This is a genomic window from Flavobacterium rivuli WB 3.3-2 = DSM 21788 (assembly GCF_000378485.1).
GTDB classification, from domain to species: Bacteria; Bacteroidota; Bacteroidia; order Flavobacteriales; family Flavobacteriaceae; genus Flavobacterium; species Flavobacterium rivuli.
Genome location: NZ_KB899972.1, coordinates 115,344 through 173,014, shown reverse-complemented (window position 1 = coordinate 173,014; position 57,671 = coordinate 115,344). Strand labels below are relative to the sequence as shown.

Annotated in this window: 54 protein-coding genes (2 of these 54 cut by a window edge); 27 read left to right on the top strand and 27 right to left on the bottom strand. The window is 38.3% G+C overall.

Going from position 1 to position 57,671, the window contains the following annotated elements; all coding sequences use genetic code 11:
• The 3 genes from F565_RS0115700 to F565_RS0115690 all read right to left on the bottom strand — a co-directional run.
• Positions 1–598 carry the 5' end (the start) of an ATP-binding protein gene (locus F565_RS0115700; RefSeq protein ID WP_020214194.1) on the bottom strand. 797 nt of this gene lie to the left of the window's left edge, so only the first 598 of its 1,395 coding nucleotides appear in the window; the start codon lies at positions 596–598; its stop codon lies beyond the left edge, outside the window.
• 142 nt (positions 599–740) lie between these two features.
• The gene (locus F565_RS0115695; RefSeq protein WP_020214193.1) at positions 741–2,288 is read right to left on the bottom strand and encodes an SDR family NAD(P)-dependent oxidoreductase; all 1,548 of its coding nucleotides are present in this window, start codon (positions 2,286–2,288) and stop codon (positions 741–743) included.
• A gap of 324 nt (positions 2,289–2,612) precedes the next feature.
• Positions 2,613–3,023: a DUF4293 domain-containing protein gene (locus F565_RS0115690; RefSeq protein WP_020214192.1), complete on the bottom strand. Its 411-nt coding sequence runs from the start codon at positions 3,021–3,023 to the stop codon at positions 2,613–2,615.
• A 184-nt stretch (positions 3,024–3,207) separates the two neighbouring features.
• Between F565_RS0115690 and rho the strand changes: the two genes are divergently transcribed.
• Positions 3,208–5,166 (top strand): transcription termination factor Rho, encoded by a 1,959-nt coding sequence (rho, locus tag F565_RS0115685; RefSeq protein WP_020214191.1) that lies wholly within the window; start codon positions 3,208–3,210, stop codon positions 5,164–5,166.
• A 115-nt stretch (positions 5,167–5,281) separates the two neighbouring features.
• On the opposite strand, the gene F565_RS21805 is transcribed toward rho, so the two are convergent.
• The 7 genes from F565_RS21805 to rsfS form a co-directional block, all read right to left on the bottom strand.
• Positions 5,282–6,064: a superoxide dismutase gene (locus F565_RS21805; RefSeq protein ID WP_020214190.1), complete on the bottom strand. Its 783-nt coding sequence runs from the start codon at positions 6,062–6,064 to the stop codon at positions 5,282–5,284.
• A 12-nt stretch (positions 6,065–6,076) separates the two neighbouring features.
• Entirely contained in the window at positions 6,077–6,343 is a 267-nt protein-coding gene (locus F565_RS0115675; RefSeq protein WP_020214189.1) for an acyl-CoA-binding protein, read from the bottom strand.
• A gap of 3 nt (positions 6,344–6,346) precedes the next feature.
• Complete coding sequence (locus F565_RS0115670) at positions 6,347–7,000, bottom strand: phosphatidylserine decarboxylase family protein (protein WP_020214188.1); 654 nt, start codon at positions 6,998–7,000, stop codon at positions 6,347–6,349.
• A complete protein-coding gene (locus F565_RS0115665) occupies positions 6,990–7,805 on the bottom strand; it encodes a phosphatidate cytidylyltransferase (protein WP_020214187.1) in 816 nt (271 codons plus the stop codon). Before F565_RS0115665 ends, F565_RS0115670 begins: the two co-directional genes overlap by 11 nt.
• 1 nt (position 7,806) lies before the next feature.
• Positions 7,807–8,406 (bottom strand): hypothetical protein, encoded by a 600-nt coding sequence (locus F565_RS0115660; RefSeq protein WP_020214186.1) that lies wholly within the window; start codon positions 8,404–8,406, stop codon positions 7,807–7,809.
• 104 nt (positions 8,407–8,510) lie between these two features.
• Positions 8,511–10,439, bottom strand: coding sequence for an ATP-dependent zinc metalloprotease FtsH (gene ftsH / locus F565_RS0115650; protein WP_020214185.1), 1,929 nt, complete (start codon positions 10,437–10,439; stop codon positions 8,511–8,513).
• Between the two features lie 15 nt (positions 10,440–10,454).
• On the bottom strand, positions 10,455–10,826 hold the full coding sequence (gene rsfS, locus F565_RS0115645) for a ribosome silencing factor (protein ID WP_020214184.1): 372 nt from the start codon (positions 10,824–10,826) through the stop codon (positions 10,455–10,457).
• A 92-nt stretch (positions 10,827–10,918) separates the two neighbouring features.
• Between rsfS and F565_RS0115640 the strand changes: the two genes are divergently transcribed.
• The 4 genes from F565_RS0115640 to F565_RS22910 all read left to right on the top strand — a co-directional run bounded on the left by F565_RS0115640 (position 10,919) and on the right by F565_RS22910 (position 13,935).
• Positions 10,919–11,647: a biotin--[acetyl-CoA-carboxylase] ligase gene (locus tag F565_RS0115640; protein ID WP_020214183.1), complete on the top strand. Its 729-nt coding sequence runs from the start codon at positions 10,919–10,921 to the stop codon at positions 11,645–11,647.
• 144 nt (positions 11,648–11,791) lie between these two features.
• Entirely contained in the window at positions 11,792–12,769 is a 978-nt protein-coding gene (locus F565_RS0115635) for an endo alpha-1,4 polygalactosaminidase (protein ID WP_020214182.1), read from the top strand.
• A 3-nt stretch (positions 12,770–12,772) separates the two neighbouring features.
• A complete protein-coding gene (locus tag F565_RS0115630; RefSeq protein WP_020214181.1) occupies positions 12,773–13,240 on the top strand; it encodes a hypothetical protein in 468 nt (155 codons plus the stop codon).
• A gap of 86 nt (positions 13,241–13,326) precedes the next feature.
• Complete coding sequence (locus F565_RS22910) at positions 13,327–13,935, top strand: XAC2610-related protein (RefSeq protein WP_154652627.1); 609 nt, start codon at positions 13,327–13,329, stop codon at positions 13,933–13,935.
• A gap of 263 nt (positions 13,936–14,198) precedes the next feature.
• Here F565_RS22910 and F565_RS0115620 read toward each other — a convergent pair whose 3' ends face one another.
• Positions 14,199–15,095, bottom strand: a complete 897-nt coding sequence (locus F565_RS0115620) for a bestrophin family protein (RefSeq protein WP_020214179.1) — start codon at positions 15,093–15,095, stop codon at positions 14,199–14,201.
• A gap of 265 nt (positions 15,096–15,360) precedes the next feature.
• Here F565_RS0115620 and F565_RS0115615 point away from each other — a divergent pair, with 265 nt between their 5' ends.
• From F565_RS0115615 to F565_RS0115605, 3 genes are all read left to right on the top strand, one after another.
• Entirely contained in the window at positions 15,361–15,555 is a 195-nt protein-coding gene (locus F565_RS0115615; protein ID WP_020214178.1) for a hypothetical protein, read from the top strand.
• A gap of 119 nt (positions 15,556–15,674) precedes the next feature.
• Entirely contained in the window at positions 15,675–16,067 is a 393-nt protein-coding gene (locus F565_RS0115610; RefSeq protein ID WP_154652626.1) for a hypothetical protein, read from the top strand.
• Positions 16,068–16,139: 72 nt separating this feature from the next.
• The gene (locus tag F565_RS0115605; RefSeq protein WP_020214176.1) at positions 16,140–17,087 is read left to right on the top strand and encodes a cation diffusion facilitator family transporter; all 948 of its coding nucleotides are present in this window, start codon (positions 16,140–16,142) and stop codon (positions 17,085–17,087) included.
• Between the two features lie 80 nt (positions 17,088–17,167).
• Here the strand turns inward: F565_RS0115605 and F565_RS0115600 are convergent, their stop codons facing one another.
• Positions 17,168–18,472 carry a GAF domain-containing sensor histidine kinase gene (locus F565_RS0115600; protein ID WP_020214175.1) on the bottom strand — a complete coding sequence of 435 codons (1,305 nt, stop codon included), beginning with the start codon at positions 18,470–18,472 and terminating at the stop codon, positions 17,168–17,170.
• Positions 18,473–18,920: 448 nt separating this feature from the next.
• On the opposite strand from F565_RS0115600, the gene F565_RS0115595 reads away from it, so the two are divergent.
• The 8 genes from F565_RS0115595 (at position 18,921) to F565_RS0115560 (ending at position 24,910) form a co-directional block, all read left to right on the top strand.
• Positions 18,921–19,349: a response regulator gene (locus F565_RS0115595; protein ID WP_020214174.1), complete on the top strand. Its 429-nt coding sequence runs from the start codon at positions 18,921–18,923 to the stop codon at positions 19,347–19,349.
• Positions 19,350–19,556: 207 nt separating this feature from the next.
• Positions 19,557–19,835 (top strand): hypothetical protein, encoded by a 279-nt coding sequence (locus F565_RS0115590; protein ID WP_020214173.1) that lies wholly within the window; start codon positions 19,557–19,559, stop codon positions 19,833–19,835.
• Entirely contained in the window at positions 19,835–20,137 is a 303-nt protein-coding gene (locus F565_RS0115585) for a hypothetical protein (protein ID WP_020214172.1), read from the top strand. Before F565_RS0115590 ends, F565_RS0115585 begins: the two co-directional genes overlap by 1 nt.
• A 144-nt stretch (positions 20,138–20,281) precedes the next feature.
• Positions 20,282–20,593, top strand: coding sequence for a hypothetical protein (locus F565_RS0115580; RefSeq protein WP_026300093.1), 312 nt, complete (start codon positions 20,282–20,284; stop codon positions 20,591–20,593).
• Positions 20,594–20,706: 113 nt separating this feature from the next.
• Positions 20,707–21,882, top strand: coding sequence for a hypothetical protein (locus F565_RS0115575; protein ID WP_020214170.1), 1,176 nt, complete (start codon positions 20,707–20,709; stop codon positions 21,880–21,882).
• A complete protein-coding gene (locus F565_RS21800; RefSeq protein WP_020214169.1) occupies positions 21,879–22,787 on the top strand; it encodes a DNA adenine methylase in 909 nt (302 codons plus the stop codon). Before F565_RS0115575 ends, F565_RS21800 begins: the two co-directional genes overlap by 4 nt.
• A gap of 152 nt (positions 22,788–22,939) precedes the next feature.
• A complete protein-coding gene (locus F565_RS0115565) occupies positions 22,940–23,488 on the top strand; it encodes an REP-associated tyrosine transposase (RefSeq protein ID WP_020214168.1) in 549 nt (182 codons plus the stop codon).
• A 1,008-nt stretch (positions 23,489–24,496) separates the two neighbouring features.
• Positions 24,497–24,910 carry a response regulator gene (locus tag F565_RS0115560; RefSeq protein WP_020214167.1) on the top strand — a complete coding sequence of 138 codons (414 nt, stop codon included), beginning with the start codon at positions 24,497–24,499 and terminating at the stop codon, positions 24,908–24,910.
• A gap of 481 nt (positions 24,911–25,391) precedes the next feature.
• Here F565_RS0115560 and F565_RS0115555 read toward each other — a convergent pair whose 3' ends face one another.
• Positions 25,392–27,698 (bottom strand): acyl-CoA dehydrogenase family protein, encoded by a 2,307-nt coding sequence (locus tag F565_RS0115555; RefSeq protein ID WP_020214166.1) that lies wholly within the window; start codon positions 27,696–27,698, stop codon positions 25,392–25,394.
• 129 nt (positions 27,699–27,827) lie between these two features.
• Positions 27,828–28,406 carry a GDP-mannose pyrophosphatase NudK gene (nudK, locus tag F565_RS0115550; RefSeq protein ID WP_020214165.1) on the bottom strand — a complete coding sequence of 193 codons (579 nt, stop codon included), beginning with the start codon at positions 28,404–28,406 and terminating at the stop codon, positions 27,828–27,830.
• A 715-nt stretch (positions 28,407–29,121) separates the two neighbouring features.
• On the opposite strand from nudK, the gene F565_RS0115540 reads away from it, so the two are divergent.
• Positions 29,122–30,723 (top strand): Na+/H+ antiporter, encoded by a 1,602-nt coding sequence (locus F565_RS0115540; RefSeq protein WP_020214163.1) that lies wholly within the window; start codon positions 29,122–29,124, stop codon positions 30,721–30,723.
• Between the two features lie 145 nt (positions 30,724–30,868).
• Here F565_RS0115540 and F565_RS0115535 read toward each other — a convergent pair whose 3' ends face one another.
• Complete coding sequence (locus F565_RS0115535) at positions 30,869–32,095, bottom strand: multidrug effflux MFS transporter (RefSeq protein ID WP_020214162.1); 1,227 nt, start codon at positions 32,093–32,095, stop codon at positions 30,869–30,871.
• A gap of 190 nt (positions 32,096–32,285) precedes the next feature.
• Between F565_RS0115535 and F565_RS0115530 the strand changes: the two genes are divergently transcribed.
• On the top strand, positions 32,286–34,190 hold the full coding sequence (locus F565_RS0115530) for a transglutaminase-like domain-containing protein (RefSeq protein ID WP_020214161.1): 1,905 nt from the start codon (positions 32,286–32,288) through the stop codon (positions 34,188–34,190).
• Positions 34,191–36,338, top strand: coding sequence for a DUF3857 domain-containing protein (locus tag F565_RS0115525; RefSeq protein ID WP_020214160.1), 2,148 nt, complete (start codon positions 34,191–34,193; stop codon positions 36,336–36,338).
• A 75-nt stretch (positions 36,339–36,413) separates the two neighbouring features.
• Here the strand turns inward: F565_RS0115525 and F565_RS0115520 are convergent, their stop codons facing one another.
• The 6 genes from F565_RS0115520 to F565_RS0115495 form a co-directional block, all read right to left on the bottom strand.
• Positions 36,414–37,211, bottom strand: coding sequence for a TerC family protein (locus F565_RS0115520; RefSeq protein ID WP_020214159.1), 798 nt, complete (start codon positions 37,209–37,211; stop codon positions 36,414–36,416).
• 61 nt (positions 37,212–37,272) lie between these two features.
• A complete protein-coding gene (locus F565_RS0115515; RefSeq protein WP_020214158.1) occupies positions 37,273–38,232 on the bottom strand; it encodes a lipid A deacylase LpxR family protein in 960 nt (319 codons plus the stop codon).
• On the bottom strand, positions 38,213–38,611 hold the full coding sequence (gene gloA2 / locus F565_RS0115510) for an SMU1112c/YaeR family gloxylase I-like metalloprotein (protein ID WP_020214157.1): 399 nt from the start codon (positions 38,609–38,611) through the stop codon (positions 38,213–38,215). Before gloA2 ends, F565_RS0115515 begins: the two co-directional genes overlap by 20 nt.
• 16 nt (positions 38,612–38,627) lie before the next feature.
• Complete coding sequence (locus F565_RS0115505; protein WP_020214156.1) at positions 38,628–38,999, bottom strand: VOC family protein; 372 nt, start codon at positions 38,997–38,999, stop codon at positions 38,628–38,630.
• A 57-nt stretch (positions 39,000–39,056) separates the two neighbouring features.
• Positions 39,057–39,662: an HPP family protein gene (locus tag F565_RS0115500; protein ID WP_020214155.1), complete on the bottom strand. Its 606-nt coding sequence runs from the start codon at positions 39,660–39,662 to the stop codon at positions 39,057–39,059.
• A 3-nt stretch (positions 39,663–39,665) separates the two neighbouring features.
• Positions 39,666–40,928 carry a chloride channel protein gene (locus tag F565_RS0115495; protein ID WP_020214154.1) on the bottom strand — a complete coding sequence of 421 codons (1,263 nt, stop codon included), beginning with the start codon at positions 40,926–40,928 and terminating at the stop codon, positions 39,666–39,668.
• Between the two features lie 853 nt (positions 40,929–41,781).
• On the opposite strand from F565_RS0115495, the gene F565_RS0115490 reads away from it, so the two are divergent.
• A complete protein-coding gene (locus F565_RS0115490; RefSeq protein ID WP_020214153.1) occupies positions 41,782–44,634 on the top strand; it encodes a TonB-dependent receptor in 2,853 nt (950 codons plus the stop codon).
• A gap of 97 nt (positions 44,635–44,731) precedes the next feature.
• Here F565_RS0115490 and F565_RS0115485 read toward each other — a convergent pair whose 3' ends face one another.
• The gene (locus tag F565_RS0115485; RefSeq protein ID WP_020214152.1) at positions 44,732–45,403 is read right to left on the bottom strand and encodes a MarC family protein; all 672 of its coding nucleotides are present in this window, start codon (positions 45,401–45,403) and stop codon (positions 44,732–44,734) included.
• A 68-nt stretch (positions 45,404–45,471) separates the two neighbouring features.
• Positions 45,472–46,548 carry a zinc-binding dehydrogenase gene (locus F565_RS0115480; protein ID WP_020214151.1) on the bottom strand — a complete coding sequence of 359 codons (1,077 nt, stop codon included), beginning with the start codon at positions 46,546–46,548 and terminating at the stop codon, positions 45,472–45,474.
• A gap of 313 nt (positions 46,549–46,861) precedes the next feature.
• On the opposite strand from F565_RS0115480, the gene F565_RS0115475 reads away from it, so the two are divergent.
• The 3 genes from F565_RS0115475 to F565_RS0115465 are packed head-to-tail and all read left to right on the top strand — an operon-like array spanning position 46,862 to position 50,031.
• Positions 46,862–48,157, top strand: coding sequence for a DUF5690 family protein (locus F565_RS0115475; protein WP_020214150.1), 1,296 nt, complete (start codon positions 46,862–46,864; stop codon positions 48,155–48,157).
• Between the two features lie 25 nt (positions 48,158–48,182).
• On the top strand, positions 48,183–49,346 hold the full coding sequence (locus tag F565_RS0115470) for a TIGR03364 family FAD-dependent oxidoreductase (RefSeq protein WP_020214149.1): 1,164 nt from the start codon (positions 48,183–48,185) through the stop codon (positions 49,344–49,346).
• A 1-nt stretch (position 49,347) separates the two neighbouring features.
• Entirely contained in the window at positions 49,348–50,031 is a 684-nt protein-coding gene (locus F565_RS0115465) for a phosphonatase-like hydrolase (protein ID WP_020214148.1), read from the top strand.
• Between the two features lie 30 nt (positions 50,032–50,061).
• On the opposite strand, the gene F565_RS0115460 is transcribed toward F565_RS0115465, so the two are convergent.
• Positions 50,062–50,640, bottom strand: coding sequence for a helix-turn-helix domain-containing protein (locus F565_RS0115460; RefSeq protein ID WP_020214147.1), 579 nt, complete (start codon positions 50,638–50,640; stop codon positions 50,062–50,064).
• 486 nt (positions 50,641–51,126) lie between these two features.
• Between F565_RS0115460 and F565_RS0115455 the strand changes: the two genes are divergently transcribed.
• The 3 genes from F565_RS0115455 to F565_RS21795 all read left to right on the top strand — a co-directional run bounded on the left by F565_RS0115455 (position 51,127) and on the right by F565_RS21795 (position 52,768).
• On the top strand, positions 51,127–51,831 hold the full coding sequence (locus tag F565_RS0115455) for a hypothetical protein (protein ID WP_154652625.1): 705 nt from the start codon (positions 51,127–51,129) through the stop codon (positions 51,829–51,831).
• Between the two features lie 178 nt (positions 51,832–52,009).
• Positions 52,010–52,282, top strand: a complete 273-nt coding sequence (locus tag F565_RS23365) for a hypothetical protein (RefSeq protein ID WP_081965194.1) — start codon at positions 52,010–52,012, stop codon at positions 52,280–52,282.
• Positions 52,283–52,294: 12 nt separating this feature from the next.
• On the top strand, positions 52,295–52,768 hold the full coding sequence (locus F565_RS21795; protein ID WP_020214144.1) for a carbonic anhydrase: 474 nt from the start codon (positions 52,295–52,297) through the stop codon (positions 52,766–52,768).
• A gap of 504 nt (positions 52,769–53,272) precedes the next feature.
• Here F565_RS21795 and F565_RS0115445 read toward each other — a convergent pair.
• The 3 genes from F565_RS0115445 to F565_RS0115435 all read right to left on the bottom strand — a co-directional run bounded on the left by F565_RS0115445 (position 53,273) and on the right by F565_RS0115435 (position 57,113).
• Complete coding sequence (locus F565_RS0115445) at positions 53,273–55,057, bottom strand: chloride channel protein (protein ID WP_020214143.1); 1,785 nt, start codon at positions 55,055–55,057, stop codon at positions 53,273–53,275.
• 206 nt (positions 55,058–55,263) lie between these two features.
• The gene (locus F565_RS0115440) at positions 55,264–55,722 is read right to left on the bottom strand and encodes a DUF305 domain-containing protein (RefSeq protein WP_020214142.1); all 459 of its coding nucleotides are present in this window, start codon (positions 55,720–55,722) and stop codon (positions 55,264–55,266) included.
• An 80-nt stretch (positions 55,723–55,802) separates the two neighbouring features.
• On the bottom strand, positions 55,803–57,113 hold the full coding sequence (locus tag F565_RS0115435) for a DUF389 domain-containing protein (RefSeq protein WP_020214141.1): 1,311 nt from the start codon (positions 57,111–57,113) through the stop codon (positions 55,803–55,805).
• A gap of 208 nt (positions 57,114–57,321) precedes the next feature.
• Between F565_RS0115435 and F565_RS0115430 the strand changes: the two genes are divergently transcribed.
• A protein-coding gene (locus F565_RS0115430; RefSeq protein ID WP_026300091.1) for an SDR family NAD(P)-dependent oxidoreductase crosses the window boundary here: on the top strand, positions 57,322–57,671 show its beginning. It continues 427 nt past the right edge of the window; 350 of the gene's 777 nt are visible here — the first part of the coding sequence; it begins with the start codon at positions 57,322–57,324; its stop codon lies beyond the right edge, outside the window.

Below are 57,671 nucleotides of genomic sequence, written 5' to 3'. Positions count from 1 at the left end.
TATCAAGCTGGGATGCGGAAAGAGATAGTGCAGCAAGGTTTTTAAAAGTTTCAGGCTCCAGCAGCAAATGCTGCCTTAGTGATAAAGAATCGCTTACTAATGCTGCTGCAGGATTATTTAACTCATGGGCAAGCCCGGCAGCTAATTTACCTAACGCGGCCATTTTATCGTTTTGCTGCTGCATTGTAGTAAAATCGCGCACCCTGTTGTTCATAATGTGCACGAGTGCCTGGGTAAGCTCAAAGTGGTCGTGCATCATGGTGCGAATTTCATCGGTGTTAAAAGAGAGCAATTTTACAGGGCTTGTTGCCTGTACATGCACGCTCGAATTAACACCCCTTGAATAAGGCAGGTAGCCAAAAATATTACCTTCCTGAAATACCGTAATCTCCCTGTTAACATTTCCCTGTTTAATATATATATAAACACGGCCTTCCAGAATAAAGTGTGGCCCGGATATTTGAGTACCCTCAACCGCAATAAATTCTCCTTCGGCATAGGTAACAATTTTACTGTGTTGCTCCAGCCATTCCAACTGATTTTCAGGGACAGAAACCAGCGCTTCAAATTGCTGTAATTGCTTTGTATACAGTGCCATATTGTTAAAAAATTATATGGTATAAGATTACGCGAAAATTATTAACTATCCCAAAATTTAAGATTATTTTTAGTATGTTTTTAACTTTTATTTAAGGTTAAAAGAAAGCTGTAAACCAATAATGATGTATATGCAGGGTTTATTACCAGGAAATAGGAACGTAGTCTTTTAAAAATTTGCCGCACCAGTGCTTTCCTGTATTAATGCCATCAAACAGCGGATCCATAACCCTTGCGGCTCCGTCTACAATATCTAACGGGGGCTGAAAATCTTCTTCCTCTTGTTTTCTTTTTGCTAATTCGGCAGGGTCTTCATCTGTTACCCAGCCAGTATCTACGGCGTTCATAAAAATACCTTCTTTTGCCAGGGAGCCGGCAGCAGTATGCGTTAGCATATTTAATGCCGCTTTAGCCATATTAGTATGTGGGTGGCGGTCATCTTTATAACCATAATAAAACTTACCCTCCATGGCAGAGACATTAATAATGTGTTTTTGCCCGGTATTGTCCTTTTTCATTACCTCGGCAAGCCGGTTACACAGTACAAAAGGAGCTACCGAATTAACTAATTGTACCTCTATCATTTCGGTAGTCTCAATCTGGCCTAATTTTAACCGCCAGCTGTTGGTTTTTCTTAAGTCTACCTGCTGTAAATCGGCATCCAGTTCTCCCTCCGGAAAAGCCTCTTTTGCAACCAGTGCATTATCAAAAGAATAAGGAATTTGCGACAGCTTTGCAGATGCCCTTAACCCAATTCCGGGCTCCGGCCCATGCCAGGTTACCGGCATGTTATCGTTAGATGATGCTCCTGTGGTAAGTACCTTAAGCTCCTGCAGGCAATTTATATGGTCTGTTAATACATCTTGTACCCGTTGCGGTAAAGCAGTAATTGGCAACTCTTCATTTTCCATCAAATGAGTGTAAAACCCGGCCGGGCGCCTTACAGTTTGTGCAGCATTATTAATAAGAACATCTAAACGGTTGTACTTTTGTTCTATAAAATTGCAAAAAATCTCTACGCTTGGTATGTGGCGTAAATCTAAACCGTGAATTTTTAAGCGGTGTCCCCATTCCATAAAATCATCTTCTTTAGCAAAACGTATTGCCGAGTCTACCGGAAAACGCGTAGTAGCAATAACTGTTGCGCCGCCACGCAATAACATTAATGTAATGTGGTAGCCTATTTTTAAGCGGGAGCCTGTTACAACTGCTATCTGGCCTTTTACATTAGCTGTCTGAAAACGTTTTGCATAGTTAAAATCGCCGCAATCGGTACACATCGTGTCATAAAAGTGGTGCATTTTAGTAAACGGAGTTTTACACACGTAACAGTTTCTGGGTGTTTTTAATTCTAATTGCTCTTTATCTCTTAAATCGTTTAGGCTTAATAGTTTTGGGGCTATAAAAATATTTGCTTCGCGGGCATCCCTTATTCCCGTAACCTTGCGGGCAATTCTGTCCTGCTTTTCTAATTTTCGTTTTGCGGCAAGCTTCCCGTCTTTTTTCCGGCGGGAAAGCTCATCGCGGTCTGGCCTGGAAAATTGTCCTGCAGCTTTAATCAGGGCAGTTCTTTGCTCTTTAGGTATATCAAATATTTGATTGGTATCATTATTTAATTGTGTTAGCAAAGCAATACATTTCTCTATATCGTGAAGGTTTACAGCGGGTGTAATATCATCGTTCGTCGTCATAAAATATCATTTTGAAAGACGGTAAACCGCCGGGCTGCAAATATACTTTTAAATATTTTTACGATTAATTTTTTTTGTGCAGGTTAAAGGGTTACAACAAAACTTGTTTTATAAGTATAAAGGTTTTTTTGCACCTGCTTTGAAATAACAAAAATACACGCGAAGACTGTATGAGTAGTAACAACCAATTAAATAGCCATGACAGATAAATAATGTAAATATAGTTAGACGATTCATGCATTAACTAAGGGGGAAATAAGGTACAAAAAAATCCGGGCTTTACAGGCCCGGATTTTTACGCACTAATAAACTAAGATAAAAGGCTTACCTCAATCGGTCTGCTGATTTTACAAGATCCTCATCCCTTTTGATAGCCCTGTTTGCAAGGCTTATAAAAACGATAGAAACAATAGGGAGGAACATCCCAATACCCTTCTCAGACACATTAGCATCTCCGGATAAATTTAGCGACTTATATATAAATAATCCTAATAAAATTAAATTCAGAATCAAATTCAGCCTGCCTAAAACAAACTGTTTTTTTCGGTTTTTATAAGTAAAGATGCCTATTATAGATAACGTGGCACTAAACACAAATAGCAACACATAGGCAATGTTGTCATACAAGGTTACAACCTCACCGTTCTCTAATGTGTAGAGCGGTAAAAAAAACGGTAATATACCGCTGGCTATAACCGCTATGAGTAAATAAATACTTTGTATTCTTTGTAACATTTGCTTATAATTGCTGCACAAAAATATGCTTTCTTTTTAAAAAATACTATTGTATACTGAAAATAAATTTGTAATATTGCAATACAAAACCATAAATACTTCATTCTGCGAAGTATTATGTCTTCAAAAATCCCATTATATTTTTGTCCTCACCAGAATTTGCCTAAATTAACCCAAATCATACATGTTTGATATTTCTGAATTAAAAGAAATGAAGCTTCCTGAGCTTCAGGAAATTGCTAAAAAAGCAAAGATTAACAAATACCGGGGCCTGAAAAAAGACGAACTTGTTTACCAGATTCTCGATCATCAGGCAGCAAACCCTGCCCAGATATTGCCACTTTTTGAAGAAACGGCGGCCGCTGCAACTCCTGCAGATGAACCAAAAACTAAAAGGGCAAGGATAACCAAAGGAGATGAAGCCGAAACTAAGAAAGCTAAACCACTACCTGAGGTAACAGAGATAACTGAAGGTATAGTTGCAGATACCCCAAAGCCTGAGGATACTGTTGCTGAAGCTCTGCCAGCAAAACCTGAAAGGGTTTTTAAAAAGAAAACAGAATTTACAAAGCAGGAACCTGCTACTACAGAAAATACACCTGAAGCAATACCGGTTAAGGAAACTGCTACAGAAACTGAAACCCCTGCAGCAGAAGTTGCAAAAACTGATACTGCCGAAGCAAAACCTGCTATTACAGCGGCAAATAAAATACAGCCAAGAGACAGGAAAATTATTGCTAAAGATGGTGCGCAGCCAAAAGCCGGCGATGCTCCTGCAAGGCAGCGGCCACAACTTACGGAAGAAGAAAGGCAGGCGCAGATTGAAAGGGCTAATGCTAACAACCCTAACCACCCAAGCTACAAAAAGCGTTTGCAGGAACAACAGGCTACCCCGGATGCACCGGCTGCACCTGTTGCCGCACAAAATACCCCACAGCCCATTATTACACCAACACCGCAAATAAGCACGTTGGGTAACCAGCCTGTACAAAATAAGAAACAAAATTACCGCGAGCCAGATTATGAGTTTGACGGTATTATAGAAAGTGAAGGTGTGCTGGAAATGATGCCCGATGGCTATGGTTTCCTTCGCTCATCTGATTACAACTACCTTGCATCGCCGGATGATATTTACCTGTCTAACTCTCAAATACGTTTATTTGGACTTAAAACAGGAGATACCGTAAAAGGAGTGGTGCGCCCACCTAAAGAAGGCGAAAAATACTTTCCGCTTGTAAAAGTTAATAAAATTAACGGGCATGACCCGCAGGTAGTGCGCGACAGGATATCTTTTGAGCACCTTACCCCGGTATTTCCTTCGGAAAAATTTAATATTGCCGAAAAACAGAGTACTATATCTACAAGGATTATAGACCTGTTTTCACCTATAGGCAAAGGGCAGCGCGGTATGATCGTGGCACAGCCTAAAACGGGTAAAACCATGTTGCTTAAAGATATAGCAAATGCTATTGCAGCTAACCACCCGGAAGTGTACCTTTTAGTTTTATTGATAGATGAACGCCCGGAAGAGGTTACAGATATGCAGCGTAGCGTAAGGGGAGAGGTTATTGCCTCTACTTTTGATAAAGAACCGCAGGAACACGTTAAGATTGCAAATATAGTGCTCGAAAAAGCAAAACGCCTTGTAGAGTGCGGGCATGACGTAGTAATATTGTTAGACTCTATTACCCGTCTTGCAAGGGCTTATAACACCGTACAGCCGGCATCTGGTAAAGTATTAAGTGGTGGTGTAGATGCTAATGCACTGCAAAAACCCAAACGCTTTTTTGGTGCAGCCCGTAACATAGAAGGCGGTGGATCTTTAAGTATAATTGCTACAGCACTTACAGATACAGGTTCTAAAATGGATGAGGTTATCTTTGAAGAGTTTAAAGGTACCGGTAATATGGAGCTTCAGCTGGACAGGAAGATTGCTAACAGGCGTATTTTCCCTGCCATCGACCTTACATCGTCGAGCACCAGGAGAGACGATTTGCTGCTTGATGAAAAAACAATACAGCGTATGTGGATCATGAGGAAATACCTTGCCGATATGAACCCTATTGAGGCTATGGACTTTATAAACGACCGTTTTAAAAAGACCCGCAATAATAATGAGTTCCTTATCTCTATGAATGATTAATTGTAGGTTCTAAAACCATAAGGCGGACTTAGTGCCTGAGGTTCTTATAAAACACATAAACATAAAAAAGCCGCATGAAAATTAATTCATGCGGCTTTTATATATGTATTTATTCTTATTTTTTGGCTAAAGCGGCTTCATACTTTTTAGTAACGGCAGCCCAGTTAATTACGTTGTAAAACGCAGTAATATAGTCTGGCCTTTTGTTTTGATAGTTAAGGTAGTAAGCATGTTCCCAAACGTCAAGTGCAAGAATAGGAATACCGGTAACAGCCTGGCCCTTCATAAGTGGGTTATCCTGGTTAGGAGTGCTTGTTACAGCAAGCTTACCCTCTTTAGTTACAATAAGCCAGGCCCAGCCAGATCCAAATTGTTTTGTAGCAGCTTCCGTAAATAATTTCTGGAAGGCATCATACGAACCAAAATCTTTATTAATAGCTTCGGCTAACGCTCCTGTAGGCGCACCACCTGCTTTAGGACCCATTATTTCCCAGAAAAGGCCATGGTTGTAATAACCACCACCATTGTTTCTTACGGCTTTGTTTTCAGGATCAAGCGTAGCAAATATTTCTTCTATGGTTTTGTTCTCAAGATCAGTACCTTTTGTAGCTTTATTAAGCTCATCGGTATATTTTTTGTAATGCTTAGAGTAGTGTATTTCCATAGTTCTTGCATCAATATTTGGGGCAAGTGCATCATAAGCATACGGTAATTTTGTCATCTGAAATTTACCTGCGGCATCTTCTGCCTTAACATCATCAGGGTTTCCTACGGGTGCAGCGGCTTCTTTTTGAGGTTCAGGAACCGTTACTACTTCTTCAAGGTTATTTTTGTCTTTGCATGATTGCAATGCAGCCACAACAGCCAGTGCAGAAAAGAAAATTTTTATTTTTTTCATAAGAATACAGGTTTATTTAGTTAGCGAATCAATCGTCTCTATATACAATTTTTTGGCCTCATCTGGTGTAAGGTGCCTTATCTGCATCCATGCGTTCATCTTAAAGGCATCCCTTAAATTAACCGACTGGTGGTGTGTAGTTACATGGCCCTGCCCGGATGTTGCCTGCTTGTAGTAAGCATAAATACGCAGCATAAGGTCCTGAGGCAATGCTTCAGTCATTTTAGAGGCTCTTTCAAAAGCTTCGTCAAAAAGGGTATCCAGGTCTTTATCCGGCATGTATTATTCTTTTACAGCAATTATTGTTTTACCTCCTATAGCTTTCTGGTTAAGTACAACATTAACTTGTGTACCTAAAGGTAAGAAAATATCTACTCTCGACCCAAATTTTATGAAACCCGCATCAGTTCCCTGCACTACCTGCATACCTTCCTGTGCATAGTTTACAATCCTTCTGGCAAGAGCACCGGCAATTTGCCTGTATAAAATTTCTCCAAAATAGGTGTTTTCAATAACCACAGTTGTACGCTCATTTTCGGTACTCGCTTTTGGATGCCATGCTACAAGGTATTTACCAGGATGGTATTTGCTGTATTTTACCAAACCATTTACGGCATAGCGTGTTACGTGTACATTTATAGGCGACATAAAGATAGATACCTGCAGGCGGTTTTCTTTAAAATATTCTGCCTCATATACCTCTTCTATAACAACTACCTTACCATCTACAGGTGCAATAATGTTATGATCTGCCGCAGTAACAGGGCGTTTCGGGTTCCTGAAAAACTGTAAGATTATTATAAGGAAAAGCAGAGCAAAAACCTGCACCAATTTTAACAGCCAAAAGCTGTGTATAAACTCTTCTGATAATAATACAACTCCAACGGTTACTGCTAAAGCAATAAAAATAATTTTAGCTCCTTCTTTATGAAACATAGTTTAAGATTTGGTAATACAAAAATATGAAAGGTATTGCAAATAACACACTATCCAGCCTGTCAAGTATTCCGCCGTGGCCGGGCATTATGTTACCGCTGTCTTTAACACCGGCATTGCGTTTAAGTTGCGACTCTACAAGATCGCCTAATGTGCCAAAAATTACAAGTATGGCTGTAAAAGTCATCCATTGCCATGTGGTAAAAAACATAAAATAATCGCTCTGGCCTAAAATGTAAGCAAAAGCTATTGTAAAAATCATGCCGCCAATAAAACCTTCAATTGTTTTTTTGGGCGATATACGTTCAAACAATTTACGTTTACCAATGCTTTTACCCACTATATAAGCAAAGGTATCGTTTGCCCATATTAATATAAATGTGCCAATTATAATAAATGGATTATAATCATTTTGTAAAAACGGAAGTTTTATGATAAGTAAAAACGGTATAACAACGTACCCTATTAACCTTGCAAGTTTTGCAGTGTTGTCTCTGGTAGTGGCAGAACCTTTTTTAAAGAGGTCAAACAACAGGCTTACCGCAATAAAAAGTGCACCTAAGTTAAGCAACAGGTTAGATGTAAAGTTATTATTTAACCGTATACCAAATAATACAAAGCCTGCTATAGCTATAATAATCGCTGATGTTTTATTAAGGTTTGTTAGCCGGCAAAATTCTATTACGGCTATAACAAGAAAAACACCAAACAAGGCTAAAAAACTTGTAGGGGAGTAAAGTGTAGCGGCTAAAAGCAGAACAATATAAACTATGCCCGAGAGCGCCCTGGTTATACTTTCGTTCATACTAAAGGTCTTCTAAAAGCAACAGGTATAAATTTTTTGCTACACTGCCATAGTGTAAAAAATCTTCTTCCTTCGCTTTTTCAAAATATTTAATCGCCGTTATATTAGTAGGGTAATCCTTATCGTATTTCTTTTTTATTTGCCTGAGGCAATCGGTCTTGTTGGCAAGCATCTGGCTTGTGGTTGCATAAATAATCATATTATCAGGCAACTCATTGGGCTTGTTTTGCTTAATTTGCTTAGACGAAAAAAGTATAGAACCTTCATCGGCCACAAGGCTTTCGCAGGTAGCTAATAAAAACTTAGGATTTTTAGGATTGTTGTAAGTAAGCCTGTTTTCGTCGAGCAGGGTATGCAGTTTAGGTTCAAAGCAAAGTACTTCGCACTCAAACCAGTCATTTTCCTCAAGTACATTTAAAAACTGTTCATGTACATCGCTAAGGCTGTCGCAATAAATAAATTTACCGCCGTTTTTCCTGAAATTTATGGTAAATAACTCATCAATAGGCAATTGATTTTCCGGAAGAAAATCGCTGTTATCCGTCGCTCTTTCTTCTCCCGAAACATCTCCACTACCAAAAATCTTTTTAAAAAGGCTCATATTTGTAAATCCCAAATGGTTTGCTTAATGACCAAAGATAAAAAAATCTTAACTCAATCATACGATTGGGTTAAGATTTTTAATTTTAATTTAATATTTTTTGCTTAAGCCTCAGTAATTACCTCATGCCCTGATTTTTCGAACGGGCGGCTGCCAAAAATCGTTTCAAGGTCGTCTTTAAAAATCACCTCTTTTTCAATTAATATGTCGGCAAGTTTAAGCAGCTTGTCTTTATTTTCTATCAATAAAGTAATTGCACGTTGATACTGCGATTCAATAAGCGTAGAAATTTCTTTGTCAATTATCTGCGCTGTATCTTCAGAGTATGGTTTGCCAAAGTTATATTCACTCTGTCCACTCGAATCGTAATAGGTTACATTACCCACTTTTTCGTTTAGGCCATATATTGTAACCATGGCACGTGCCTGTTTAGTTACTTTTTCGAGGTCGCTTAATGCACCGGTAGATATTTTATCAAAAATAACCCTCTCTGCTGCACGGCCACCCATAGTAGCACACATTTCGTCAAGCATTTGTTCCGGCCTTACAATAAGCCTTTCTTCCGGCAGGTACCATGCGGCGCCAAGGCTTTGGCCTCTTGGCACAATAGTAACCTTAACAAGAGGGGCAGCATGCTCCAGCATCCAGCTTACGGTAGCGTGGCCTGCTTCGTGAACGGCAATGGCACGTTTCTCTTCGGTAGATATTATTTTGTTTTTCTTTTCAAGACCACCTACAATACGGTCTACCGCATCAAGGAAATCCTGTTTATCTACTGCAGTTTTGTTGTTACGGGCAGCAATAAGGGCAGCTTCGTTACATACATTTGCAATATCTGCGCCAGAGAAGCCCGGTGTTTGCTTGGCAAGAAACTCAGTATCCAGGTGTTCTGATTTTTTGATGGGCTTTAAATGCACCTCAAAGATTTCACGACGTTCCCTAATATCCGGAAGGTCTACATATATCTGCCTGTCAAAACGTCCTGCACGCATAAGTGCTTTATCAAGTACATCGGCACGGTTAGTGGCTGCAAGTACAATAACATTAGTATTAGTACCAAAACCATCCATCTCTGTAAGCAGCTGGTTAAGGGTATTTTCGCGCTCATCATTAGATCCTGAGAAATTGTTTTTACCACGGGCACGGCCAACGGCATCAATTTCATCTATAAATATAATGGCTGGCGATTTTTCTTTAGCCTGCTTAAACAGGTCACGAACACGGCTTGCGCCCACACCTACAAACATCTCTACAAAATCAGATCCAGAAAGTGAGAAGAAAGGTACTTTAGCCTCGCCTGCAACGGCTTTAGCCAATAAAGTTTTACCCGTTCCAGGAGGGCCTACAAGTAATGCCCCTTTAGGAATTTTACCACCTATGCTTGTGTACTTTTCGGGCGTTCTAAGAAATTCTACAATTTCCTGTATCTCTTCTTTAGCACCTTCAAGGCCGGCAACGTCTTTAAATGTAACTTTAATATCGTTCTTTTCGTCAAAAAGCTTTGCTTTAGATTTTCCTATGTTAAATATCTGTCCGCCGCCGCCTGCAGCACCACCGCCAGACATCCTGCGCATCATGAATATCCATAATGCCACAATAATAAGTAATGGTACTAAAGTAATAAGCCATTCGCCTAATGCGCTATCCTGCTCTGCCGAGTATTCACTTAGTCTTCCGGCTTTAGTGGCTTCGTCCAGTTTTTTCTTAAAAAGCTCGTTATTATCGCCAATAACTACTGTATATTGTGGTCCTTTGTTAGGGTTGCCAAACATATCTTTTTGTACTTTTTCGTGCTCCTTTAGCTTAAGGGCTTCAGGTTTTAAGTACACATCTGCAGTTGTTTTATTATAAGTTACCTTTTTTACCTGGCTTTCATCAAGAAATTTGTAAAAGGTAGAAAGCGAAGTAGGTTTGGTTTCATTCCATGACGTACTGGCTGCAAAGTAATTATAGGCAAGAAAAGCTAATAAAAGTCCCCCATAAATGAACCATGGGCTTATTTTTAACTTATTAGGTTTATTATCGTTTGACATGAAAATGCTTCTTTATTAATAATTGTTTCCAATAGACGTAATCCTGGCGTCACCCCACAGGCTTTCTATGTTGTAGTACTCACGAATGTGTTTTTGAAATACGTGCACCACTATGTTTACATAGTCCATAAGCACCCATTCGCCATTCTCTGTACCTTCAACATGCCACGGCTTGTCGTGTAATTCTTTAGAAACTATTTTTTGGATTGAGTGAACAATCGCGTTCACCTGCGTATTAGAGTTACCGTTGCATATTACAAAATAGTCGCAAACGGTATTGTCAATTGCCCTTAAATCGAGAATATCAATATCATTTCCTTTTACTTCTTCTATCCCCTTGATGATATTTGCTAACAGATCATCATTGTTTACATTTTTGTTCGCCATCTAAAATTTTATATATTACGCAAAGTTATCATTTTTGTATTTACTTTTGAATCTTATTTACGATTAAAAAGATAAAGACCCGTTTATTTGTAATGAATATCATCAAACTCAGTGCCACAAACTCTACTAACGATTACCTTAAACAGCTTACTGCTACACAGCATGTAGACAATTTTACTATTGTAGTTACAGAAAACCAGATGGAAGGGAAGGGCCAAATGGGGGCTAAGTGGAATGCCGAACCCGGTAAGAACCTTACTTTTAGCATCTTGGTAAGGGATTTATTGCCAGATGTTACCGGTATTTTTAACCTTAATGTAGCCGTTGCTGTAAGTATTGCCCAGGCACTGGAGCAATTAAGTATACCTGCATTAAAAATTAAATGGCCTAACGACATTTTGGCAGGTAATAAAAAAATTGGCGGTATACTTATAGAAAACAGTTTTAAGACAGGCGGGGAGATATTTTCTGTCATAGGGATAGGGCTTAATGTAAACCAGAAAAACTTTGATGGGCTGCCCAAAGCGTCATCGCTATGCGTAGCGGCAGGGCGTGATTTTAATAAAGACGAAGTTATGGTCGCTGTGGTAACTAAATTGCAGCATAATATTGCCCGGTTAATGAATAATGATACAGCGTATTTATGGCAGGGATATATTGACAGGCTGTATAAAATAGGTGTACCCATGCCTTTTGAAAGTGGGGCTAACAAGTTTATGGGCATAATTAGGGGTGTTACACCTACCGGGCAGTTAGAAGTGCTTTTAGAAAATGATACCACAGCACATTATGCTATTAAAGAAGTGCAGTTGTTGTACTAACATAATCTGCCTGTAGGTAGTGTACAAGAAGGTATCTGATAAAATGTAAAACCGGCAGGTTATTTTAGGGCTAACAAAAAAAAGTAAACAATAACTTCATAATAATTATTGTGTTTTTACGGTTACTATATTAAATACTAAACTATGAAATTTGCAATAATAACAATGTTTGTATTGCTTGCTGCTGCCTGCAGCAACAGTGATGATACAAACGGCAACGGCAACGAAAATGGCCGTAATTTTAAGCAGGACATGCGCGATTATGTAATAGGTATAAGCCAGGCAGCAAAAGCATTAAACCCTAATTTTGCTGTAATTCCGCAAAATGGTATTGAGCTGGTAACCACTAATGGCGAAGATGATGGCACTCCTGATACTGCTTATCTTAGCGCTATAGACGGTAACGGGCAGGAAGACCTGTTTTATGGTTATGATAATGACGACCAGGCTACAAATAATGATGATACAGCTTACCTGCGCACCTTACTTAACATATCTAAAAATGCAGGCAATACCATTTTAGTTACCGATTATACATCGACACCATCTAAAATTACAGATTCTTATTCTAAAAATGCTGCTGCCGGCTATGTATCTTTTGCGGCTACACACCGTAGCCTTGATAATATTCCGGCGGGTACGCCCCGTAATGTAAATGCTGGCAACATTACATCGTTAAGCCAGGCAAAGAACTTTTTATACCTTATAAACCCTGAAGGTTATGCTACCAAAGCAGCTTTTATAAATGCGGTTACGGCTACAAATTATGATGCTGTTATAATGGATTTGTTTTTAGAAAACGAACAGTTTACTGCGGCTGAAATTGCACAGTTGCGCAATAAGGCTAATGGTGGTAAACGGTTGGTTATTTGTTACATGAGTATAGGCGAAGCCGAAGACTACCGTTACTACTGGCAGGATGGCTGGGCAAATAACAGGCCCGACTGGATAGCTGCCGAAAACCCCGACTGGCCGGGTAACTACAAAGTGAAATACTGGAATGATGAATGGCAGGGCATTATTTATAAAAATACAGATTCGTACCTTAGTAAAATAACCACTGCCGGGTTTGATGGTGTGTACCTTGATATTATTGATGCTTTTGAGTATTTTGAAAACTAATTAATGGAAAAATTCAGGACTAACGGTTTTTACCTTTTAACGCTTTTTGGCTTTATGGCCTTTACCACGCCGTTTATAAAATATCCGTCATCGGTAAAAATTACAGATGCAAATCCGCTTTATATACACTATGAAAAACTTAGCGGGATAGATATGGTGTGGGAATCTGTAGCTGTACTTTTTAATCCTGCCGATAAGCTATATGAGGAAAGTGGTATAGTATCGGGCATTGTAGCTTTGCTTATTGCAATCGTACTGTTAGTGCAGTTTGCAGGAGTAGTATTTAAAAAAAGAAACCTCATTTTTTATTCGGCAATAGTGCTGTTCGCAGCATTTTTAGTCAACCTTATGCTATTGGCAAAAGAGGGATTTGTAACCGTACGGTGGGGGTATTTTATTTACCTAATAATAGAGGCTGCAATTATATTGCTGATTCCTTTTGCATCAAAGAAACAACCTAAGAATAATTAACTAAGGTATTTTTACAAAAGTACAGGTATCTTGCAAGTTTCCTTTCATTAAGTAGTAGTTGGTAACTATATTAATATTCTAATGTGATGAAAAAATATCTCATGGTGTTGTCTGTATTGATATCGGCTGTATGTCAGGCTCAAAATTGTGCACATACTAGTTTGTCTAAAAACCTCGATTTTACTATTTCTGTAAAAAGGTTTAAAGTTAACAATCGAAATATAGACTCATGTAAAATTACCGTTGAAGTTAAGCATAAACTAAGCCCAAAGAAGCAAATTATCAATTTTAGTTCCGGGTATATGTTTAGTAATGATTTTACAGATTGTAAAGACGTTAGATCTTACATTACAGGTATCGGCAAAAATGCGGAGGTTTTAGATAATGCTTATGGCGATTTTATTGTAGCAGATTTTAATTTTGACGGAAAGGAAGATTTTGCTGTAAAAAATGATTCGGGAGGTAACGGTGGACCATTTTATAATTATTATTTACAAGATACAAAAGGCATTTTTGTATTAGATTCTTTTTTAACCAATACCATGATATATTTTCCAAGTATAATAGATAAAAAACATAAAACACTCGTTACCTTAGTTCACGCCAATGCTGTAAGTGTCAGTGAAAGTACTTACCAATTTACTTTCGAAACAGGAAAATGGAAAGAAATTAAAAATAGGATAATTAAAAATTAAAACTGATTTTACAGAAGAATATTCATTGGCATCTGAGCCCCGGCGGGGCGATATGTTTATAGAAATAAAACAACCACACTAATAAGGGTTCCGATTGAGCAGCATAAATTGTACAAATTTGCGGTTGTTTGTTTGCATGTCGCTCCGCCGGAGCTCAAGAGTATAAGGTATTGCATGATGTTATGTACATGCCATTCCTCCGGAACTCATGCTTCTGCCTTTTGCTTAGATATATTATGCATCAGAAAATCAAATGATCCACTTTACATTACATAATACGATTCCGGTTTAAGAGGTTCGGGTACATCATTTTCATTTAGCAATTGCTTAATATTTATTTCGATGGTACGGGCTATCTGAGTCATTGATGTATCTGTAGGGCGGTTGCGGAAAGGGTCCTGCATGTGGTAGGCCGTTTTTTCGAGAAGGAAAAACACTAATGAAACAATCATAAGCAACGGAATTTCGTATGCCAGCATCACATTTTTTAACCCTACCGAAAGAATAATGACAAACAGGTAAATGGTAAAATGCAGGTAAAGGCGGTACGTAGTAGGGAATACAGTATTATTAATACGCTCTGCCATACCCATACTGTCAGAAAATTTTACGCAGGTAGTGTTTATCTGCGCGTGCAGGTAATCGCTTATCACACCTTTTTTATGTATCTCTTTTACTTGTAAAACATTAAGTTGTAATATCCCTAAGTGTTTGTTAGAATGGTGTTTTAAAGCTGCCATGTCAGTATCAGATAGAAACTCATCACAATTTTCTAAGGGCGGTAATCCGCGCAGTGCCTGCCCTAATGAGTAGCACCATGCTATTTGCCGGTAAGCCATAATTTTTATTTCGGCAGGAGCGTTGTCGCCGGTAATAAATGCCTGTAGCTGCAAAACAAAACTGCGGGAATCGTTTACAATGGCTCCCCATACTTTGCGGGCTTCCCACCAGCGGTCGTAACTCTGGCTCATTTTAAACGATAGCAGTACAGATATTGCTGTGCCCAGAAATGTGGCTATTGTAAGCGGCATGTCGGGAAGGTAGGTAAAAAATTCTTCGGTTAAAAAATGAATGATAATACCCAGTGCAAACACAATGAGCATTTCGTATTTTACCTTAAAAAAAATGTACGAAAAAGGCAGCCTTTTATCTATAAGCATAAATGGTATTTTACTAAATTATTAAGTATGCATTAAAAGTAATAATTGTGTGTAGTTGTGGCAAGGCATTGGGAAAAGTATATGTATTTTTTATAAAATTTTTCACACAAATGTAGTGAACTATCTATAAATTTATAAAAATATTTATTGATGCTGTATTAAATATTTGGCATATAATTAATACGCCCTTATATGGTAATTTCAGGATAAGTAAGTAACTTAGGAGAACGGAAAAACGCCTATAATCTTTACAAAATATATTGCCATGGAATATTCATTTAGTAACCAGAAAAGAGACGATGCCTTAAACGCATTGTCTTATGAAAAGGCTGCCGCCGAAATTGAAAACGACACAAAACAAACGGAAGAGCTTTCCTGCAGCCTGCAGCTTAAAAATCTTTTGATTACAAACTTAAAACTGCTGAAGTTTAATGATATAAGTGCTATACTTTTATTTTAACCGAATTAGCATAGTCGCAAGTGACAAAGTAACTAAGTTGAAGCTATAACTTTGGATCTTTGCGACTTAGCTGCTTTGTTAACTCCACAAAAAAACACGAACCAAAAATAAAATATGTTATGAATAACGACCCTAAAAAAAATAGTGACGAAGCATCAGATCATGCAGAACATCTTAAAGCAAAGCACCACGCTAAACACCCGCTTAACGAAAAGCATGAACAGGATGCCGAACCGGAAGATACCGATAAATACCTTGCTTTAGAGCAGCCCGGCGTAGAATATACCGAAGAGGTAGACAACACAAGAAACTCTGACCAATTGGATTATAATAACCCGGGACAGAGTGAGGAGTGGAGTGAAGAAGGTGGCAACAGCAAAAACTCTGATGCCTTTAATCAGGATGATTACATTCTTGATGATAACATAGACCTTGATGAAGATGAAAACCAGTCGATATCCAGCGACGATGAAGATTTTGAGGAAAGTAATGAACGTTATACTACGGAATAAACTCTTTATTAAACACATACAGCATCCCCAATACGATAAAAAGTACTGGGGATTTTTCTTAAAATCATACCTATGACAGGGAATTCTAAAATTGCTATTTATGGCGCAATGGCGGCTAATGTTGCCATTGCCATTGTAAAGTTTGTGGCAGCATCTATAACAGGAAGCTCGGCCATGATGAGCGAGGGCATACACAGCGCGGTAGATACCGGTAACTCACTACTCCTGCTGCTGGGCATGAAACGCAGCCAGCGCCCGCCCGACAGGGGGCACCCCTTTGGTCACGGAAAAGAAATTTACTTTTGGTCTCTCATTGTAGCTATACTGGTGTTTTCGCTTGGTGGTGGTATGTCTGTTTACGAAGGTATAAGCCATATACAGCATCCGGAGCCTATAAAAGACCCTTTTTGGAATTATGTAGTTTTGTTATCAAGCATGGTTTTTGAAGGTGCATCGCTCGTTTATGCCATACGCGAATTTAATAAGACAAAAGGTAAAAAGGGTTTTTGGGCAGAGGTTAGCATGAGCAAAGACCCAAGCCTTTTTGCTGTAATTTATGAAGAAAGTGCTGCCATAACCGGGCTCGTTATCGCGCTTACCGGTGTGTTTTTAGGGCATTATTTTAATAACCCCATATATGATGCCGTTGCATCTATGCTTATAGGAGTTGTGCTTATTTTTGTTGCCATAAACATGGTTAAGGAAAGCCGCGGACTGTTAGTGGGCGAGAGTGCCGACTGGGGTATTGTAAAAGGTATCTACGACCTTGTTAATGCCAACCCAAAGGTTAAAACGCTGTTCTATCCGCTTACAATGCACCTGGCGCCAAACGAGGTACTGCTCGCGCTTGATGTAGAGTTTGATAAGCTCATGACGGTTGATGAACTCTTTAGCACCATTACCAAACTGGAAGACCAGATTAAAAAAGCCTACCCCGATGTTAAGAAAATATACATTGAAGCAAAAAATTTTGAGGGCAGGGATAAGCCGTGGCTTAACCAGGAAGATGCTGTAGATTAAAGTAAATTATAAGATATTAGATTACCGGTTTGTAGACAGTAAACTTTCAGCTTTGTAATTTGAGATTTGTTTTTTGGAATTTAAATCATCGGAACATAAATATCAAACTGTGCACCGTTGCCTAACTGACCTGTGGCAGTAATAATACCGTTGTGGTTGTCTACTATTTTTTTTACTATGGCAAGGCCTATGCCCGTACCTTCAAAACGGGTACGGTCATGCAGGCGCTGAAAAACCTCAAATATCTTATCGCTGTATTGCTGGTCAAAGCCAATACCGTTATCGGCAATGCTAATGTGGCAATAGTCAATATCCTGGTTAAGCTTAGGTACATTTAAAGTAGCACCTGTGGCTATCCTGCTGTTTATTTTTATAATTAGCGGCCGCTCTTTACTTTTAAATTTTAGTGCGTTGCCTATAAGGTTGTACAGCAATTGCCTAAACTGAAAGGGTATAATATCTGCCCGGCACATTTCGGCAGCCTCAATAGTGGCATGCGTCTTTTCTATATCTTCATTCAGGTCCAGCAAAACCTCGTCCAGAATACTGTTCAGGTCGGTATTTTCCAGTTTACCATCTGCAACATTAGTGCGGGAGTATGCAAGAAGATCGTTTATAAGGGTTTGCATGCGCTTTGCAGCATCCTGCATACGCTTAAAATAGTCCTGGCCTTTAACAGATAAATTAGCTTTTTCTGTATCAATAAGAATAGAGCTTATCGTCTGAATTTTTCGCAGCGGTTCCTGCAGGTCATGGCTGGATATATAAGCAAACGACTCCAGCTCTTTATTTAGCTTTACTAACGATTTATTGTTTTCTATCAGTTCTATAGTACGGTCTTTAACCTGTTTTTCCAGTTTATCTTTAAAGGCCATTTCCTGCTCCAGTTTAATCTCGTTTTCCTGGGCGGAATATAGAGCATTAAGGTGAAACGAAATAAGGTCGGCAAAGAGGCTAAACATTCCGGTTATTGCAGGCGAGCTCACAATATGCGGGTCAGGGTCTATGGCGCATAGTGTACCAAAGAAAGTGCCATCGCGGCGCATTATGGGCACAGATATATAACTCTGAAAACCGTATTGCTTAGGTGTATGGTGGTCGTAAAACTGAGGGTCCTCGTCTACATGGTCTATAGTAACCGCCATCTCATTTTGCCGTATCTCGTTACAAATAGTGGTCTTAATTTCGAGCTCATCGCCTGGTTTAAGGCCAAAGCCTATATCATCGCGCACGCTGCAGGTAACCCAATGCTCATCTGTAACGCGGGCAACGGCTGTAAAACCCATACCCGTAGTTTGGCATATAACATTAAGGATAGTTTGTATAATGGGAATTTGCCCTATATCACTGATGTCTTTCGAAAAATCCTTCTTTATAGTTTCCATTATTTATCCCTAATATTTAATTTATAAAATTAAATATTTTTCCCGATAATTTATTACATTAAGTACAGTTTATAATTTTTTTATCCCACTATTAAGTCTTAGCCATATTTACTTGTTATTAAATGCATTTTGCCCAATACCCATCGCCTATTGCTCATTGCCCATTGCTCATTGCCTATTGCTCATTGCCTATTGCCCATAGCCTATTGCCCATTGCCTATTGCCTATTGCCTATTGCCTATTGCTCATCGCCTATTGCTCATTGCCCATTGCCAATCTTTTTTATCTAATAATTGCTCTTTAACGATAACATTACGCTCTTTATCGACACATTAGGTGTTTAACATAATCTTGTAAGTTTTGTGTATTATTTTGTAGTTAAATTAGTTATGTATTAGGTAAATTTACTTTTTACCGCATTATAACCTGTTCATAAAACCCTTACACTATGAAAAGGAATGGAGATATAATTATTATTGAAGACGATCCGGATGACTGGGAAATACTTCTTGAAGCATTTGGAGAAGTTATTGATGAAAATAAATTTAAAAATCGCGTACTTATTTTTGAAGACAGCACCATGGTTGTAGATTACCTTCAGGAAAGCAAGTCTGAGATTTTTATGATCCTTAGCGATGTAAATATGCCGCGCCTTAACGGGTTTGAGCTTAGGGAAAGCATATATAAAATTCCGTCGTTGTGCAAACGCTGCATGCCCTACATTTTTTTAACCACCGGCATTACTAAAGAGCATGTTACTAAAGCTTTTGAATTGCCTTTACATGGTTTTTTTGAAAAACCCACCAGTTTTTCAGATTATAAAAAACTAATTTCCGACATTATTTTGTACTGGAAAGTGTGCCTCGCACCACAATAGACCTTTTAGATTGTTAGATTATTTGATTATTAGATGGTTTGATCTTTAGATTTTACTAAACGATTTTTTTACAACCCTGCCTCTTACAATCCCAAAATCTAAAAATTAGCTACGTATAATTACGCACTATAAAAATTCAGGTAATTGTACGCTATGCCGGGCAGTGGTATTGTAGCATCTTTGTAAAGAACCAACCAACATTTATTTATGGCAAACTTTACTACAGCAACTTTAAGACATACCAGCATTTGGAACATTCCGGAGGCTATTGCGGTTACTGTAGTTGGTTTTCCTGATAACGTGCCCTTTAGATGGAATCAGGGCTACGAGCTGCTGCACTTTATAAACCGTTACATGGCATATAAAGGCTGGCAGGCTCCGCAAACATTTCAGGCAATAGAGTCGGCAATAAAAACCCGTTTGCCTTTTACCGCAACTACCCACAATGATGTTAAGAACTGGCTCGACGCAAACTTTAAACGATAATGGATACACTTACTTACATGCCCCGCTTTACTAAAACTAATTTATTATACCAATACCAGTGGCCCGGCCGCAACACAATTATTACGCCTACTTTTAAAGATGAAGACCTTATAGATGTTGCCAATGGCGACGATGTGCTTAATTTTATTAACCGTTTTTTTGCAGTACATAACCTCATTAGCCAGTCGAGTTTTGAAAGGCTGGAGTATTTAATAAAACACCACCTGCCTATTAATGTTAATACCCGTAAGGAAATTACTGCCTGGATTAAAAAAAACTGGGACCGCCAGTTTTATAACTAAATATTTCTGTGTACTTTTTTGAGTGGAATGCCCTTCGAGAAATCGAAGGGTTTTTTGTGAAAATACCTATTAGTGGGTATAGGATTGATCGTTAAAATGCTGTTAATTTGGTTATTAATTCGCTAAAAGAAAGCGCTTGTTAAATTGAAAAATATAAATTATGATATGGTAAATTATTCGTCTTGGCCTAAGAAAAAGATAAACACGACATCTTTAAGATTAGATTTAAATAATCCGAGGCTATCGGACTTTACAAAGAAATTAAGTCAAGCTGAAATAATTGACTATTTAATTGAGAAAGAGAAAATTTATCAATTGGCAATGGATATTGTAACCAAAGGATATTTTTTAAATGAATTGCCTATCGTAATAAAAGAAAAAGAAAAATATCACGTGTTAGAGGAGAGGGTAATAGAAGAGTTTCAGCATCTAAAATCTTACTTAATCCTGATTTAATAAAAAGCGCTACCAAAAGGAAAATTATTAAAGAACGGCTCAAATTATTTGATATATCAATTATTCAGCGGTTAGAGGTTATAGTTGCTCCATCAAGGGAGGAAGCTGATACTATGATTGTTAACCGACATACGGGTGGTTCAGCTGTTGAAAAATGGGATAAAACTAAGCAAGATAGATTTTTACATAATAGATTTATTGCCGGTGAATCAGTTGATTACATGGCATCAAAATTCCCTATTCCGAAGGGTGAAATTAAAAGTTCTCTGAAAAGATATAACGTATATAGTGAACTTTGTAAATTGGAGTTAGATGATGACATAAAAAAAGCAATCTTAGATGAAACGACATTTAGTATGACTAATATTGAGAGGGCATATCAGTATAAGGATGGAATTAATTTTATGGGATTTGAGTTTGACGAAAATGATTTTACATTGATAAAAAAATTGCCAAAGGATGAATTTGAAAAAAGATTAGAAAAAATAGCAACTGATGCCGTTAAAGGTGTAATTAATTCAAGGAAACTAAATGACGAAGATGATAAGAAAAGATATTTCGACAAATTAAAAAGTTCGAAGGAATTCAATTCAGATATCATTCCTGACAAAAAATATAACGATGAATATCCTGTAGAAGATATAGTGGAAGAGAAAGAAAATGAGCCGAACAAGCCAATTAAAACTCCGAGGACTAGAAAATCTGTAACAAAATTGATGCAGCAAAATACGTATCTTGATACGGGTGTCGCAAGAATAGACGAAATTTTTTATGAATTGAAATCTCTTAATTTGAAGTCAAATCCTAATTCTGCCGCTGTGCTTTTTCGAAGTTATTTGGATATGCTGACGTACCAATTCTTAAAAAAATCAAAAGGGTTAGAAGCGATTAAACTCGAAAATATCGAAAGATTAAGAGTGGAAAACGATAAAAAGTTTAATAAAATTAAATTAGAGTTAGATAAATTAAAGATTATTTTTGCCGAAATTGAGGATAGTAATTTGAGAAAAGCATTTGGTATAAACGATAGCCTTGATCGAAATAAAGAAATACCATCTTTAAAATTTATGCTTTCCCATATTGTAGCATCGACTACATTAATAACAGATGATAAATTGCATCAGGCATTAAAGGGTTATGTTAGAAATGACATTAAAGTTTTAGGTCACAATGATTTCAATTTATTAGTCCATAATGAATATTACACAGCAGATGCAGAAGAACTGCAAAAAGTTTGGAATCAGGTTTTTCCATTGTTAGAATATTTTGTAATACAAATAAAGTCATGACATACAGTCCCTTAAGATATCCGGGTGGAAAATCATCTTTATATGATTTTTTAAAAAAAACTATACAAGAAAATAATATTATTGACGGTATTTATATTGAACCATTTGCGGGTGGTGCCGGTGCGGCTTTAAAGTTGCTTATGTTAGAAGATGTGTTTCAAATTCACCTAAATGACAAAGACGAAATGGTATATAAATTTTGGTTTTCTATACTAAATCACACAGAAGATTTTGTTAAGCTCATTCAGAATTGTGAGATAAGCATTAATGAATGGAATTATAGGCGTGATATTCTTCAACAATCTTCACTTAGAGAAAGTTTGTCCGACTTAGAAATAGGATTTACAACATTTTATTTAAATAGATGTAATCGATCGGGCATTATGAAGGCAGGTGTGATAGGGGGTATTCAACAAGAAGGTGATTGGAAATTAGATGCAAGATTTAACAAATCGGACCTTATATCAAAAATCAGGAAAATTGCATTATATAAGGATAGGATAAAAATTTATAATAAGGACGCTGTTACTTTCCTTAAAGAAATTGAGAATAGTAATATTGATAAAGATGATTTACTCATATATTTAGACCCTCCGTATGTGGTGCAGGGTGAAGGGTTATATAATATTTTCTTTAAAGAAATTGATCATATTAATCTTTCTAAGTATTTACAAAAAAAGACTTCGAGCCATTGGTTAGTTTCATATGACGATAACCCACTAATTCATAAAATATATAAAGAAGTTAATAAAAATATATTTGAGTTCAACTATTTTGCAAATAAAACGAAGGTTGGAAGAGAGTTAGTTATTTGCAGTAAAAATTGTAAAGTTCCCCAAAGCTTTGTGCATTATTCAAGAGCTAAGATTTTACCGCAGTTGATTGCTCAAACTATAGCTGTATAATAATAGCTCCCGCTAGCGCGAGCCTCAGGCTCGTGCCGGCAAAGCATTTAATTAAAACTTATAGTGAACCAGCGTGACACTTGCGCTAACAGAACCTGTAAACCGTAAAGTTTGTTAATGATCTATTCTACTATAATTTTTATATTTACCACATGAGCCGTAAATATAAGTTTGGAGAAAAAGAAGGAGCTTACTTTATAAGTTTTGCAACTGTAAACTGGATTGACGTTTTTACAAGAGACGATTACTTTTCCTGTATTACCGACTCGCTTGACTATTGCAGGAAAAATAAAGGAATGGAAATTTATGGTTACTGCATTATGCCAAGTCACATACATCTTATATTCCGCTCGGCATTGGGCGATCCATCTGGTTTGATAAGGGACTTTAAAGGTTTTACTTCCAGAAAATTAATTAAGTCAATAATTGAAAATGAACAGGAAAGCCGTAAAGAATGGCTGCTTTGGATGTTTGAAAGGGCAGGCAAGAAAAACAGCAATGTAAAAAAGTACCAATTTTGGCAGCAGCACAATATGCCTATAGAAATTTGGTCGTATAAAGTATTCGAACAGAAATTAAATTACATTCATAATAACCCTATCGAAACTGGTTTTGTTACCGATGCAATTGACTGGAAATATAGCAGTGCAAGAAATTATGGCAATAACGATCATACAATTCTTGAAATTGATTTGTCATAATAATAGTGTGTGCACGAGCGTGACGCTCGCGCCAGCGCACTCCATGGTACCAATCAATTTGCTATCGCGAGCCTCAGGCTCGTGCCGGTACGGAAATATAGCAGCGGAAGAAACTATGGCAATAATGATCATACAATATTAAAATTGATTTGTCATAACATTAGTATGCGCACGAGCGTGACGCTTGCGCAAGCGTACTCCATGGTACCAATCAATTTGCTGTCGCGAGCCTCAGGCTCCTGCCGATAAGTAATATAGCAGCGCAAGAAATTATGGCAATAATGATCATACAATTATTAAAATTGATTTGTCATAACATTAGTATGCGCACGAGCGTGACGCTCGCGCAAGCGTACTCCATGGTACCAATCAATTTGCTGTCGCGAGCCTCGGGCTCGTGCCGATAAGTAATATAGCAGCGCAAGAAACTACGCAATAACGATCATACAATTCTTGAAATTGATTTGTCATAATTAGTATGCGCACGAGCGTGACGCTCGCGCCAGCTTACTCCATGGTACCAATCAATTTGCTAGCGCGAGCCTCAAGCTCGTGCCGGTACGGAAATATAGCAGCGGAAGAAACTACGCAATAACGATCATACAATTCTTGAAATTGATTTGTCATAATAATAGTATGCGCACGAGCGTGACGCTCGCGCCAGCGTACTCCACGGTACCAATCAATTTGCTAGCGCGAGCCTCAGGGCTCGTGCCGATACGGAAATATTGCAGCGGAAGAAACTACGGCAATAATGATCATACAATTATTAAAATTGATTTGTAATAACATTAGTATGCGCACGAGCGTGACGCTCGCGCCAGCACATCATATTATCAGTCAATTTGCTAACGCGAGCCTCAGGCTCGTGCCGGTAAGATATTTAATAAGCATATCAATCGTAGCAGGCTTTTTTGGAAACTTTAAGATATATCTCCCAACAAATCTGCATAATGTTGTAATTTAACAAGTGTTTGTATCTCTTAGCTTTAATTAAAAATTGAAGCCATGAATTTACAGGGAGAGATTATATTGATAGACGACGACAGCGACGACAGGGAGTTTTTTGAGATAGCGTACAACGATCTTAACTGTGTCAACAAGCTAAAGAAGTTTGCCACCTCGCAGGATGCCATAGACTATCTTAGAGACCCCAAAGTGCGGCCTTTCATGATCGTGTCAGACATTAATATGAATACTACCAACGGCCTGGAGCTTAGGGAAGTTATTTTTCATGACGAGGAGCTGCACGAAAAGTGCATACCCTACATATTTATGACCGGCGGCGAAAACCCCATGCAGGCCAAAGAAGCTTATAAAAAATCTGTTCAGGGTTTCTTTGCAAAAAGAAACAGTATGGACGAATATAAAAAGTTGCTTTCTTATATTATAAATTACTGGCAGCACGCTATACCCGATTAGACAATAAGTAAGAGGCAATATGTGCGTCGTGAATTTTTGTGCCTTCTTTGTGTGCCTTTGTGTAATAGCTAAACTGTTAAAGCAAATACATTTTCCATAAAACTACTGCAACCCTTTTTGCAGCAAACGCATTCCTATAAAACACAATAAAAATCCCACCGCAAACTTGAAAAATTCAGGGTGGGAGGGAAGGCATTTTTTTCTGATATTTTATAAGAAAATACACTGTAAACTGGTATACATGCCCATTTGGCCAAAAACCGGGTTTTCGCCCGTTTTTGTGCACAAACGTGTAAATTCCGGTTCGGGACTGTCCGCGGCATGTTCGTATTTACCATTACAAGGGGTAAAATGAAGTGCTTTTTTTTTGCTAAATTATTATACACACTTTTTCTTACAGATTTTACGCTGTCTTTTGAACCCGTTTTTGAGCGTTACTTTTGTTATTTGAAAATTTGCTATTTGAAATTTTTTAAACCGTTTATGCCTGAGCAATTTTGGTCGTCGCAATTACCCCAAGACAACTCTCCGGAATGTTGAATGCATCTGCCAGTGGCACTGCATCCTGACGTATTTCCCAGCATAACTGGCTTACGAGTTTGCGTATAGCTTTTGTTTTAACACCTTCCATATAGCCCTGCTCTAAGTACCATGCCTTATGCTGCTCTATTTTGTTAAGCGCAAACAGATTATAAAGGCGGGTTAATACTTCTTTAAGTGGTTCATCTTCAGTCTCCTGTATCTTAATCTGGAACTGTTCCAGCACCGCGCGGTCCAGGTATGAATCAGCTATCTGCAGCATGTGTGGGTGCATAATATTGGCAGCATCAAAGGCATCAAGGCCATCATCAACCAGTTTTTTAAAGCGCCTTGCACCACTGCTTACTATCTCACGCTCACGGTATTGAAATGCATTTAAATGAAATGCGGCATCTTTTAAATGGGTTTCGTCAACATTGCGTGTAGCAAACGGATTCTTCTCAGCCACAACTGTTTTGGCCTGTCCTACAACGTAATTAAAAATAGTGCTAACACTCATCCCGCTAAACTGCTTACGGTATTCGCTTAACCTGTTTTTAGCTGTAAGTTGCATTAATACAGTATTATCGCCCTCAAAAGTGGTGTAAATCTCGGTATCATTTTTAAGGTTATCTATACGGTTTTCACTTAGGTAACCCTTGCCGCCACAAGCTTCGCGACACTCTTGCAGGGTGTTGCGTGCATTCCAGGTAGAGTAAGCTTTAAGGCCGGCTGCAAGAGCTTCTATTTCCTGCATTTCTTCTTCTTTACGATTTACAAAACGTTTTGTAAGATGTTGTAAAGCAAAGGTTAACGCATAACTGTTAGCCAGGTAAGGCATAAGCCTTAACTGGTGCATACGGTAGTTTAAAATAGGTACTTCCTGTCCGCCCTCAGGGCCAAACTGCCTGCGCTTATCGCTGTATTTTATAGTAGTGGCAAGCCCGGTTTTGGCTGCCGCGAGTGCCGACCTTGGGATGCCTATCCTGCCACCCACAAGCGTACCTAACATCGTGAAAAACCTACGGTTATCGCTTGGTATTGGGCTTTGAAATTCGCCACTTTCGCTTACGCTGGCAAACCTGTCGAGCATATTTTCATAAGGAATAATTACATTTTTAAAAGTTATAATGCCATTATCAACACCATTTAATCCCATTTTATGACCACAATCTTCAATAACAACTCCATGATATGCTGATTTGTCTTTATTGCGTATGGGGGTTATAAATGCATTAACGCCATAGTCTTTGCCATCTATAATAAGCTTGGCAAAAACGGTTGCCATCTCGCCGTGGTTTGCCGCATTGCCTATGTATTCTTTGCGGTCGTATTTTTCTGGGGTATTTATGGTAAAAGTCCTGTCTTTATGGTTATACGTAGCCGTAGTGTGTATGCCTTTTACGTTGCTGCCGTGGTGGGTCTCGGTCATGGCAAAACACCCGGGCAGGGCAAGCGTGCCCACATCTTTAAGGTATTTTTTATAGTGTTTTTCTGTACCCAAGGACAGTATGCTCATGCCCCAAAGCCCAAACTGTACACCAAATTTAATTACTAAGCTAAGATCATGATAACTAAGTGTTTCCATGATGGCAAAGTAACCTTCAATATCGTTTTTACCGCCCTGTGCTACCGGGTAGGCATAGCTACTAAGGTCGTTATCTGCAAGGATCTGGCACCAGTGCAGTACCTTTTCGCGGTATTCTGTAACATCTGTAGGGATGTCCAGTTTAAATGCTTCACTGCCTATTAAAGCCTTAACTTTATTAATAATTTCGGCCTGGCTGCCGTCAAGCAAGGCAGTCATTTTTTGCACATTAAAACTCTCAACGGTATTTTGGCTGTGGGTAAGTGTGGTGGTTGTCTTTCTAAATCCGGCTATAACTTCGCTGCCCATTAGCCCAAGGCCAGCCTCAAGCTGTGCGAAAACGGGGCCTGTTTTATTAATTTCATCCTCGGTAAAGGTGGGCCTTTCGGCATTAGCAATAAGAAAACCTAATTCGGTGAGGTTATTAATATTGGTAGTGCTTTTCAGGGTGCTGTCAATTTTTTCTTTCCAGTGAAAAAGCTCCAATCTTGAAGGTGGTACGTCAAAATTGATTTTCGATTTCAGGAAAGTCTTTTCGGCTTTGGTAAGCCATTCCTGAGTATTTATAAAATTTGACAGTGCATCAAATTCAGTTTTTGTAAGTACATCATCCTGCCAGGCAAAATATATAAAAGGTAGTAAGAGAGAGAGCTTTGGGTCGGTAGAAAAAGTAATATCCATGTTGCGTTATTTATCAACATAAAAATAAGCAATTACTTTGATTTTCTAAGTTACAAAGTCACAAAGTAGCAAAGTTTTCTATGTGTCTTATACTCTGCGACTTTGAAATTTCGAACCTTTGCAATACAATTAAAGAATTCCCTCTAACCTTGCATGCTGTAATAGCATAATTGTTTTAGCATCTTTAATTTCACCTGTACTAATCATGTTAAAGGCTTTATTAAAAGGCATTTCCAGCACTTCTATATTTTCGTGTTCTTTCTCAAGTCCACCACCTTCGCCTGTTTTCATGGCATTGCTGTAAGCGGCTATAAAAAAATATAATATTTCTGTAACGCCACCGGGCGACATGTATACTTCCATTACTTTTTTAACATCAGTAAGCGTATAGCCGGTTTCCTCCTGTGTTTCACGTCGAATGCATTCTTCGGGGTCGTTTTCATCCAGCATACCAGCACAAGCCTCAATCATCATGCCTGTAGCGTTCCCATTTACATAAGTGGGTATCCTTAGCTGGCGTGTAAGTATAACCGTGCCTTTTGCTATATTGTACAATAAAATAACAGCACCGTTGCCACGGTCGTATGCTTCGCGAACATCGGTATAGCTTTGTCCGTTAGGCAATGTATGTTTATATTCTATTTTATGTAGTTTACCCCAATTGTCAGATAATATCTTATCTGATAGTATTGTTACAAAATCTGGCATTATATCATTGTTTTCAGCAAATATAGTAAATGATATTTTATTAAAGATAATAAGTTAAATTGTTGTATTTGATGAGTATAACACTACACATACGCCTCTAAGTATATGTTTTACTATAAAAAAGTTACGAAAGCCATAATCGTTTTACTATTTGTATTTATATTATCGATACTATTATGTAAAGCGGTAACGGGTAATATTGGTGCGGCCTTTAGGCGCGTGAACTTCTACAATGCTGATTATAACGGTGCGGGACTATAGTATCTTGGCTTCAGGATTCCGCTCCAGATTTTTTTACTTATACAGGTATTTTTATTTTATGTTAATAATTTGTAAAAATTCGAGTATTAATTATAACAAAATATAATTAATATGTTGCATATTTGCCTTAATGATAATAGTGGTACTAATTTTTAGGCATGTTTAATTTGTTTCGAACCCTTATTAAATAAGCAGGCCATTATTGCACAGCAATCTATCATATTTGTTTCTTTTTAGATACAGACTAAAAAATAACTCAAATATGGTTTTACGATTGCACACAGTAATTAGCCCGGGCAGGAGTTTTTTGCCCGGGTTTTAATTTGTAATCTATTATAACTTATAGTGTAAGTGCCTTTTAAGTTTATGCCTGTTCTATATTTCTTAACACGGCTATTGGGCTGCTTGCCATTCGCTATATAAAAAAGTATATTTACGGCTGTTTATTTAGCTTATGGAAAATGTTACTATAATTATAATGCTTTTATTTGGTGTTGCTTTTTTAAGCATACTAAGTAATAAATATAAATTTCCGTTCCCTATTGCGCTTGTGCTCTGCGGTGTTATTATTAGTGTAATACCGGGATTGCCCATTGTTAGTCTTAGTCCGGATGTTGTATTTATAATATTTTTACCGCCACTATTATATCGCGCCTCCTGGAATACAAGTTGGCATGATTTTAAGGCATCGATAAGGCCAATAAGTTTTGCTGCCATTGGGCTTGTATTCTTTACAACCATTGCAGTGGCCATAGCTGCACACTGGCTAATTACAGATATTAGCTGGCCTTTGGCATTCCTTATAGGGGCCATTGTATCTCCGCCAGATGCTGTTGCTGCAACATCTATTACAAAGGGGCTTGGGCTTAACCCGCGCCTGCTTACCATTCTGGATGGTGAAAGTCTTGTTAACGATGCCAGCGGGCTTGTAGCTTATAAATATGCCCTTACCGCCATTACGCTTGGTAATTTTGTACTGTGGGAAGCAAGCCTTAACTTTTTTGTAGTTGTTGCTGCCGGCGTTTCTATAGGTTTAGGTATGGGGTATATTATGTACCTGGTACACAAAAAATTTGTTTGCGATCCTATTGTAGAGGTATCGTTAACGTTCCTTACACCTTTTGCGGCTTATTTACTTGCAGAGCATTTTCATTTTTCGGGCGTGCTTGCAGTAGTAACTACGGGTTTATATCTTTCATTCAGGTCGGCGCAAATATTTACACACCAAAGCCGTATTATGACAACAACCGTATGGGAAGTGGTAGAATACATACTTAATGGTTTGATATTTATATTGATAGGATTACAGCTACGCCAAATTATGGAGGGGCTTGATGATTACTCTAATACATCTCTTGCAATATGGGGGCTATCTATAAGTTTTGTAGTAATTATTGTACGCTTTTTATGGGTGTTGCCTGCTACTATGCTGCCAAGGATTTTAAGCAAACGCATTCGCGAAAAGGAAGCTTTTGATGCCCGTAATATGATTGTTTTTGGCTGGGCGGGCATGCGCGGTGTAGTATCTATGGCAGCTGCGCTGGCGTTACCGCTTACTTTACCAGACGGCTCTGCATTTCCGCATCGTAATCTTGTTATCTATCTCGTTTTTTGCGTAATACTTTCTACGCTAATAGGCTTAGGGCTAACATTGCCATGGCTTATAAAGATATTAAAAATAGAGCCTTACTCTATTTATGCAGAAGAGTATGAAGTGCGTAACGTAGTAGTGTCTCAAACCATAGCGCATATAGAAGATAACTTATCGCTGCTGCAGGACGATTTGCTAAACAATATAAAAAATAAATATGAGGTAAAGTTTAACCGACTGCAACGTACAGATTTACCAGCTAATTTTTTTGGCAATGGCGAAACACTCTCTGCCAATATATTTAATGAATTTACACGACTGCAAATAGACCTTATAAATGTAGAGCGCAAAAAGATCGAAGAGATGCACCGTAGTGGCGAAGCTAATGAAGAAATTTTACGTAAAATAGAACGCGAGCTTGATCTTGAAGAAACGAGGCTTAATATGGATATGTACGAGGGGTAAAATTTTGTCGCAGTTGCAGTGCCTGGTCGTTGGTTTCCCTCTCCGTCAGACAGATGCTGGGTGAAAGAACTAAAATGTTGAGTGAGAATCTTAAAAATGTGTCCATAAAGTATTCTAATGATTAGATTATCAAACGGTACTTTCTCTAATGCATTACCACACTATCGCCATCACTGCTTTCTGCTAAAACTTTAATATTTCTGCGGCCTGTAAGTAAAATCAGTAACGCTATAATGGTACTGCCTGCCATTATAACTACCATGGGTACCATAGATTCTTTAACAAATATGCCCACGATCATAGATGCAATGGCACCAAGGCCCAGCTGCATAGCACCAAGCAGGGCAGAGGCGCTACCGGCATTTTTAGAGAATGGAGCTAATGATAAACCTGCAGTATTAGGATTTGTAAGCCCCAGGCAGCCTAAATATAAAAACAACATACCTATAGTTTCATACAGGCCAAGCCAGTTATTAATTGCTGCTACAAGAAATGCAAGGCTTATTACGCATTGCAATGTTAATCCTATATAAACCAACTGTTCACTTTTATACCTTTTTAGCAGTACCGAATTTAGCTGGCTGGTGCCAATAAAACTAACCGACATAAAGGCGAATATCCAGCCGTAACCGGTTTCAGATACTTTAAATATATCCATAAACACAAGGGGAGAACCAGCCACGTAAGTAAATAATCCGGAAAATGCCACCGCGCCCGATAGTGCATAGGTGTAAAATTGGGGGTGTGAGAGTACCGTAATAAAATTAGCAATAATAGGTTTAGGCTTTAAAGATATTGATGGATCTGCCTTATAGGTATTGGGCAGCCCAAAACGTGAAGCCATTAAAACAGCAAACCCCATTAATGCCAGTATTATAAATATGGTATGCCACCCAAAACCGGCAATTACATAGCCGCCTATAGTAGGTGCCAGCATTGGCGAAAGCCCCACAACAAGCATAAGCAGCGAGAATACTTTAGGGCTGTCCTGCACCGGGAAGAGGTCGCGCACCATAGCCATAGAGGCTACTGCTGCGGCACAGCTGCCCACGGCCTGTATAAAGCGCAGTGCTATAAAAGCATCAATATTTGTAGTTACGGCACAGCCTGCAGATGCTAAGATATATACGGCAAGACCTATATATAAAGGTTTTTTCCTGCCAAAGCGGTCAAGCAGCGGGCCATACAGCAATTGCCCTGCAGATATGCCTATAAAGTAGCTTGACAGTGATAGCGACACTTTGTTTACCGTAGTATGCAAGTCTAACGCTATGGCTTTAAAGCCCGGCAGATACATATCTATAGAGAAGGGACCCAGTGCAGTTAGAGAGCCAAGTATAAGTATAAGTGTAATGTATTTTTGTTTATCCACAGTATTTTTTATTTAGCTGCAAAGGTACTATTGTTATGTAATAGTAGATATACAGGCTTGCATTATTTAAATTTTAAATAATTGCTCAGTTTTTTAATTGTCAACGCACTAATTTTTAAATTATTTATCATAATTAAGTGTTAATATGTGGATATAATGTATATTTTAGCTGCCAAATGATATACCAACCATGAAACGTTTTATTACCTTGTTGCTCCTGCTCGCATCGGCAACTAATTATGCGCAAAAAAGTATCGACCCCACCACCGACGATATAGCACTTGCAAAAGAATTACGGCTTAAATATGCTAAAAGCGATGTTGCCCTGCTATTTAGTAAGGAGGTTGTAACCTTTGATATTAACGCGGGCAATGTTACTGTAAACAATAATGTAAAGGAGCGGTTAATGAATATTAACCATCGTGCCGACATTCATAAATACGAGTTTTACGACAGCCAGTCGTCTATAGAAAATTTTAGCCTGAAATACCGTAACGATAAAACGGCAAATTTTTATGTGCGCGATGAGTTTCATAAAAGCAATGACCTGTTCTTTGCCGATAGCCGTGTAAAATATATGACTGTAGACTTCCCTGTGCAGGGCTACACGTACAACTATGAACTCGACAAAAAATATAAAGATGTAAAGTATTTTACAAGCATTTATTTTCAGGACGAATATCCTATCATAAAAAAGCAAATAACCCTTACCGTGCCCGATTGGCTAAACCTTGATATTAAAGAATTTAATTTTGAAGGGTACACCATAAAAAAAGATGTAGTAAAAGAGGGTAAAAATACTATTTACACCTATACCCTCGAAAACGCAGAGCCTATGAGCGAAGATAAACAGGCTCCCGGCCCGTCGCTTGTTTACCCGCACGTACTGCTTATTGCAAAATCGTTTACTAAAAACAGCAAACAAATAACACTCTTTAGCGAAACAGCCGATTTGTATAAATGGTACAAATCGTTAGTAGATGGTATACAGGAAAATCCGGCCGCACTAAAAGATAAGGTTAAGGAACTTACTGCCAATGCTAAAACCGACGATGAAAAAATAAAAAATATTTACTATTGGGTTCAGGACAACATTCGTTACATAGCTTTTGAGGATGGCCTTGCAGGTTACAGGCCGGAGGCATCTCAAAATGTTTTTGCCAAGAGGTATGGCGACTGTAAGGGTATGGCAAACTTAACAAGGCAAATGCTTAAGGAAGCCGGGTTTGATGCGCGCCTTACCTGGATAGGTACAAAGCACATAGGCTATAATTACAGCATACCATCGCTTAGTGTAGATAACCACATGATATGCACATTGTTTAAGGACGGTAAAAAATATTTTCTTGACGGTACAGAAAAGTATAACTCGCTGGGCGAATATGCCGAAAGGATACAGGGCAAAGAGGTAATGATAGAGGACGGCGATAAATATATTATTGAGAAGGTTCCGGTGGCTGCATCAGCGCAAAATAAAGAGACTTATACCGGTGTCTTTCATATAGATAATGAGTCTTTAGTAGGTACCATATCGGGTAATATGCTTGGCGAAAGCCGTGCTTCTTTTTTGTATGGTTATAATAGCATAAAGAACGACAGGAAAGAAAACTCCCTGCAATATTACCTTTCTCATGGCGATAATAATTTTGCAGTGTCTAACGTAGTAACGTCAGATCTTGCCAATCGCGACAGCAACCTTACGCTGCAATATAATGCTACGCTAAAAAACAAGGTTTCCTCCTTTGATAACGAAATTTATGTAGACCTGGATTATGAACAGGAGTTTAGCGAGTATGATTTTAAAGAACGCAAAACCGATTTTGAGTTTGATTATAAGAGAGAATATGAGTCTGTTACTACACTACAAATACCTGCGGGTTATAAAGTAACAAGGCTGCCGGAAGCATTTAAAATTGCTAATGATACGTATGCTATAAACGTGTCTTATGAACAAAAAGGTAACGATATTCTTTACAAAAAACATTTTTTAGTAAAATCTGCCACTATAAAAAAAGCCGATTTTGTAAACTGGAATGCCTCTGTAACAAGCCTTAAAAATTTATACAACGACCAAATTACCTTAACCAAACAATAAATGAGAATTGTAACATTAACGTTGCTGCTTTGCGGCACGATAACTTTTGCCCAGGATAAAGCAGAAGTAAAAGAACTATTTTGGGGTAAAGATGACCCCGCTAAAAAAAATATAACCGTACCCGAAAAGTGGAAGAAAGAATCGGCTGTAGTAATTTACAAAAACGAAAATTACGATTACCATAAATATGGTACGAGCGTAACGTATATTTCATCAACAAGAAAAAGGATAAAACTACAGGATCAGGCTTCTGTAAAAGAGTTTTCAGAATTTTCGTTCCGTGAGCGTTTTTTTTCAAATAAGGCTTATGGCTGGAAGAGAGGTACCAATACTATTGGAATTAAGGTAATTAAACCCGATGGTACAGAAAAAGAAATTGATGTAGATGCTGAAGCTATAACTACAGACCAGACAAAAAAAATTGCCATACCTAACCTTGAAGTAGGCGATATTATAGACTTTTACTTTTATACTAAGGAGCCTTTTAAAAGCTTTGATGCCTTTGGGTTTGATCCCGTTGAGACTACTGTTGCAGATAGTTATCCTATTATGGATATGAAGCTTACGCTTAAAACAGAGAATGACTTTTTTATAAACTTTAATACCTATAATGGCGCCCCCGAACTTATGGAGGTATCGCCGGAAGGCAGCAGCGAGCGCCGTTATGAGCTCGTGGCTAACGATGTAGAGAAGAACGATTTTCCAAGATGGTTTTACCCATTGGTAGAGCTGCCTTGCTATAAATTCCAGGTATACTTTGCACGTTCCGGCAAGTTTGAGGAGAGTGCCGGAGGTTTTTTGCCAAAGAAGGAAAACATTATTAAAAAAAATGTTTCTACAGATGATGTACTTGCCTATTATGATGGCAGGTTTAAACCTTACGGAAACCTTGGCGATATAAAAACCTACCTTAAGGAGCATACCTTTACCAGCGACGAAGAAAAGGTTAAGCAGGTATACTATTACACAAGGCACCAGTATTATACACGCTTTGTAGAGGCTTTTGTTGTTAAAGAGGCTAAAATTATGTATCCATGGGAATATTATGGCATGCCGGTATTTTTTAATAGCGAGGAAGAGTTTATTAACCACTTTATGGCTTTTCTTAAAGACCAAAAATTAGATTATGATATTATTGTGGCCACACCACGAAACAACGGCCCTATAAAAGATTTGCTGCTTAAAACCAATATAGAAGTATTGCTTAGGGTTAATACCCAAAACCCCGTTTACCTGCAGTTTTTTACACCATACACCAATGCCGACCAGGTAAAATTTTTAATAGAAAACAGCGACGCTTATGCCTTAAAAGTATCTAAAGGAAAAAAGGTAAGCGATATAGAAACGATAAAACTGCCGGTGTCTACTCATAAAGATAATCGTAGTGAAAGGAAACTTGATGTAACTTTTTCGGCAGATTTCAATACGGTTAATTTAATCAGGGAATCGTCTTTATACGGGCACCTTAAAGATGCCGACCAGGATGACAAGATGTACTTTTTTGATTACGTAGCCGAGGATTATGCTAAATACGGTACCAAGTCACTACTTGATTATGTAAAGAACAAAAAGAAAAAAGAACAATATACTAACGAATTTGATGCCCTAAAAAATAAATTAAAGGAAAAGCAAAAGAAAGAATTTAAGGAATCTATAGAATCTGAATTTGATTTTACGGTTGAAGACCACACACTTGAGGTTACTGCAACAGGGCGTTTTGGGGCGGGTACACCTTTTTCTTATAACGAGAAATTTACGGTAAAAGACAAGCTTGTAAAAAAGGCAGGTGCTAATTATGTTTTAGAAGTAGGTAAGCTAATAGGGGAGCAGGTAAACATTGAAGAGAAAGATAAAAAAAGGGCTAATAACATTTATCAGTCATACCCGAGAGCTTACAACGAAGAAGTTATAATTACTATACCAGACGGTTATACAGTAAGCGGTTTAGAAAAGCTTAATAAAAAAGTTGAGAACGCTACCGGCGGGTTTGTAAGCACAGCTACGCTAACCGGTAATAAACTTACTGTAAAAGCTACTAAATATTATGCAACATATTATGAGCCTGCAGCAAACTGGAAAGATATAACTGCCTTTATAGATGCAGCCTACCAGTTTACCCAGGAAAAAATACTTTTAAAGAAGAATTAATCTTGTGGGTTAACTAATAAAAAACGCTCCTGAAACATTTGTTTCAGGAGCGTTTTTTATTATGTTTAAGATGTATTATTCTTCTGTTCCGGTATGTTTTTTAGGAACGTTAAACAGCAGGCAGGTAATAATAGGGATAAAGAAAATGGCTACCGTTAGTACAGATATGCCAATATCTGCCGCATGGCTGCCTAAAAATTCGCTAACCTCACTCTCGGGATAAAAATGTTCTATTAAAGATAAAGTAAGTTTTAAACCTAAAATGCCTATAACTATAAATGCCGCAGTTTCCAGGAAAGGGTATTTTTCCATAAGGTTAACAAACCACTGTGCAATAAACCGCATAGCAAGTATACCTATAAATACGCCTATACAAACCAGTATTATATTTGGTGTAAAGGCTACGGCTGCAAATACATTATCTATAGAAAATGCCATATCCATAAGTTCTACAAGGCAAACTGTGGCCCAAAAGTTACCAAGCGAACCCACAGTTAATTTATAAAGCCAGTTGCTTTCCTTATCTATAGTATCATCTTCTTCTGTTTTTGTTTGTTTAGATTTATACCAGTCAAAAACCAAATACAGCAGGTAAAGCCCGCCTATGGGTTTTAACCACCATATTGTAATTAGCGCCGATGCAAATATCATGGCTATACCCCTAAAAATATAAGCGCCCCATATACCAAATTTTAAGGCACGATTGCGTTGCTCTTTAGGTAAATCCATTACCATAGTGGCCAGTACTGCGGCATTATCTACAGAAAGCAGGCTTTCTATAATAATAAGATTGCCTATAATGGCCAGCGATGTGCCGGGATGGCTAATAATGTCCTGCCAGAGTGTACTAATGGTTTGTAAAATCTCGTTCATTTCTTAAAGGTTGTTTTGCTAATTGATGGCAATAATACAAAATAATAGCGAACTACAACGGCTAAATAGTAAAGCCTATTTTAAAACCTCCCCATTTGTGCGATGCACCTGTTTTAAACTCTTCGGTAATGTCGTTACGGAAGTACTCAAAGTAAAGCGTGCGGAATTGTATAATGATACCATAGTTGTTCTCTAAAACAAAACGCTCTATACCCCGGGCAGCAATAGTGTAGGGGCTGCGTGTAAAGATACCGCCCTGCATAGAGGCATCATAACCTATAGCTTTATAGCGTGGCTGTGTAAAAATGTAAGCACTAAATTTTTTCTTGTTTTTAACAGGGTTATACGGAGTACTAATAAGCCCAAAAGTTGCGTTTAATCCCAGCGAGGCAAATGTATTAAATGTACCCAGGTGTGCTTTGGTATCAAGGTTTATGGCGGCAAGCCTTTTGTAGCTAAATAGCTGTTTTTCATAAGCCAGCTCATAGTCAAGTACAATGTCGTTTTTAATCTGGTTGTGCCAGCCCTGCGGTATATCGTCGCCTATCCAGCGGTGTATGCCGGTTTGTATCTCGTTACCCAGTGCGGCCGGCCCAATCATTCCAACAACTAACGATGATGATAAGCGCGATTTGCTCAGAGTATCTGTGCTTACCATAAAACTTTTTAAGGCAATGGTTGCTGCATACGGCCTGTCGCCATACTGAATACCCGCTTCTTTAATGCTCGTGGGAATGTACCCTAAATTTTCGAACAACAGCCCATATTTCTGTTCGCTGTCTTTAAGTTGCATGAACAAATGGTTAACAGGATTTTTACGCAGCCAGGGCATAACCAGTTCGAGCTGGTAGCCCTGTGTGTAATAAATGTCGGATGCGGTAAAAAAGTCATTTTCGTAATTAATACGAAAATAACTTTCGCGCTGCATGTCCCTGAAAGATGCTGTATTATCTATTTTCTGAGCATGCAGTATAAAAGATAGTAAAAGAAAGAGTACGGTATTACAATGGCTGTATTTCATAAAACTCTATAGGCAAATCATCCGGGTCGGCAATAAAGGTAAAGCGGCTTCCGGTAAATTCATCTATACGTACGGGTTCTGCCACCACATGGTTTTCGGCAAGCCATGCAAGGGTAGCGTCAATATCGGGTACCTGAAAAGCAAGGTGGCGCAACCCGGTACCCTCCGGCCTCGATGGTCGTTTAGCGGGATTAGGAAAAGAGAACAGCTCTATGGCATAGGTACCATTAACAGCCAGGTCAAGCTTATAAGAGTCGCGGGCCTCACGATAGTTCTCTGCAATAATGGTACAGCCTAAAATATGGGTATAAAAATGTTTAGATGCAGCATAATCAGTACAAATAATTGCTACATGGTGTATATTGGTAATATTTATCATCTAAAGTATAAAATTATTAAGACTGGTTTATCCACCAGTGGTTGCCAAACGGGTCTTCAAAACCGGCGGCATACCCATATTCCTGTTTTGCCGGTTTTTGCAGTTCGGTGCCTCCCTGTTCAATTGCGGCATTAAATACCCTGTCTACATCGGTTACAAAAATAAACATGCCTGCTGTTTTTTGTTTCCAGTTCTCGTTGCTTCCGGCAAACATAATTACGGCATCGCCTATTTTTATTTCGCCATGCATAATGGCACGGCCTATTTCGCCGGGAACGATCATTTGCTCTGTGGCACCAAATACTTTTTTGGTGTATGCTAAAAATGCCGGGGCATCGTCCAGCACAAGGTAAGGCATAACAGGCAGGTAGTTTTGTGGTATTGTCATTATAGTAGTATTTTAAATTCCCGATTATAAATATAATGAAATTTTAATACACTAATGTTATGATTTTATGAACCGTTTTAAACCGCGCCCGTGTTTCCTGAAACTTTTTACGGCATGCGCCGACGGATATTGCCTGTTTTTTGTAATATTATTAAAAATTAATGCAGCGATTAAAAGGATAGTTGCCCCGCTTAGTACCGGCGAAAGCACATACATATAACCCAGCGCCCTTATTTGTGCCGACCCTGTTACTGCTATAAGTGCCGTTGCCCCTCCGGGTGGGTGCAGTGTTTTTGTTATCTGCATAAAAATTATTGACAGCGAAACAGCAAGTGGTGCCGACAGCCAGAGAACATCCGGGATGAGTTTTTGTATCGTTACACCAATAATTGCAGATATTACATGGCCGCCTATTAAATTACGCGGTTGTGCCAGAGGGCTTTGTATAACCCCATAGACCAGTACGCACGATGCACCAAAAGAACCTATAAGCAATACATAATCCTGCTGAGGAAAAACTTCGTATTGCAGATAGGCAATAGTGCCTAACCCAATAAATGACCCTACAAAAGCCCAAAAGTGTTCTTTAAAATCTACAAGTGTTTCTGTATATAATACATAGCGGGCATGGCGGTAGCTGCGTTTTATTTTTTGTAAGGGCATGAGTTATTTTTTAGCAAAACTATATACCGTGTACGGAAAAATGCTCTGTGCAGTATACTTAGCAACAAGGCTTACAATTAAGAGTGGAATGAATAGGGTATAGTCATTAACCAGCCCGCATACCAAGAAAAGGGCAGTAAATGGAGCATGGATACTCGCGCTTAGCATAGCTGCCATACCCACTATCATAAAGTTAAGCGGAATAACCTCTGCATTAAAAAATGTGTTTAGTATTACAGCAAAGAATAGTCCTAAAAATGCACCTATAAAAATACCGGGCGCAAACACGCCACCATCGCCACCGGCACCAAGCGTTACAGATGTTATTATGGGTTTAAGCAGTAAAATTCCGCAAAGGGTTATGGCAACAAGTGGTGTTAGTTTAAGGGTATTTGCACCTGCAATACTTTCTTTAATGGCGTGGTAACCCTCACCATACAATTGTGGCAATACAAGTATCATAAGGCTTATGGCAGCTGCGCCAAAAAGTATTTTGTAATAGTGCGAATTAAATTTTAAAAACTGCTTTTTAAAGAACAGCACACATTTAGTTAAGTAAACAGAATTGATGCCTGCCAGTATTCCCAGTACTATAAACCACGGTAATGCATGCAGGTGCCATTGGGTTATGTGTACCGCAAAAAGAGGTTCTTCGTTAAGTACTAATACAAACGCGTAAGCGATACCGGCGGCAAGCAGGGTGCTAATAAGTTGTGGTTTAGTAGTTTTTTTAGATACTACCTCATACGCAAACAGTAATCCAGCAAGTGGCGTGTTAAACAGGGCTGTAACGCCTGCTGCAATACCTGCACAAATCAGCTCTGTTTTATAGCGTTTTAAAAAGGTTTCTTTTTCAGATGCTAAAGATCCTACAGCAGCAGTGGCTACAACGGTAGAAACTTCTACACCGGTGCTCCCTCCAAAAATTACGGTAAGCATACCATTTATAAAATGAGATGGAATTTTATAAGAGGGGAGGCCATTGCTGTTTTTAGCTGTAGCATCAAACACTTCTTTAATGCCTTTATTTTCCTTTTTTTTAAACAGGTACTGGCGCAATATATAAATTAACGAAAGCCCAAATGCCGGAAATATTACGAACCAGAGAGAATTTGCCAATGCCCTGGTATATAGTATATTTTCATAATGTTCTGTAACATGTTTTAGTGAAATACCCAACAAAGCTGCCAGAAAACCAACTACAAGCGATGCGATTACTAATTTTTTATAATGAAAAATATTGAGTCTTTTAAGGTAAATGTGCATTATAGGGTATTTAATAACTGTTTAAATTTAAAAAAAGAATGATACTATAAGATGACAAAAAGCGAACTAATTTAAAAAAACCTGATTATCAGGTTTTTATATTTCTTAAACTCGCGGCCTGTCGTATACAAACAATTGGAGTTACGCCGATGCAATTCTTATAATTTAATGGATTAACAATATTAAACATTTTAGAGCATAATAGAAAGAGAAATTTTATTTATGATAAATTTTAGATTCGGGGTTGTACTTTTAAAAACAATGGATCAATCCCTCAGGTTTTGGTATTAATACAAAGCCATTGGAATCCAATGGCGTTATTGGTCTTTGTGTGGGCTGTCAGGGATCACTGTCGAACACCTCGTGCCAATTCTAACACTATTTAATTCATTTTAAATGTATTAATATATTGATATATAGTTACTTAAAAGTGATTTTATATTTTCAATAATATCCATACTTTACGATTCAATATATCTATTGCTCTTTGATGATATTCATTTATAATATATGAAAATTAGGCCTACTACATCTATTTAACTTGTGAGGGATCTATCGAACACAACTGCTTATTTCGATTTTAAGTTTTAAACTTAAAACATATTTTTATTATTTTAAAGCATAAAAGGATAAAACAGTTATTTCGCAAAATTTACTATTTGTAAAAGTCTTACTACCTGCGTTACGCATGACATAATAGCTGATAAATGAGTAAATTATTTAACCTGTTAACATTTACCTTACCTAACTATAATATGGGGTTAAGAATTTCTTAAAACGTAAAAGTTTACAAATATTAAATATAATTACATTTTTGCATCAAATAATTTACTAATACTAATAATTTGAGGCAATGAAAAAAATTACGTTTTTGGTTTATGGCTTTTTTATCTTGTGGTCACTCGTTTCTTTTGCACAGGATGGCGCTGTAAAAGGGCGTGTCCTTGACGGTGCTTTTCCACTTCCCGGAGCAACAATACAATTAAGCGGGACTCAAAAAAATGCGTCTACCGATTTTGAAGGAAATTATACCATTACCGGAATCGCAGCCGGTAATTATGAAATGACAGTTACCTACCTCGGGTATGAAAAGGCCAGCCAAAGCGTTAGTGTCGAAGCAGGAAAAGTTACTCCGGTTCCCAATATAATAATGAAATCCACTACTGATGAATTAGAAGAAGTAGTTGTCTCGGCTAACGCCTCAAGGAGGCTTAGCGAAGCTAAGGCATTGAACATCCAGAAAAACTCTATTAGTATAGTAAATGTTATTGCAGCCGATGGTATTGGTAAACTTCCGGACAGGAATGCTGCCGAAGCGGTACAGCGTATACCGGGTGTCTCTATCGAGCGCGACCAGGGCGAAGGGCGCTATGTTGCTGTAAGGGGACTGCCAGCCGAATGGAGTTCTACGACCATGAACGGTAACAGGTTACCTACCGCCGCCGATGAGGGTGCAAGCAGGGCAACCGCGTTTGACTTTTTCCCTACCGAAATGATTGGTTACGTAGAGGTAGCCAAAGCACTTACCCCGGATATTGATGCTGATGCCCTTGGGGGCAGCGTAAATTTTATCACCAAAACAGCCCCATCTAAATTTACGGCTGATGCGACTATTGGAGCGGGTTATAACGAAAAAACTAATAAAGGTATTTACAGCGGGTCTGTGCTCGTAGGCGATAAAAGTAAAAATGGTAAGTTTGGGTATATCGTAAACCTTTCGCAATGGAACCGTAACTGGGCATCGGATAACTTTGAAGCACGAAGGTCGGGCGATGAGGGGGTTTACCGCCTTGAATTAAGGGACTATACCGGAGAAAGGCAAACTACCGGTTTTAACGGCGGCTTTGAATTTAACCCTAACGAAAAGAACAAGCTGTTTGTAAAGCTGAATTACGGTAAACTATTAGACAAGGAGTTGCATTACAAACACCGTATCCGTTTTGATAAATTTAACGATGCTACCGGCACAGGCCGTGTAGAACTGCAAAACATATATAACGAACTTAACTTTGACTTTTACGGCGCTGAAGTGGGTGGTAAACACATTGGCAATAAAGGTGTTTTAGACTGGAGCGCGGCACATTACAGCACAGAATTTTATTACGGCAATGTGCCTGATTCAAAGAATAACAGTTACTATTCGGTATTCTTTAAACAGGATGGCGTAGGTTTTAACCCGGCTTTTATTGAAGACAGGGGCAATGGCCCAAGGGCATATTGGAATACTGACGGCGGCACCATGAATACAGGGAATATGTTTGACTATTTGTCAGACTCCAATTTTCAGGACAGCGCAGATAAAATGAATTTTACAACCCTTGAATTGTATAAAGTAAATGTAAAAGAAAGGGATAATATTGTGGCAACGGTAAATTATGAATTTGATGCCAATGACGACCTTAAACTAAAATTTGGTGGAAAATTCAGGGATAAAGACCGTAGGGCAACTTTTGCCGATGAGTTTTACAACTGGACCGGTAACGGTGCCACACCTAAACTTTCAGATTACGGGCAGTACAATATATTACAACCCGGCAGGACAGATTACCTTAATGAGCTTGGTACAAACATAGGCAACAGTTTTGGTCCGGTACTTTCTAAAAATGGGATGAACCAGTTTTACCACGACAATTTTAGCAATGGCAACCTGACCTTATCAGAAGCGGATTCTGAGATCCTGGAAAATGGTGGTGGCCTTGGAAGAAATTTTGATGTAGATGAAACCCATACTTCAGGCTATGGTATGGCTACCTACAAGATAAGCGATAAGCTTACATTTCTGGGAGGTATCAGGGCAACTTATACCTATACAAAGGTTACAGGTTACCAATTTGACGTAACGGATGAAAATCCGGATGGCGTATTATCAGGGGTTGTTAAAACAAAGAAATACCTTTCGTTATTACCAATGGTGCATTTAAAATATACGCCCGAAGAAAACACTAACCTTAGGTTTGCTGCAACAAGGACATTTACAAGGCCAGATTTTGGATACCTTGTTCCGGGTGGTACCTACATTGCTGCGGATAATGAGTACGATGGCGGTAACCCGGATGTCAACCCTACTTACGCTTATAATTTCGACCTTATGGGCGAACATTATTTTGGCAAGCTCGATGTAGTATCGGCAGGAGTGTTCTATAAAATAATTACCGATCCTATTTTTATGGATACAAGGCAGGGTAACGTTAACGGGCATACCGGCGTAGAAGTTTCTCAACCGTTAAACGGTGACAATGCATGGCTTTTTGGTGCAGAGTTTAGTGGCAATAAAAAGTTCGATTTCCTGCCTGGTTTCCTTAACGGGTTTGGGGTGCAGGCAAATTACACGTATACAAAATCTGAAATGACAATCCCGGGGCGTGCAGGCAAGACCAGCCTGCCAAGGCAAGGTAAACATCTTGCTAACGCGCAGCTGTATTACGAAAAAGGCAGGGTAAATGTAAGGGCTGCCTACAACTTTAAGGCAAAATATATTACAGAGCATGGTACAAGCGGCCTTAAAAGGGATGATGTGTATTATGGCGATTATTCAGCGCTTGATGCAAATATTTCGTTTAAGCTAACAAATCACTTTACACTATTTGCTGAAGCAAACAACCTGCTGAACCAAAAACTGGAATATTATTATGGTGACGAAAGCAGGCCTAAACAGGTAGAGCTTTATGGGATAAGAGGACAAATTGGAGTTAAGTGGAGTTTATAAATACATTATTGGTTTAGTTAATGCAAGAAAGCCGGCTTATGCCGGCTTCTTCATGTAAAATATATTTGAAATGGCAATAAATTATATCTTCCGAAATTTATATTTTTATAAGTACTAAGAGGCCTGTAAAGGCAATTTGTAATCCGACACAAAAGATAAGGAAAGCGCAAATGCGCTTCACAACATCTTCACCATGCGGACCTAAAAAATGCAGCAGCCTGCGTACATTTAGATAGCAAACATAGATCATAGCACATATAAATGTGATTGAGATAAGGATTGCTGCCGAATGTAAATAATATCCTGTGCCGGTTACAGCCTGAGTATGGGCGCTTAACGTTAATAAGACCGATATTGTACCTGCGCCGGTAGTTATAGGGAATGTGATAGGATAAAATAACTTATCAATAATATTGGCTTCGGTAATGTGCTTATTAAGGGTGCTTTCCGTTATCTGCTGGGCATCTGAATTTAAAAAGTCCCACCCGGTCTTACATATCATAATCCCCCCGCCAAGCTGAATAATCGAAATTGTGATGCCAAATGCCTGTAATATAAATGGACCCACAAATAAAATAGAAACACAAAAGCTGAATGCATAAAATGTTATTTTTTTTACCGCATTCTTCTTTTGGTTTAAGGGAAGGTTTTTTAAGTAAGGGCTTATTAAAAAAGCCGAACCTAATGGATTAATTACTGGAAACAATGCAATTATCCCGATGAAAATCAGGTTGATGAATGAATTATTAAAAATATCGCCATTTAACATAAATGTAAATATAATAAAAAAGGGCTTCACGTAAAACTGAAGCCCTTTGCTAAATATGTTAGCGGCATCTATTGCCTGATGCCTACACGGTAATATTTTCCAGATGCAGCTACATCGAAAGCTACTGATAAATCATCTAAAATAAACTCTTCCCCAACAAGCAATTCAAAGGGATACTTAGCGTGGTTTTTAGCTACAAAATCTATTGCAAAACCCAGGTCATCCGGTGTGTAATTATGAAGCCCTTTTATTGTTAGCAGGTTACGGACTACCATTTCGGCATTGATGTTTGTAGCAGGCTGGTTATAAACAGCACCTATCCATACGGCAGTACCACCAATAGCAAGGAGTTCCAGGCCTGTTTCCATTACCTGGGGTATACCCGTAGTGTCTATAATTACATCAACTTTTTCGTTTTTAAAGAGCAACCTTATTTCATCTGTACTTAATTTGCCATCGACCAATTTATCTGCACCAAAATTTTTCGCAAATTCCAACCGTTCATTATTAATGTCCATAGCGGTAACACTTCGGGCACCACTTTCCTTTGCCATGGCACAAGCCGATAGCCCTAACATGCCTGTTCCAGTAATCATAACATTTTTGTCACTTAAATATCCGGCTACGCGCATTGCCCCTGCTATGGTAGCATGAGTACAATTTAAGGGTGCCGCCTGCCTGTGGCTTAAAAATTCAGGAAGTTTAAAAATAGCGGTTCCTTTTTTTAATACACAATGTGTAGCAAAACCTCCGTTGAGCCCATCTTCGGCAGTAAACTGATGATGCCCGTATTTATACAGGCCTTCTGATTTTTGGGGCATTCCTTTTTTTGCCATTTCACTTTTGCTGTCATAAGCATACACGCACCAAGTAACCAGGTCGCCCACCTTTAGTAACTGGCCGTTGTAATCCGCTTTGATCTTTTTCCCCAGGGTTATAATTTCCCCAATTATTTCATGCCCTAATACAGAAGGGCACGCAGAAGATCGCCTTCCTGAATGAGTATGCAGGTCGCTGGTGCAAATTGTGGTATAGGCAATACGAACAAGGACTTCGTTGTTGTCTATATCCCTTATTAGTACCTCTTCTTTTTTAAACGGTGCATCTTTATTGGTAAATACCATAGCCGTAGCTTTTGAAATCATATTCTGTATTTTATTTACTATTTGTAACTATTTTGTGTTTATTAAAATTCTATCCGTAACAGAAATTAGTAGGCGGGTCAATTTTTTCTCAATTCAACTATTTGCAATGTAAAACACACTGTGGCAATGCGTTTAAAATCCTGTAATACCTTACCAATCATTGATTTTTATTTTGATATCAAATGTACTTTGATTTTTATATAAGTAAAAATATATTTACTATTTGTAAACAATATTAACTATATGTTTACCTTTGCTTAATACTCAACAGCAAGTCTAACCTTATATTTGTAGCAATTAAACAAGCGAAGGCATGTCACTAAAAAGTATAAAAGTTACAAATAGTAAAAAAATATCTACAGCGTTAATTTTAGTTGCAGTCTTTCTTTGCTACACAGGTATGTATGCCATCAGGAAATCATTTTTGGCAGGGCAATACAATGACCTTTCTTTTGGATTTGGCCTTAACGCAAAAATAGTGCTGGTAATCAGCCAGGTTTTTGGATACATGGTTTCAAAATTTGCAGGTATAAAGATCATATCTGAAATGAAGAAAGAAAAAAGGGCAATATGGCTGGTGGGGTTTATTTCTTTCGGACTAGCGATGCTGGGGCTGTTTGCTATTGTACCTGACCAGTGGAAAATGGTAACCTTGTTCCTTAACGGCCTGCCTTTAGGGATGGTGTTTGGTATTGTATTTTCATACATAGAGGGCCGTAAAAACACCGAGCTGTTAGCTGCGGCACTTAGCGCCACCTTTATTTTTAGTACCGGTTTTGTAAAAACTGTCGGGCTGCTACTTATGCAGGATTATAATGTGAGTGAATATAATATGCCATTTTTTACAGGATTATTGTTTTTCCCGTTGTTCCTCCTGTCGGTGTATATCCTTAACCGCTCTGAAGGCCCAAGCGAGAGTGATGTAACAGAGCGTGCGCAGCGGGTGCCTATGTATAAAGAAGAACGTAAAGCCTTTATAGTACAAAACGGCATGGGTTATTTTGGCCTTGTGGGTATCTATGTACTATTAACCGTTGTAAGGGATTTCAGGGACAACTTTATTGTAGATTTTTGGGCAGAACAGGGCTTTACGGGAACGCCTCAAATAATAACACTTACCGAGATACCTGTGGCTATAACTGTTTTGGTCATCGCTGCTGCGGGTACGCTGATCCGTAAAAACAAGATCGCTTTTAATACTGCTATGGGGTTAACGGCAGTTGGGGCTGTGCTCATAATACTATCTACAGTACTATATGATAAAGGCCTTATGTCTCCGGTGGTATGGATGATCACCTCCGGTATAGGCGTTTACCTGCCTTACATATTATTTCATTGCCTCATATTCGAAAGGCTTGTGGCACTACTTAGTTTTAAAGGCAACGTGGGTTTCCTTTTTTACATTGCCGATGCTGTAGGTTACCTGGGCAGTGTAGTGGTACTTTTTCTTAAAGAAGTTACAGGGTTTAACCAAAGCTGGGCCCAGTTTTTTATAAAACTAAACATACAATCTGCTGCTTTTATACTTGCGCTTGCAGTATTTGCCCTATGGTATTTTAACAGGCGCTTTTCAAAAAAAAAGAGTGAGGCAACCCTTGTTTATTCATAATAGCTATATATAAATTTAAACAGTAATGAATACTAAATACGACCTTATTGTTATTGGTAGTGGCGCTTTAGGAACGTTCCATGCCTACCATGCGCTGCAAAATGGGCTAAGTGTGGCCCTGATAGAAAAAGACAAACAGCCTGTTAGTGCTACAGTGCGCAATTTTGGACAGGTAGTACCGTCAGGCATGGACACCAAATGGCAAAATTACGGGCGCGAAAGCCTTAAGGTATATAACGATATACAAAACAAATTTGATATATCGGTACGCAATAATGGTTCGATTTACCTGGCTTCCAACCAGGAAGAGGTGCAGCTTATAGAAGAGCTTAGCATTATTAATAAGAACAATGGTTACGAATCGCATTTGCTTACTAAAGAGCAATGCCTGGATAAATATCCGGGGCTGCGTGCAGATTATGTGCACGCAGGGCTATTCTTTCCTGAAGAAGTAACTGTAGAGCCACGCGTAATGATAAGCCGCCTGTTGCAGTTTCTTACGTCAGAAAAAGGGTTGCAGTATTACCCAAATACAAAAGTGGTACGCTGTGAGGCATGGGGCGATAACGAGGTAGAAGTAGAAACCGCCGGTGGCGCAATCTTTAAAGGAGCAAAAGTACTACTTTGCTGCGGATCTGAATTTAAAACCCTGTACCCTGACGTTTTTGCAAACAGCGATCTTGAGGTTACCAAACTCCAAATGTTGCAAACCAGGCCGCAGCCGGGTTATGAACTTAAGGGTTCTATCCTGACCGGGCTTTCCATACGTCGTTATGAAGCTTTTTACGAATGCCCGTCGTTTGATGCTATTAAAGCCAAAGAAAACGCTGATTCGTTCGAAAAGAAATGGGGAGTGCACATACTCTTTAAACAGGCAGCAGACGGATCGATGATTATTGGAGATTCGCATGAATATGCCGATGCAGCCAATATTGATGACCTGGGGTTTGACCTGCGTACCGATGTGGATGAATTTATGATAGATGAAGCGAAAAAGATTTTCAACCTGCCTACATACGAAATTCAGAACCGTTGGTTTGGAATGTATTCGCAATGCAAGGAAAATGATATTTTTCAGCATACGGTTGATAATAATATACATATAGTTACCGGCATTGGTGGCAAAGGAATGACAGGCAGTGCGGGATTCTCTAAAGAAAACATTAAACAGCTATTTAATTTAAGTTAGGATGACAAATATAAAAATGGTGGTCTTTGATATGGCAGGGACTACAGTAAATGAAAATAACCTGGTTTACAAAACCGTACAAAAAGTTATTAATGAGGAAGGGTTTAACGTTACGCTTCAGGAGGTATTAAAACATGGTGCAGGCAAAGAAAAGCATAAGGCCATAACCGATGTGCTTAGTGCCTGTACTGATGAGACAGAAGTTGAAACAGTAGCTAACAGGGCGTTTACCAACTTTAAGACAGCATTAGAAAAAGCGTATGATGAGAACACTATTACCACTTTTAATGGTATAGAAGCCTTTTTTAATGCGTTGCGTGCCAACAATTTAAAGATTGTGCTTAATACCGGTTATGACAGTAAAACCGCTAATAAGCTTATGGATAAACTGGGCTGGCAGGTAGGCAACCAGGTTGATGCGCTTATTACCGCCGATGATGTAGTAAACGGCAGGCCAAACCCGGACATGATCTATAGGGCTATGAAGCAGTTTGGCATTACTGATGCAGCACAGGTATTAAAGGCAGGCGATTCTGAAATTGATATTGTTGAAGGTATAAACGCAGGTTGCGGAATTACAGTAGGTGTGCTTAGCGGAGCCCAAAACAGGGAGCAATTGGAAGTTGCCAACCCGGACTACATTTTAGAAAATGTTACAGATTTGGGAACGATACTTTTTTCTTAAACAGTTTTTAAACCCACCACTTAGGTGGGTTTACTCATTTTTTTGAAGGAAGAAGTACAGCACAAGCATTTTAGATGGTACAGTTCCCCTGTTTACGGGAACGTGAGGTATACGCCCATCAAAAAATATAGAGTCGCCTTCTTTAAGCAATACCTCTTCCTGGCCAATTATATAGTAACATTCGCCGGTTAATATGTATTTAAATTCAAAGGCATCGGTCTCCACTTTATCACGTTCAGATCCCGGCTGTACTTCAAGCAATACAGCTTCAAATCCTACAGAAGAAAGTTGTTTACCAAAAAGGAATTTATATTCAAACCCTTTTGCTTCGTCTTCTTTTTCAATAATATTGTTGTCTTCTTTCCTGGAAACAATAAAGTTATTTTTATCCGATTTGGGAAGCCCGTTAAAAAATTCTGAAACTTCGATCCCTAACGCCTGTATAATGTTGAGCAGCACAGGGAGCGACGGTATTGTCCTCCCGTTTTCTATACGTGAAATAAGCCCGTTACTAACATCGGCATCGGCGGCAACGGTATTTATGGTAAGATTGTTCTTTTTACGGATTTCTTTTATCCTTTTTCCCATTCCAATAAGGTAGTCTTGCATATAATTTTATTTACAATAAGTAAAGTACGCCAAATTTCTTAAATTCAGGGTTACCATCAAAATCATTAAAGGCTCTCTACCCCACAATTGCTATTTTAAGCTTCTTAAAGACTTCACAAGTATCTGTTAGTTAAATATTTAACCATATTGTTAAGAAATTATTATTTTGAAGATTAAAATTTTCACTTAATTTTTTTCTGTATTAATATTGTTTAAAATGTTTACTTCAGGTAAAAGGAAACGCAGCACTGCTATTAAACAAGAAACTTATTCAATTTCCTACTGCCAAAATTTTGCATTGGCTAATATATTGTTAAATGAAAATTAGAAGATATGCAATAAATTAAAACCTACACGATAATTTACTAATTTAGATTAAACAACCACTAAAAATTTCTAACATGTCAATTACCTTTTAATGTTACCTACCGGGTTGAATAAGGAGGCATTCGGAGTTGTTGGATTTAAACTTTAAAAAATAATACGATGAACACACTATTAAAAAAGACACTATTGTATATCATTATTTTTTGCTCTGTAGCTACCACCTTTGCACAGGATAGGGTTACAATGCTTAACGGCGAAAAAAGGGATGGTAAAGTTGTATCTGTAAAAGATGATGCTATTAAATTTGTTTATAAGGGCGAAACTCTTGAATACGAATTTAAAAAATCGGAAATAAATAAAATAGAATTCGCCAGCGGGCGTACAGAGGTAGTAAATAATACGTTTAGCCCGGCAGTTGCACGAACATCTACAGCCGCTGAGAGAAAAGGGAAAATAGCGGTGTTGCCGTACAGCTTTATCACTAATGAAACCACGCTCGATCCTGAAGCTATGGCGCAGCAACTGCAGACAGACACCTATAACGCTGTTAAAGCAAATACCACATCGTTGCAGTTACAGGACCCAATTACAACAAATAGCCTCTTAGCTAAGCAAGGACTAACGCACGCTAATTTAAACACCAAGACGCCACAGGAGATGGCCACCCTTCTTGGTGTAGAGTATGTGGTTTATGGTATTGCCAACGTAACCAATAAGGGCACTTCAACTTATGGCAGTGGAAGTACTACTTATAATGGTAAAGAAACCGAAAAAAAGGATGGCAAAAAGAAACCACTAAAGCATCGGGTACCACCTATTCTTCAAATAATGCCACTGTACTTACAAATTACGATACCAAAATAGACCTGAGTTTTTTTAACGATCAGGGAACGAGCATCTATTCTGAGTCAAGGAAAGCGTTTGGCTCTGGTGCTGATGCGTATCACGCTACCATTAATTACCTGATAAAGCGTTGCCCATTTGGCACTAAGGCTAAAAATTAACCATTACGCAATAGCATTTAATAAATGATTTAGCGATTATGAAAAGAATTTTACCTATTGTTTTTGCGTTTTCGATGATTGCGTGTCACAATAATAACCCGCAGAAGGCTAACGAAGAGAAAACTACTGAAACAGTATCTATCGATAAAAGTGATATTCTCTCTGCCGATATCCTAACTTCAGAGCAACAAGCTAAACTAACCCCTCAGAATGTGCTGGAACGTCTAAAACAAGGTAATAAAGATTTTACAGAAGATAACCTTACTGTTCGTAATACAACCGAAAGAGTACGGAAAGCCTCTTTGGGTTAATATCCTAAAGCGGTGGTTTTATCCTGCCTTGACTCGCGTGTTCCTGTCGAAGATGTATTTCATAGTGGTATAGGCAATCTTTTTGTAGCCAGGGTAGCGGGTAACATTGTGAATGATGATATTTTGGGAAGCCTTGAATATGCCTGTAAGGTATCAGGAACAAAGGTGGTATTAGTCTTGGGTCATGAATATTGTGGCGCAATTAAATCGGCAATCAGCAACGTTAAATTAGGGAATATCACAACACTGCTTGATAAAATTCAACCGGCGGTTAAAATGGCAGGATCAAAATTTAAGGGAGAAAAAACAGCTTCAAATGAAGCGTTTGTTGGAGAAGTTTGTGATGCCAATGTAATGGTCTCCATTGAGCAAATAAGAAAAAGAAGCCCTATCCTGAAAGAGATGGAACAAAAAGGCGAAATTCTTATTGTGGGGGCTGTATACAATATGAAAACAGGAAAGGTAGAATTTTTTAATGACTTGTAATCAATTGAAATGTAACTTTCTTTATGTGTAGTTATATAAGATTAAATTTATAAAAAGCCATCCCTTGAAGTTATGTCGATTATCAAAGGTATTGTCAGGAGACATAAGTTAATGTATTTTTTGACGTTGGCAATAAAAATAATTAATGAGGGATATATCGAACACCAAAAATCATTTGAATCAGTATTATTAAATATTTTACTAAGAAATAATCATTTTAAACAAAAATAATCATTGATTTCTCAATGATTTTTACTTTGTGGGCTGTCAGGGATCACAGTCGAACACCTTGTGCCTATTCTTACACTATTTAACGAGTTTTAAAATATATAACATACTAATATTTAGTTATTTAAATACAATTAAGAATTGAGGAATAATTAATATTCTTAAGGTACTATATCATTTAATTTATGTACTTTGATTTTATTTATTATTGAAACTGCGTCTAAAAAGAGATATAATTAGATGTGTCAGGGTCGGTCGAACACTTTAGTTAAGGCTTTATTCAAATGCCATTGCTCTTAGCTTATCCCTATACGCCTCAAGCGCGTCGGCCTTAGCAATAAAGCCGTAATATTTGCTATTCTTTAAGACGGGCAGGTATACTTTACCGCTGGTTTCAAATTTATGCATCACAGTTTCCATAGTATCTTGCTCAACGACCACTTCGGTAGGCGTTACCATTAACTCTTTAACGGTCGCGTAACGGGTAGTAAAATCACTAAAAATAATCTCACGGATATCATTAAAATAAATAATCCCCAGTAAATCTTTTTCTGGGCTTACTACAGCAAAAATTACCTGGTTGGAATGGGCGATCAGGTCGGCAAGTTTGGCAGAACTTTCATCAGGCAATAAAGAGGTATATCCCTTATCAATAATATCTTCAATATTTAATGTCCAGAGGATATTGGTGTCCTTGTTACTGGTAAATACGTTGCCTTTTTTAATAAGCCCTTTTACGTCAAGGGAATGTTTTTCAAACCTTTTTGAGATGGCAAAACTAATAGAAGCCACGATCATCAGCGGTATGATAAGGTCATAACCACCGGTAATCTCAGCGATCAGGAAAATAGCGGTTAGAGGTGCATGAAACAGCCCGCTTAAGATGCCCGCCATACCTACCATAGCAAAATTACTCACCGGTAAGTTGGTAAGGCCGGTAAGGTTTAGAAATTTTGAAAAGAAATATCCTGCATATGACCCAAGGAAAAGTGAAGGGGCAAAATTTCCACCGTTACCACCACTCCCTAAGGTAATACCGGATGCAAAAGCCTTTAGCATCATCGAAAGCCCAACAAAAACAAGCAGTACCCAGCTGTTGTTGCTATAGTCTGCAAATAAAGTATTAGCCATTAATTCACCAGGATTTTTATCGGCAAGTGTTTTAATGCTTTCATAACCTTCTCCAAAAAGTGTTGGCAGTACAAATATCATTAGGCCCAGGATAACCGATCCAATGAGTGCCTTTTTATAAATACCATATTTAAGGCCAGCAAAAAAATGTTCCGTCTTTAAAAATTTCCTTGAGTAGTACACAGCAATTAATCCTGTAAACAAACCAAGCAGGACATAAAAAGGGATGTTGTGATAATCGAATGTCTGCTTTTGTTTGAAGGATAATAATATGTTTTCATTCAGTACTATCGTTGAAACCAGTGTTCCTGTTGCCGCTGCGATCATAATGGGTGTAAAAGCAGCAATTGTAACATCAACAAGCAAGACTTCTATAGCAAACAAAACACCGGCGATAGGTGCATTAAAAGCAGCCGCAATACCTGCGGCAACCCCACAACCAATAAGCAGGGTACGATCCTGGTAACTCAGGTTAAATTGTTGAGCGTAATTGGACCCAAAAGCAGCGCCTGTTACTACGATAGGGCTTTCCAAACCTGCAGAGCCACCTAAACCAACCGTAAGGGAACTTGTAATGACCTGGGCGTACATTTGTTTTTTAGGGATAATACTCCCTTTCCTTGCAACGGCATACAATATTTGCGAAGTTCCTTTTTCTATTTTGCCACCCAATACTTTTTTTATAATAAGAACTGTAAGCAGGATACCGATGACGGGCAAAACGCTGTTTATAAAACTTAATTTAAGAATGCCGTTAATATATGTGGCAAAGGAATAGACCGAATGTGCAAATGCTTTTAGGAGTATTACGGCAAAAGCTGCTGTGATGCCCACAAGCACACTGGATAGAAAAATAAATTGTTTAGGGGATAGCTTTTCTTGTCCCCAAACTAAAAGGGATTGTAATTTTACAAGTTGTTTATTGAGCATTATAAATGAATTGTATGTAGAATCACAAAGTTACGTTACCATGAGCGTAACTGAAAGATAAAACATAAAATACTGCAATGGAGCACTAATCGATCCCCTGAATATAAAAAGTAAAAGGCACCCCCATTATAGAAGTACCTTGTAATTTCTTAATAATTAACTAACTCATTGTAAAGTTAGTAAAAAATATAGCTTTAATAATAAATTTAAGGTTGTGATTGAAGCCTATTTATTGCTGCTTTCATCTGTTGTATTTCCTCCTCCTGCGATTTAATGATCTGCTCAGAAAGCTTTTTTACTTCGGGGTCTTTAAGGTTAGCATGTTTACTGGTCAGTATGGCAGAAGAATGATGGGGAATCATGGCCTTCATGTACTGCACGTCAGATACCAATACCTGGTCCCGCATGAAAACTAAGGAGCAGCCGAACACGACTACAGCTGAAATTATAATGCCCGTATTCCATTTTTTATTTTTATACATCATAGGCATAAAAACCAGCATCAGGATTGCCATAGGGCAAACCATAAGTAGTGACATATAGGTACGAGTAAGGCTTAGATAAATATGGTCAGCACTATCTACATTTAAAAACATTACCCCATACATGATCAAAAAGGATACGGCCAGCATTAGCCCTAATTTTTTATAACTGTTTTTTTCCATGATAAGTCTTGTTAAGATGATACATAAAAAACTGCTCAGCACTTATAATAAAAGACAACGCCAAAAAGCGGGACAATAATTTACTGCTTCTTAAAGAGCTCCACGTTTTTAACGGCGAGGCGTTCGTTTAGCCATTTTTTAAATTTCTCCTGGTCTTCGTTGCTCAGCGATTTTGTAACATCGTAGATGACGGCAGTTAGGTCGATAAGGCTGTCTTTAGGGGTTACCAATGAGTTCTTCGTAACGGATAATGAGGTAATATCTGGAAACAATGCCCTGCTTTCTTTCAGCAACTGCTTATTGTCAAAAGTGTTTTTGGTAAGCTCTTTTTCAAGCTGGACAATCCTGACATCTTTTTCATTCATCTCGTTTTCACTGCTCTTTATCTGATTCAGGATATCACCTTTAAGGGCGTTAAAACGGTCCGTGCTGTCCTGGCGGATTACAAGGTTGGTACCTTTTAAATACGGATTTGTATTCAGCTCTTCCTTAAGTTTTGCTATTTCCGCTTTATCAAACCGCTTGGAAAGAAAAGCCAGTTCGAGCTTTTTGCTTTTGGTGTTAAAGTCGGTTTTTTTGTAGACCACCGTATATCCTTTGTTGCTGAATTCATTTTCTATGAAGAGGTCCGCATTTTTTTTAAACTGTTGTTCCCTGTAAAGGGAGTACGCTAGGTAGCTGCTGGGTACCAGCATTGCTATGATTAAAACAGTTATTATTATCCTTACCTGTTTCTGCTGCTTATCGTTTACCTGCTTTATGGCAGGATATTTAAGGTATTTAATAATTAAGAAGGTGGCAATCCCTATAAACACGCAGTTAATGCAATACAGGTAAAAAGCTCCAAAGAAAAACGTCCAATGTGCCGTGGCAAGGCCATAACCGGCAGTACATAGCGGCGGCATTAAGGCAGTAGCAATGGCAACACCTGGGATGGGATTACCTTTCTCTGACCGGGTTACGGCAATGACCCCCACCACGCCACCAAAAAATGCAATAAGGATATCATAAATATTAGGCGAAGTACGTGCCAAAAGTTCTGACTGCACCTCTTTAAAAGGGCTAAGGTAAAAATACAGTGTTGATACCGAAAGGCTTACTACCGTTGCATTGAGCAAATTTTTTAGTGATCTTTTAAGGAGCGTAAAGTCATAAATACCTAAGGCAAAACCGGCACCTACAATAGGGCCCATTAACGGCGATATTAGCATTGCACCAATAATTACAGCGGTGGAATTTACATTCAGCCCAACTGAAGCTACAATAATAGCACAGGCCAATATCCATAGGTTTGCACCTTTAAAGGATATGTTCTTCCTGATATTCTCGAGTGTTGTCTCCCTGTCATCTTCACCCTCGTGAAGGTTAAATATATCTCTTATGCTTCTCATTTCGTTCTTTAGATCGCTTTAGGTTCTAATTTTAAACTTTATAAAGGTTAGTATTATAGTACCAAAATACACTATTATCAGGTGTTTTCAATAGCAAATTTACGATTATGTGTTACAGCAACCGTTAAGATAAAGCTAAATACAATCCGTTACCTGTGCAACGTGTTTTTTGTCAGTACCTTTAAATTATCATCTTATAAAAATGAATATGGATTTATTAAAAGGAAGAGTTGCCATAATTACTGGGGCAGACTCCGGTATTGGCAGGGCCACCGCGGTAGAATTGAGTAAACAGGGTGCAGACATACTTATAAACTACCACAGTGATGAAGAAAGCGCCAAGGAAACGCTAAAGCTTATTGAGGGCAATGGCAGTAAAGGTTTATTATTTAAAGCGGATGTAGGAGACTACACCCAAATACAGGAACTGTTTGCTGCGACCAGAAAAAATCTCGGTATCCCATGGATACTTGTAAACAGTGCCGGAGTTAACGAATCAGGGATTTTTGCCGATGAAATGGATATTGAGGTTTTTGACCGTACATTGAAAACAAATCT

Coding starts and splice junctions, on each gene's coding strand:
- F565_RS0115695 (WP_020214193.1), bottom strand. CDS start 2,288: ATGACGACGAACGATGATATTACACCCGCTGTAAACCTTCACGATATA.
- F565_RS0115690 (WP_020214192.1), bottom strand. CDS start 3,023: ATGTTACAAAGAATACAAAGTATTTATTTACTCATAGCGGTTATAGCC.
- rho (WP_020214191.1), top strand. CDS start 3,208: ATGTTTGATATTTCTGAATTAAAAGAAATGAAGCTTCCTGAGCTTCAG.
- F565_RS21805 (WP_020214190.1), bottom strand. CDS start 6,064: ATGAAAAAAATAAAAATTTTCTTTTCTGCACTGGCTGTTGTGGCTGCA.
- F565_RS0115675 (WP_020214189.1), bottom strand. CDS start 6,343: ATGCCGGATAAAGACCTGGATACCCTTTTTGACGAAGCTTTTGAAAGA.
- F565_RS0115670 (WP_020214188.1), bottom strand. CDS start 7,000: ATGTTTCATAAAGAAGGAGCTAAAATTATTTTTATTGCTTTAGCAGTA.
- F565_RS0115665 (WP_020214187.1), bottom strand. CDS start 7,805: ATGAACGAAAGTATAACCAGGGCGCTCTCGGGCATAGTTTATATTGTT.
- F565_RS0115660 (WP_020214186.1), bottom strand. CDS start 8,406: ATGAGCCTTTTTAAAAAGATTTTTGGTAGTGGAGATGTTTCGGGAGAA.
- ftsH (WP_020214185.1), bottom strand. CDS start 10,439: ATGTCAAACGATAATAAACCTAATAAGTTAAAAATAAGCCCATGGTTC.
- rsfS (WP_020214184.1), bottom strand. CDS start 10,826: ATGGCGAACAAAAATGTAAACAATGATGATCTGTTAGCAAATATCATC.
- F565_RS0115640 (WP_020214183.1), top strand. CDS start 10,919: ATGAATATCATCAAACTCAGTGCCACAAACTCTACTAACGATTACCTT.
- F565_RS0115635 (WP_020214182.1), top strand. CDS start 11,792: ATGAAATTTGCAATAATAACAATGTTTGTATTGCTTGCTGCTGCCTGC.
- F565_RS0115630 (WP_020214181.1), top strand. CDS start 12,773: ATGGAAAAATTCAGGACTAACGGTTTTTACCTTTTAACGCTTTTTGGC.
- F565_RS22910 (WP_154652627.1), top strand. CDS start 13,327: ATGAAAAAATATCTCATGGTGTTGTCTGTATTGATATCGGCTGTATGT.
- F565_RS0115620 (WP_020214179.1), bottom strand. CDS start 15,095: ATGCTTATAGATAAAAGGCTGCCTTTTTCGTACATTTTTTTTAAGGTA.
- F565_RS0115615 (WP_020214178.1), top strand. CDS start 15,361: ATGGAATATTCATTTAGTAACCAGAAAAGAGACGATGCCTTAAACGCA.
- F565_RS0115610 (WP_154652626.1), top strand. CDS start 15,675: ATGAATAACGACCCTAAAAAAAATAGTGACGAAGCATCAGATCATGCA.
- F565_RS0115605 (WP_020214176.1), top strand. CDS start 16,140: ATGACAGGGAATTCTAAAATTGCTATTTATGGCGCAATGGCGGCTAAT.
- F565_RS0115600 (WP_020214175.1), bottom strand. CDS start 18,472: ATGGAAACTATAAAGAAGGATTTTTCGAAAGACATCAGTGATATAGGG.
- F565_RS0115595 (WP_020214174.1), top strand. CDS start 18,921: ATGAAAAGGAATGGAGATATAATTATTATTGAAGACGATCCGGATGAC.
- F565_RS0115590 (WP_020214173.1), top strand. CDS start 19,557: ATGGCAAACTTTACTACAGCAACTTTAAGACATACCAGCATTTGGAAC.
- F565_RS0115585 (WP_020214172.1), top strand. CDS start 19,835: ATGGATACACTTACTTACATGCCCCGCTTTACTAAAACTAATTTATTA.
- F565_RS0115575 (WP_020214170.1), top strand. CDS start 20,707: ATGATTGTTAACCGACATACGGGTGGTTCAGCTGTTGAAAAATGGGAT.
- F565_RS21800 (WP_020214169.1), top strand. CDS start 21,879: ATGACATACAGTCCCTTAAGATATCCGGGTGGAAAATCATCTTTATAT.
- F565_RS0115565 (WP_020214168.1), top strand. CDS start 22,940: ATGAGCCGTAAATATAAGTTTGGAGAAAAAGAAGGAGCTTACTTTATA.
- F565_RS0115560 (WP_020214167.1), top strand. CDS start 24,497: ATGAATTTACAGGGAGAGATTATATTGATAGACGACGACAGCGACGAC.
- F565_RS0115555 (WP_020214166.1), bottom strand. CDS start 27,698: ATGGATATTACTTTTTCTACCGACCCAAAGCTCTCTCTCTTACTACCT.
- nudK (WP_020214165.1), bottom strand. CDS start 28,406: ATGCCAGATTTTGTAACAATACTATCAGATAAGATATTATCTGACAAT.
- F565_RS0115540 (WP_020214163.1), top strand. CDS start 29,122: ATGGAAAATGTTACTATAATTATAATGCTTTTATTTGGTGTTGCTTTT.
- F565_RS0115530 (WP_020214161.1), top strand. CDS start 32,286: ATGAAACGTTTTATTACCTTGTTGCTCCTGCTCGCATCGGCAACTAAT.
- F565_RS0115525 (WP_020214160.1), top strand. CDS start 34,191: ATGAGAATTGTAACATTAACGTTGCTGCTTTGCGGCACGATAACTTTT.
- F565_RS0115520 (WP_020214159.1), bottom strand. CDS start 37,211: ATGAACGAGATTTTACAAACCATTAGTACACTCTGGCAGGACATTATT.
- F565_RS0115515 (WP_020214158.1), bottom strand. CDS start 38,232: ATGAAATACAGCCATTGTAATACCGTACTCTTTCTTTTACTATCTTTT.
- gloA2 (WP_020214157.1), bottom strand. CDS start 38,611: ATGATAAATATTACCAATATACACCATGTAGCAATTATTTGTACTGAT.
- F565_RS0115505 (WP_020214156.1), bottom strand. CDS start 38,999: ATGACAATACCACAAAACTACCTGCCTGTTATGCCTTACCTTGTGCTG.
- F565_RS0115500 (WP_020214155.1), bottom strand. CDS start 39,662: ATGCCCTTACAAAAAATAAAACGCAGCTACCGCCATGCCCGCTATGTA.
- F565_RS0115495 (WP_020214154.1), bottom strand. CDS start 40,928: ATGCACATTTACCTTAAAAGACTCAATATTTTTCATTATAAAAAATTA.
- F565_RS0115490 (WP_020214153.1), top strand. CDS start 41,782: ATGAAAAAAATTACGTTTTTGGTTTATGGCTTTTTTATCTTGTGGTCA.
- F565_RS0115485 (WP_020214152.1), bottom strand. CDS start 45,403: ATGTTAAATGGCGATATTTTTAATAATTCATTCATCAACCTGATTTTC.
- F565_RS0115480 (WP_020214151.1), bottom strand. CDS start 46,548: ATGATTTCAAAAGCTACGGCTATGGTATTTACCAATAAAGATGCACCG.
- F565_RS0115475 (WP_020214150.1), top strand. CDS start 46,862: ATGTCACTAAAAAGTATAAAAGTTACAAATAGTAAAAAAATATCTACA.
- F565_RS0115470 (WP_020214149.1), top strand. CDS start 48,183: ATGAATACTAAATACGACCTTATTGTTATTGGTAGTGGCGCTTTAGGA.
- F565_RS0115465 (WP_020214148.1), top strand. CDS start 49,348: ATGACAAATATAAAAATGGTGGTCTTTGATATGGCAGGGACTACAGTA.
- F565_RS0115460 (WP_020214147.1), bottom strand. CDS start 50,640: ATGCAAGACTACCTTATTGGAATGGGAAAAAGGATAAAAGAAATCCGT.
- F565_RS0115455 (WP_154652625.1), top strand. CDS start 51,127: ATGAACACACTATTAAAAAAGACACTATTGTATATCATTATTTTTTGC.
- F565_RS23365 (WP_081965194.1), top strand. CDS start 52,010: ATGAAAAGAATTTTACCTATTGTTTTTGCGTTTTCGATGATTGCGTGT.
- F565_RS0115445 (WP_020214143.1), bottom strand. CDS start 55,057: ATGCTCAATAAACAACTTGTAAAATTACAATCCCTTTTAGTTTGGGGA.
- F565_RS0115440 (WP_020214142.1), bottom strand. CDS start 55,722: ATGGAAAAAAACAGTTATAAAAAATTAGGGCTAATGCTGGCCGTATCC.
- F565_RS0115435 (WP_020214141.1), bottom strand. CDS start 57,113: ATGAGAAGCATAAGAGATATATTTAACCTTCACGAGGGTGAAGATGAC.